This window comes from Streptomyces sp. NBC_00207 (assembly GCF_045160965.1).
Lineage (GTDB): Bacteria > Actinomycetota > Actinomycetes > Streptomycetales > Streptomycetaceae > Streptomyces.
The window spans coordinates 4855687-4913357 of sequence record NZ_CP130715.1; the positions used below are offsets into that span (position 1 = coordinate 4855687).

Below are 57671 nucleotides of genomic sequence, written 5' to 3' on the forward strand. Positions count from 1 at the left end.
AACCACGTCTTCAAGATGCCGCGTCGTTCACATGCCAGGCTGACAAACATCGGCCCCGCCTGCGACACAGACGGGGCCGGATACTCGCGCCAGGGGTCAGGCCGGGAGCACAACGACGAAGCGCTGCGGCTCCTCGCCCTCGGACTCGCTCCGCAGACCGGCGGCCGCCACGGCGTCGTGGACGACCTTCCGCTCGAACGGGGTCATCGGGGCCAGCTTCAGCGGCTCGCCCGAGGCCTTCACGTCCGCCGCCGCCTGGGCGCCCAGCGCCGCCAGCTCCTCGCGCTTCTTCGCACGGAACCCGGCGATGTCCAGCATCAGCCGGCTGCGGTCCCCGGTCTCCCGGTGCACGGCGAGGCGGGTCAGCTCCTGCAGAGCCTCCAGTACCTCACCGTCGCGGCCCACGAGCTTCTGCAGGTCGCGGCTGGCGGAGTCACTGACGATCGACACCGCGGCCCGGTCGGCCTCGACGTCCATGTCGATGTCGCCGTCCAGGTCGGCGATGTCCAGCAGACCCTCGAGGTAATCGGCCGCGATCTCACCCTCCTGCTCGAGGCGGGTCAGGGTGTCGCCACTCTCAGCGGCGGCGGTGGTGGTGCCTTCCGTCACGGGAGGGACTCCTTCTTACTTCTTGGGAGAGGGCTTGCTGGGCGTCTGACGCTGCGACTTCGACTGCCGCTTGGGCTGCTGCCGCTTCGCGACACCGCCGCTCGCCGCATCCGAATCCGCCGTGGCCTCGGAACTCTTGATCACGGAGCCGTCCGGCTGGGCGGCCAGGCCCTGCTTCGTCAGAGCCGTGATGAACTTCCGCTCGTTGTCGTTGCGGTCCGGGCCCTTGGCCACGATCGCCGCGACGATCTTCTTCTTGCTGCGGCCCTTGACGTCGCCGTGCGAGCCGATGTGCTTCAGCAGGCGGGTCAGGTACTGGTCCTGCGCCTTGCTGCCCGGCGTCGGGTTCTGGTTGATCACGTACATCTGCTGGCCCATGGTCCACACGTTCGTGGTCAGCCAGTAGACGAGGACACCGACGGGGAAGTTGATGCCCATGACCGCGAAGATCACGGGGAAGATGTACATCAGCATCTTCTGCTGCTGCATGAACGGCGTTTTCACCGACAGGTCGACGTTCTTCTGCATCAGCTGGCGCTGGGTGTAGAACTGCGAGAGCGACATCAGGACGATCATGATGGCGGTCACGATGCGCACGTCGGTGATCGAGGCGCCCAGGGCGGCGACCTCCGCGGCGCTGTCGGTGAACTTGGAGGCCAGCGGGGCCCCGAAGATGTGGGCCTCACGCGCGCTGGCCAGCAGCGGACCGTCGATGTAGCCGATCTCTTCACCGTTGGCGATGCTCGCCAGCACGTGGTAGAGCGCGAAGAAGAACGGGGACTGCGCCAGGATGGGAAGGCACGAGGAGAGCGGGTTGGTGCCCGTCTCCTTGTACAGCTTCATCATCTCTTCGGACTGACGCTGCTTGTCGTTCTTGTAGCGCTCCTGGATCGCCTTCATCTTCGGCTGGAGCGCCTGCATGCCTCGCGTCGCCTTGATCTGCTTCACGAAGAGCGGGATCAGACAGATGCGGATCAATACCACCAGGGACACGATGGACAGGCCCCAGGCCCATCCACTGTTCGCGCCGAAGATCGCGCCGTACAGCGAGTGGAACTGGACGATGATCCACGAGACGGGCGTGGTGATAAAGCTGAACAGACTGGCAATCGTGTCCACTAATCAGGCTCCTTGAGCATTGCGAGATCTACGCAACGCACTGCGCAGCTGCTCGTGCCAACGCGGGCGTTTACGGGGTGGGACATGGTCCACGCCACCCGGGGACCACGGATTGCACCGCAGGATCCGCCAGGCGGTGAGGGCCGTCCCCTTCACCGCACCATGCCGGTCGATGGCGGTGTACCCGTAGTGCGAACACGACGGGTAGTACCGGCACACCGGGCCGAGCAGCGGACTGATCGTCCACTGGTACAGCTTGATCAAAGCGAGCAGCGGGTACTTCATCGAGCCACGCCTCCCAGGAGCCGCACCAGAGCGGCATCCAGGTCCCGGGCCAGTTCCTCGGGGCCGGCATCGCCCGCTCCGGGCAACGCACGTACCACCACCAGGCTACCGGCGGGCAGCTGAGACAGCCGCTCCCGGACCAGATGGCGAAGACGGCGCTTCACCCGGTTACGTATGACGGCGTTGCCGACAGCCTTGCTGACGACGAAACCCGCACGCGACGAGGGATCGATCTCCCCCGACTCGTGCGGGTCCGTTGCACCGCTTGTACGTAGGTGGACGACGAGGAGCGGGCGACCAGCCCGACGACCTCGGCGTACCGCGCTCGCGAAGTCCTCGCGCCGCCTCAGCCGATTTTCGGGAGACAGCACGACGTCACGACCTGCGTGTTGTTACGCGGAAAGGGCGGCGCGGCCCTTGCCACGACGGTTCGCGAGGATCGCGCGACCGGCACGGGTACGCATCCGGAGACGGAAGCCGTGGGTCTTGGCACGACGGCGGTTGTTCGGCTGGAAGGTGCGCTTGCTCACTCGGGGGCTCCAGAGAATGAATCGTTGTGGCGGGACATCGCCTGGCTGTCACCGTGCGCCCACGAGGAAACTCGCGTGTTCGCCCGAGTGGCACCGCTAAATGATCACTATCAGTGACCTTCGCCCATCGGTAGGCAGGCGGCAGCAGCCATCGACAACTCGACCTCGTTACGGTACGCGCGGCTACGCCATCCGGTCAAACCGAGCCGACGTGGCCCCACACTGTGCACAGGCTGTGGACAACGACTTGAACCGTACCCGCTGGCCTGACTACCGTTGCCTGACCCTGGATTTTTTGTCCCGACCGTCCCAAAGAACCACACATTCGTGGGACCCCTGTGAGAGAGCGTGCCCTGTGGCTGACGTACCTGCCGATCTTGCCGCAGTGTGGCCAAGGGTGCTCGAAAAGCTCCTCGGGGAGGGACAGCCGGGGATCGAGCCGAAAGACAAGCAGTGGGTCGAGAGGTGCCAGCCCCTGGCGCTCGTCGCCGACACCGCACTGCTCGCCGTCCCCAACGAATGGGGCAAGCGCGTCCTCGAGGGCCGGCTCGCCCCGCTGATCAGCGACGCGCTGAGCCGCGAATGCGGCCGCCCCATCCGGATCGCCATCACCGTGGACGACTCCGCCGGCGAGCCCGCGCCCTCCCCGCCCGCGCAGCAGCCCGGCGCGTACGAGCCGTACGGCGGCCAGCGCCCCGGCGGCGGCCCCGGCAACGGGGACGACCAGCTCCCCACCGCCCGCCCCGCCTACCCGGACTACCAGCAGCAGCGCCCCGAGCCCGGCGCCTGGCCCCGCGGCGGCCAGCAGGACGACTACGGCTGGCAGCAGCCCCGCCTCGGCGGTTTCCCCGAGCGCGACCCGTACGCCTCCCCGCAGCCGGGCTACCTCCAGCAGTCCGAGCCCTCCGGCTACGACCAGGGTTCTTACGAGCAGCAGCAGTACGAGCAGTCTCCGTACGAATCCCAGCAGCCCCATCAGTCGCACCAGCAGCACCAGTCGCATCAGTACGAGCAGCAGAAGTACGAACAGCAGCAGTACGAGCAGCCCGCGCCGCGCCAGGCCCCCGGCCGGCCCGCCGCGCCCCCGGCCCCGTCCGGCGGCTCCACCTCGGGCCCGCTGGAGCCGACCGCCCGGCTGAACCCCAAGTACCTGTTCGACACCTTCGTCATCGGCGCCTCCAACCGCTTCGCGCACGCCGCCGCGGTGGCCGTCGCCGAGGCGCCGGCGAAGGCCTACAACCCCCTCTTCATCTATGGGGAGTCGGGCCTCGGCAAGACGCACCTGCTGCACGCCATCGGGCACTACGCGCGGAGCCTCTACCCCGGCACCCGCGTGCGGTACGTGAGCTCCGAGGAGTTCACCAACGAGTTCATCAACTCCATCCGCGACGGCAAGGGCGACGCGTTCCGCAAGCGCTACCGCGAGATGGACATCCTGCTCGTCGACGACATCCAGTTCCTCGCGAGCAAGGAGTCGACGCAGGAGGAGTTCTTCCACACCTTCAACACCCTCCACAACGCCAACAAGCAGATCGTGCTCTCCTCCGACCGGCCGCCCAAGCAGCTCGTCACCCTGGAGGACAGGCTCCGCAACCGCTTCGAGTGGGGCCTGATCACCGACGTCCAGCCGCCCGAGCTGGAGACCCGTATCGCGATCCTGCGCAAGAAGGCCGTCCAGGAGCAGCTCAACGCCCCGCCGGAGGTACTGGAGTTCATCGCCTCCCGCATCTCGCGCAACATCCGCGAGCTGGAGGGGGCGCTGATCCGGGTCACGGCCTTCGCGAGCCTCAACCGGCAGCCGGTCGACCTGGGCCTCACCGAGGACGTCCTGAAGAACCTGATCCCGGGCGGGGAGGACAGCGCCCCCGAGATCACCGCCTCCGACATCATGGCGGCCACCGCCGACTACTTCGGCCTGACCGTGGACGACCTGTGCGGCTCCTCGCGCAGCCGGGTCCTGGTGACCGCACGGCAGATCGCCATGTACCTGTGCCGGGAGCTCACCGACCTGTCGCTGCCCAAGATCGGGGCGCAGTTCGGCGGCCGCGACCACACCACCGTGATGCACGCGGACCGCAAGATCCGCGCTCTGATGGCCGAACGGCGGTCCATCTACAACCAGGTCACCGAGCTCACCAACCGCATCAAGAACGGCTGAGAGCGGCCCCGTACCGCTCGCCCGGGGCCGTTCAAGGGCCCCTTCAAACGCTTACAGAGGGCGCTCCCGGACGACAACGGGGGCGCCCTTCTTCGTCCGCGCGCCCCTGACCTGTTCGAATACGCCCCCTGGGGAGCAACTCATCCACAGATTCGGTGACTTTCTTCCGTCCACACCCTGGGGACGGGTTCCGTCACCCACAATCTGTCCACAGGCATGCGGGGTGAGGTCCCATCAGACCAGGTCACCGCCCTGTGGAATTGTGCGCAAGCGTCATCCACAGGCTGTGGACAAATATTTCATCCACAGGGCTGTCCACGACGTTGTCCACCGTCTCCCCACAGGTTCGCGCACCCTGTGCACAGGATCGGGGCTCTTCTCCACACCCTTGTCCACTGTTCGGCAACACACCACCCCTTCTCACCGGCCGGAGTGAAAGCGGTCACACGGATGTAGACGTTTGGGTTGTGGAGTACCGGGGGAAAGCTGGGGACACACCTGTGGAGTAGTCGGGGTCCCCTGGGGACGGCCTGTGCAGAACTTTTCGTTCTCCACAGAGACACGGGGTTGTCCACCGGTGTCGCCCACAGGGTCGGTGGATAAAAAACGCGGTGTGACCTGCAAGAACGGGCTTATCCACCGTTTCCACAGGCCCTACTACTACCCCCATAGAGAGTTAGGCCGGTTTCGGTTTTCAAGCAGGTCCTGTGCACAACTCGCCGAGAGCCCGCTCCGCCGCCCCGCTCCCGACTTGACCGCCAGCCGCACCGACTGTCGGCGCCGTACGTCAGACTGGTCCCCGGCATCGGTCGAGGCATCGACGAGCCGACGACGAAGGCCGGCAGACGAGCGAGCAACAGCAGGAGGCGGTTCCGGTGAAGATCCGGGTGGAGCGCGACGTACTCGCGGAGGCGGTGGCCTGGGCTGCCCGTAGCCTCCCGGCCCGGCCGCCGGTGCCCGTTCTCGCGGGCCTGCTGCTGAAGGCCGAGGAAGGCACGCTGAGCCTCTCCGGCTTCGACTACGAGGTCTCGGCCCGCGTCTCCGTCGAGGCGGACGTCGAGGAGGACGGCACCGTCCTGGTCTCCGGCCGGCTGCTCGCCGACATCTGCCGCGCCCTCCCCAACCGCCCGGTGGAGATTTCCACAGACGGTGTACGGGCGACCGTGGTCTGCGGCTCCTCGCGATTCACACTCCACACCCTGCCTGTGGAGGAGTACCCGGCCCTGCCGCAGATGCCCACCGCGACCGGCACCGTGCCCGGCGAGGTCTTCGCCTCCGCCGCCAAGCAGGTCGCCACCGCCGCCGGCCGTGACGACACGCTGCCCGTGCTGACCGGTGTCCGCATCGAGATCGAGGGCGACCGCGTCACCCTGGCCTCCACCGACCGCTACCGCTTCGCGGTCCGCGAGTTCCTGTGGAAGCCGGAGAACCCGGACGCGTCGGCCGTGGCCCTGGTGCCCGCCAAGACGCTCCAGGAGATCGCCAACTCCCTGACCAGCGGTGACACCGTCACCCTGGCGCTGTCCGGCTCCGGCGCGGGCGAAGGCCTCATCGGTTTCGAGGGCGCCGGCCGCCGCACCACCACCCGGCTGCTCGAGGGCGACCTGCCCAAGTACCGGACGCTCTTCCCGACCGAGTTCAACTCCGTCGCCGTGATCGAGACCGCGCCGTTCGTCGAGGCCGTCAAGCGCGTGGCCCTGGTGGCCGAGCGCAACACCCCGGTCCGCCTCAGCTTCGAGCAGGGGGTGCTGATCCTGGAGGCCGGCTCCTCCGACGATGCACAGGCTGTGGAGAGGGTCGACGCCCAGCTCGACGGCGACGACATCTCGATCGCCTTCAACCCGACCTTCCTGCTGGACGGCCTCAGCGCGATCGCCTCCCCGGTGGCCCAGCTGAGCTTCACCACGTCCACCAAGCCCGCGCTGCTCAGCGGCCGCCCGGCGGTCGACGCGGAGGCCGACGAGACCTACAAGTACCTGATCATGCCGGTGCGCCTGTCCGGCTGACGCTCCACCTGTCGACGTCGGGCCCGGTCTCGCGCGCTGCGGGACCGGGCCCGACGTCGTCCACAGGCTGGGGAGGGCGCCGGGGAAAACCCCGAAAGCCGCACCGGCCGCCATGGAGCGCCCGCAGGGCCCGCCGCCACGGCCCGGCGTAGGCTCGGATCCGGTGGGCGACCCCCCGCGCGTCCGGCGAGGACACGGCCGGGGAAGCCCCGGCAAAGACGGCCACAACGCTTAAGGAACCACCTGATGGAGCTTGGTCTCGTCGGTCTCGGCAAGATGGGCGGCAACATGCGCGAGCGCATCCGCCGCGCAGGCCACACCGTCATCGGATACGACCGCAACCCGGACCTCGCGGACGTCCACAGCCTGCGGGAACTTGTGGACAGCCTGCAGGCCCCCCGCGTCGTGTGGGTGATGGTCCCCGCCGGCGCGGCGACGCAGTCCACCGTCGACGAGCTCGCCGAGCTGCTCTCGATCGGCGACATCGTCGTCGACGGCGGCAACTCCCGCTGGACCGACGACGAGAAGCACGCCGGGGAGCTGGCGGCCAAGGGCATCGGCTTCGTCGACTGCGGCGTCTCCGGCGGCGTATGGGGCCTGGAGAACGGCTACGCGCTGATGTACGGCGGTGCCAAGGACCACGTCACACGGGTCCAGCCGATCTTCGACGCCCTCAAGCCCGAGGGCGAGTTCGGCGCCGTGCACGCCGGCAAGGTCGGCGCGGGCCACTTCGCGAAGATGGTCCACAACGGCATCGAGTACGCCATGATGCAGGCCTACGCCGAGGGCTGGGAGCTCCTGGAGAAGGTGGACTCGGTCACCGACGTCCGCGAGGTCTTCCGCTCCTGGCAGGAAGGCACCGTCATCCGCTCCTGGCTGCTGGACCTGGCCGTGAACGCCCTCGACGAGGACGAGCACCTGGAGCAGCTGCGCGGCTTCGCGCAGGACTCGGGCGAGGGCCGCTGGACGGTGGAGGCGGCGATCGACAACGCCGTACCGCTGCCCGCGATCACCGCGTCGCTGTTCGCGCGGTTCGCCTCGCGGCAGGACGACTCCCCGCAGATGAAGATGATCGCCGCGCTGCGCAACCAGTTCGGCGGCCACGCGGTCGAGAAGAAGTAGCAGCCCACAGGGCTGCACCGGATCACCAGCAGCACAGCACCACAGCGAGTAGTGGGAAAGCCGGGGGAGGTCGGCGCCGTATGCATGTTTCGCATCTCTCATTGGCCGACTTCCGCTCGTACGCCCGGGCCGAGGTTCCCCTCGACCCGGGCGTCACCGCTTTCGTGGGGCCCAACGGCCAGGGGAAGACCAACCTCGTCGAGGCGATCGGCTACCTCGCGACGCTGGGCAGCCACCGGGTCTCCGCGGACGCCCCGCTCGTACGGATGGGCGCGGACCGGGCGATCATCCGGGCGGCCGTCACCCAGGGCGAGCGCCAGCAGCTGGTGGAGCTGGAGCTGAATCCGGGGCGGGCGAACCGGGCCCGGATCAACCGGTCCTCGCAGGTCAGACCGCGGGACGTGCTGGGGATCGTACGGACGGTGCTGTTCGCGCCGGAGGACCTGGCCCTGGTCAAGGGCGACCCCGGGGAGCGCCGGAAGTTCCTCGACGAGCTCGTCACCGCGCGCTCGCCGCGGATGGCGGCGGTCCGCTCCGACTACGAGCGGGTGCTCAAGCAGCGCAACACCCTGCTGAAGTCGGCGGCGATGGCCCGGCGGCACGGCGGGCGCTCGATGGACCTCTCCACCCTCGACGTGTGGGACCAGCACCTTGCGCGCGTGGGCGCGGAGCTCCTGGCCCAGCGGCTGGATCTGATCGCGACGCTGCTGCCGCTGGCGGACAAGGCGTACGAGCAGCTCGCGCCCGGCGGCGGCCCGCTCGGGCTGGCGTACAAGTCCTCGGCCGGCGAAGCGGTGGACAGCGGCGCGGCGCGCAGCCGTGAGGCCCTCTACGAGGTGCTGCTAGCCGCGCTGGCGGAGGTGCGCAAGCAGGAGATAGAGCGCGGTGTGACCCTGGTGGGCCCGCACCGCGACGACGTCGTGCTGCGGCTCGGGGAGCTGCCCGCGAAGGGGTACGCGAGCCACGGGGAGTCCTGGTCGTACGCGCTGGCCCTGCGGCTGGCCTCGTACGAGCTGCTGCGCTCGGAGGGCAGCGAGCCGGTGCTGATCCTCGACGACGTGTTCGCCGAGCTGGACACGCGGCGCCGGGAGCGGCTGGCGGAGCTGGTGGCGCCGGGTGAGCAGGTGCTGGTGACGGCGGCGGTGGACGACGACGTCCCGGGGGTGCTGGTGGGAACGCGGTTCGGGGTGTCCGGCGGTGAGGTGACCCGGCTGTGAACGAGAACGGCAAGAACCCGCAGGAGGGCCGCAAGCCCCCGGAGGCCTCCGGGGTGGACCTCGCCCGCCAGGCCCTCGCGGCGGCGCGGGAGCAGGCGCGGGCCCGGGGGAACGCGGCCAGCGCCAAGAAGGGCCGGCAGCCCGGGCTGCGCTCGGGCGCCCGCGCGGACGGCCGGGACCCGATGCCGCTCATGGCGGCGCTGGACCGGCTGCGCACCGAACGCGGCTGGGAGATGCCGATGGCGGTGGCGGGCGTGATGGAGCGCTGGCCGGAGATCGTCGGCCCGGAGATCGCGGCGCACTGTGAACCGGAGCGGTACGAGGACCGTGAGCTTGTCGTGCGGTGCGATTCCTCGGCGTGGGCGGCGCAGCTGAAGCTGCTCGCGCCGCAGCTGGTGGCGCGGCTGAACGCGGACCTGGGCCAGGGGACGGTGCGGATGATCAAAGTCCACGGGCCGGGTGGGCGGCCCAAGGGGTACGGGCCCTGGCGGGCGCCGGGCAGCAAGGGGCCGGGCGACACCTACGGCTGAGGGCCGGCCTCCGGGGAGGTGGGGAGCGGATCCGGGCGGCCCGCTCCGCGGGACCCGGGACGCCGCCCCGGACCCCGCGTCTCAAACGCCGACGGGGCCGGATTTGCGCGGCCGGGCCGGAGCCGCCCGGCAGGGGTGGAGATCGGCTGTTTCGGGTGGCGTCCCTCACGGTAGCCGGAGGTTGACAGGCCGAAGCGCTAGATGCCCGTGTGAGCCTCTTTGAGCCCCTTCCCGGATGTGGGGAGTCGGAGAGAGGAGGTTCAGGGCGGCACATGCGGACTCAGGTACCGGCAAACCCCCATTCATGTCGGTGGTACCGGTAGACTGAAGCAAATCCCGCCCGTTCGCGGGATCACGCAGACAACGCAGAACGACGCGGCCGCTCCCGCCGGCGCACTTGCTGGTCCGGAGTACGGGCTGCGCTGTGCCAGAAAGGGCGCTTCGTGGCCGATTCCGGCGACTCCAACGAGAAGAATTACGACGCCAGTGCGATCCAGGTCCTCGAGGGCCTGGACGCGGTCCGCAAGCGGCCGGGTATGTACATCGGCTCGACGGGTGAGCGTGGTCTGCACCACCTCGTCTACGAGGTCGTCGACAACTCGGTCGACGAGGCGCTGGCCGGGCACGCGGACACCATCGACGTGACGATCCTCGCCGACGGTGGGGTGCGCGTGGTCGACAACGGTCGCGGTATCCCGGTCGGCATCGTTCCGTCCGAGGGCAAGCCGGCCGTCGAGGTCGTCCTGACGGTCCTGCACGCGGGCGGCAAGTTCGGAGGCGGCGGCTACGCCGTTTCCGGCGGTCTGCACGGCGTCGGTGTGTCCGTCGTGAACGCCCTGTCGACCAAGGTCGCGGTCGAGGTCAAGACGGACGGCCACCGCTGGACCCAGGACTACAAGCTGGGCGTCCCGACGGCCCCGCTGGCCAAGAACGAGGAGACCGCCGAGACCGGCACCACGGTCACCTTCTGGGCCGACGGCGACATCTTCGAGACGACCGAGTACTCCTTCGAGACGCTGTCGCGGCGCTTCCAGGAGATGGCCTTCCTCAACAAGGGCCTCACCCTGTCGCTGACCGACGAGCGCGAGTCGGCGAAGGCCACGGTCGGCGCGGACGACCCCGACGCGGACACCGCCGAGCCCACGGCGCGCACGGTGAAGTACTACTACGAGGGCGGCATCGTCGACTTCGTGAAGTACCTCAACTCGCGCAAGGGCGAGCTGATCCACCCGACCGTCATCGACGTCGAGGCCGAGGACAAGGAGCGCATGCTCTCGGTCGAGATCGCGATGCAGTGGAACTCGCAGTACACGGAGGGCGTCTACTCCTTCGCGAACACGATCCACACGCACGAGGGCGGTACGCACGAGGAGGGCTTCCGTGCGGCGCTGACGGGTCTCGTCAACCGCTACGCGCGCGAGAAGAAGCTGCTGCGCGAGAAGGACGACAACCTCGCCGGCGAGGACATCCGCGAGGGTCTGACGGCGATCATCTCGGTGAAGCTGGGCGAGCCGCAGTTCGAGGGCCAGACGAAGACCAAGCTGGGCAACACGGAGGCCAAGACCTTCGTGCAGAAGGTCGTCCACGAGCACCTCAACGACTGGTTCGACCGCAACCCGGTCGAGGCCGCGGACATCATCCGCAAGTCGATCCAGGCGGCCACGGCGCGCGTCGCGGCCCGCAAGGCCCGTGACCTCACCCGTCGCAAGGGCCTGCTGGAGAGCGCCTCGCTGCCGGGCAAGCTGTCCGACTGCCAGTCGAACGACCCGACCAAGTGCGAGATCTTCATCGTCGAGGGCGACTCGGCCGGTGGCTCCGCGAAGTCCGGCCGCAACCCGATGTACCAGGCCATCCTGCCGATCCGCGGCAAGATCCTGAACGTCGAGAAGGCCCGTATCGACAAGATCCTCCAGAACACCGAGGTCCAGGCGCTGATCAGCGCCTTCGGTACCGGTGTGCACGAGGACTTCGACATCGAGAAGCTCCGCTATCACAAGATCATCCTGATGGCGGACGCCGACGTCGACGGCCAGCACATCAACACCCTGCTGCTGACCTTCCTCTTCCGCTTCATGCGGCCGCTGGTCGAGGCCGGTCACGTGTACCTGTCGCGCCCGCCGCTCTACAAGATCAAGTGGGGCCGGGACGACTTCGAGTACGCGTACTCGGACCGCGAGCGCGACGCGCTGGTGGAGCTCGGCAAGCAGAACGGCAAGCGGATCAAGGAAGACTCGATCCAGCGCTTCAAGGGTCTGGGCGAGATGAACGCCGAGGAACTGCGCGTCACCACGATGGACGTGGACCACCGGGTCCTCGGCCAGGTCACGCTGGACGACGCGGCGCAGGCCGACGACCTGTTCTCGGTGCTGATGGGTGAGGACGTCGAGGCGCGGCGCTCCTTCATCCAGCGCAACGCCAAGGACGTCCGCTTCCTCGACATCTGAGTCGGCTCCGCTGACCGCCGCCTGAAAGGACTTCTGACCAGCAATGGCCGACGAAACCACCCCCACTGCAGAGAACGCCGAGAACACTGCGGAGGAGCAGCCCGTGCTGCGCATCGAGCCCGTCGGGCTCGAGACGGAGATGCAGCGCTCCTACCTCGACTACGCGATGTCCGTCATCGTCTCGCGCGCCCTGCCGGATGTGCGGGACGGCCTCAAGCCGGTGCACCGCCGCGTGCTGTACGCGATGTACGACGGCGGCTACCGGCCCGAGAAGGGCTTCTACAAGTGCGCCCGTGTCGTCGGCGACGTCATGGGTACCTACCACCCGCACGGTGACAGCTCGATCTACGACGCCCTGGTCCGCCTGGCCCAGCCGTGGTCGATGCGCATGCCGCTGGTGGACAGCAACGGCAACTTCGGCTCCCCGGGCAACGACCCGGCGGCCGCGATGCGCTACACCGAGTGCAAGCTCATGCCGCAGGCCATGGAGATGCTCCGGGACATCGACGAGGAGACCGTCGACTTCCAGGACAACTACGACGGCCGCAACCAGGAGCCCACCGTGCTCCCGGCGCGCTTCCCGAACCTGCTGGTCAACGGCAGCGCCGGCATCGCGGTCGGCATGGCCACCAACATCCCGCCGCACAACCTCCGCGAGGTAGCGGCCGGTGCGCAGTGGGCGCTGGAGCACCCGGAGGCCTCGCACGAGGAGCTCCAGGACGCGCTGATCGAGCGGATCAAGGGCCCCGACTTCCCGTCGGGCGCCCTCGTCGTGGGCCGCAAGGGCATCGAGGAGGCGTACCGGACCGGTCGCGGCTCCATCACGATGCGCGCGGTGGTGGAGGTCGAGGAGATCCAGAACCGCCAGTGCCTGGTGGTCACGGAGCTTCCGTACCAGACCAACCCCGACAACCTCGCGCAGAAGATCGCGGACCTGGTGAAGGACGGCAAGGTCGGCGGCATCGCCGACGTCCGTGACGAGACCTCGTCGCGGACCGGCCAGCGCCTGGTGATCGTGCTCAAGCGCGACGCCGTCGCCAAGGTCGTGCTGAACAACCTCTACAAGCACACCGAGCTGCAGACGAACTTCGGCGCGAACATGCTGGCGCTGGTGGACGGCGTGCCGCGCACGCTGTCGATCGACGCCTTCATCCGCCACTGGGTGACGCACCAGATCGAGGTCATCGTCCGGCGCACGAAGTTCCGCCTGCGCAAGGCGGAGGAGCGCGCCCACATCCTGCGCGGTCTGCTCAAGGCGCTGGACGCGATCGACGAGGTCATCGCGCTGATCCGGCGCAGCAACACGGTCGAGATCGCGCGCGAGGGCCTGATGGGCCTCCTGGAGATCGACGAGATCCAGGCGAACGCGATCCTGGAGATGCAGCTGCGCCGCCTCGCGGCGCTGGAGCGCCAGAAGATCGTCGCCGAGCACGACGAGCTCCAGGCCAAGATCAACGAGTACAACGCCATCCTGGCCTCGGAGGAGCGCCAGCGCTCCATCGTGAGCGAGGAACTGGCGGCGATCGTCGACAAGTTCGGCGACGACCGGCGTTCCAAGCTGGTGCCCTTCGACGGTGACATGTCCATCGAGGACCTGATCGCCGAAGAGGACATCGTCGTCACGATCACGCACGGCGGCTACGTCAAGCGCACCAAGACCGAGGACTACCGCTCGCAGAAGCGCGGCGGCAAGGGCGTGCGCGGCACGAAGCTGAAGCAGGACGACCTGGTCGACCACTTCTTCGTCTCCACCACGCACCACTGGCTGCTGTTCTTCACGAACAAGGGCCGCGTCTACCGGTCCAAGGCGTACGAGCTCCCGGACGCCGGCCGCGACGCCCGCGGGCAGCACGTGGCGAACCTGCTGGCCTTCCAGCCGGACGAGAAGATCGCGCAGATCCTCGCCATCCGCGACTACGAGGCGGCGCCCTACCTGATCCTGGCCACCAAGGGCGGCCTGGTGAAGAAGACGGCGCTGAAGGACTACGACTCGCCCCGTTCGGGTGGTGTGATCGCGATCAACCTCCGGGAGACGGAGGACGGCAGCGACGACGAGCTGATCGGCGCGGAGCTGGTGTCCGCCGAGGACGACCTGCTGCTGATCAGCAAGAAGGCGCAGTCGATCCGCTTCACGGCGACCGACGACGCGCTGCGCCCGATGGGCCGCGCCACTTCGGGCGTGAAGGGCATGAGTTTCCGCGAAGGTGACGAACTGCTGTCCATGAGCGTTGTGAGGCCGGGTACGTTCGTCTTCACCGCGACCGACGGCGGCTACGCCAAGCGCACGCCGGTCAACGAATACCGCGTCCAGGGTCGTGGCGGTCTGGGTATCAAGGCCGCGAAGATCGTGGAGGACCGCGGGTCGCTCGTAGGGGCGCTCGTGGTGGACGAAACGGACGAGATTCTCGCCATCACGCTCGGCGGTGGTGTGATTCGTACGCGCGTCAACGAAGTCAGGGAGACCGGCCGTGACACCATGGGCGTTCAGCTGATCAACCTGGGCAAGCGCGATGCCGTGGTCGGCATCGCCCGTAACGCCGAGGCCGGTCAGGAAGCTGACGAGGTCGAGGCCGACGAGAACGAGACCGAGGTGGCCGACGGACAGGCCGCCGAGGCCGCCGAGGGCACGCAGCCCTCGGCCGGGGAGCACGAGGAGTAAGTCGTGAGTGGAGCCACGGGCGCCGGACCGGCCAAGACTGGGGCGAACGGTGCCCGTGGCCCCGCCGCGGACTCCCAAGGTGGCGAAGCCACCTCCGAGGGCAGGGGGATCGCCGTGACGGACACCCGAGGGCCGCAGCCGACGGCCGGCGCGGAAGCCGGCCGGGACCGGCCCGCGCCGCCGCCGTACCAGCCGCCGCAGGCCTACGCGGCGCCCTCGGGCGCCGGCACGCCGCGGGCGAACGGCGGCGCCGCCGCACAGCGCAAGCCGCGTACGGGGATCCGTACGGCGCCCAGGACGCGCAAGGCGCGGCTGCGGGTGGCCAAGGCCGACCCGTGGTCGGTGATGAAGGTCAGCTTCCTGCTGTCGATCGCGCTGGGCATCTGCACGATCGTGGCGGCGGCGGTGCTGTGGATGGTCATGGACGCGATGGGCGTCTTCTCGACCGTCGGCGGCACGATCAGTGAGGCGACCGGCTCGAACGAGAGCAACGGCTTCGACCTCCAGTCGTTCCTGTCGCTGCCGCGCGTGCTGACGTTCACGTCGGTGATCGCGGTGATCGACGTGGTGCTGGCGACGGCACTGGCCACGCTGGGCGCCTTCATCTACAACCTGTCGGCGGGCTTCGTCGGCGGTGTGGAGCTGACGCTCGCCGAGGACGAGTAGGCCTTCGCGGAAGGGCCTGCAAGGGGTCGGATGACCTGCGCAGACGCCCGGTCGGAACGGATTTTGGCCTGACCGGGTCTGTGCGCTAATCTTCAGGAGTCAGCGCGCAGCGCGGATGGGGCTATAGCTCAGTTGGTTAGAGCGCATCCCTGATAAGGATGAGGCCACAGGTTCAAATCCTGTTAGCCCCACAGTGTCAAAGACCCCCAGGCCAAGGCCTGGGGGTCTTTGTCGTAGGGCCAGTTGGTGGGCCGGCAGGTCACCGATCGGTATCGGTCGGTGTGTATTGTTGGCTGCCAGAAGTCCCCTACGTCAACGAAAGACGAGGTCGCGCGGTGAAGAAGCTGCTCCTGGTCGCACTGGCCGCCATCGGCGGGCTCCTCGTGTACCGCCAGATCCAGGCGGACCGCGCCGAGCAGGACCTGTGGACGGAGGCAACCGACTCCGTGCCTTCTGGTTCCGGTGTGTGAGACCCAAGGCTGATCCCATGAAGCCCCGGCTGCCGCTGCGGCCGGGGCTTTGTGCTGTTCTGTGACGAAAACTTACGTTATGCAAAGATTTGGCTTGCGCTAGCAAACTCGGGGTGGGCGTGATGGGTCGGGTACGGACGACGGTGCGGCTGGGAGCCGTGGTGGGGGCGGCGGCCCTGGGCCTGACGGCCGCCCTGCCGGCGGCCGCCCGCGCGGACGGGACGCAGCCGCAGCCGGTCCCGACGTACCGGGCCGCGGAGGGCGCCAAGGCGATCGAGGGCAAGCCCTCCACCGCGGACGCCCCGCAGATCGAGCCCGGGAGCGTCTACGAGGACACCCTCGGCCCCGAGGAGCGCGTGTACCGGCTCGTCCTGGACAAGGACGGCTCGAACGTCTACGTCTCCGCCGTGGTCCGGCCCGGCGCGGGTGCGAAGGTGTCCGGCGGCGACGGCATCGAGGTGGAGATCATGACCACCGCGGGGAGCTCGTGCCGGGCCACCACCGGCCGGGCGAACTTCGGCTACGACCCCTACCCCATCAGCGCGGCCGGCGTCCGGTGGGGCGCGGAGGACGAGGACTGCGCGCCCGCCGGCGTGTACTACGCCAAGATCACCCGCACCTCGGCCAAGGGCTACGACCAGAGCCCCTGGCCGCTGGAGATCAAGGTCCAGCGGGAGCCGGGGCGCGGCCCGGGCGCTCCCACCACCGCGCCCGGCAGCTGGCCCTCCGGGGCCCCCTCCCTGCCCGGCACCGAGGCGGTGGGCCGCACCGGGGGCACCGGCTTCAACGACGCGCGCGCCCTGCGCGCCGGGGTGTGGCGCGACGAGATGAGGCCCGGCCAGACCCGGTACTACCGGGTCCCGCTGGACTGGGGACAGCAGCTGGGGGTCGGCGCGGAACTCGCCGCCGCCCGGATGACCAAGACGTACGGCTCCGCCTCGGGCGGGCTCACCGTCGCGCTCTACAGCCCGTACCGGGGCCTGATCTCCGAAAAGGACGTCTCGTACGACGGCAAGCAGGCCGGGATCACCCTGGGGAAGACCCCTCCCGTCGCCTACGAGAACCGCTTCGCCGATGACCGGGCCGTGCAGCCCGTGGCCGTCGCGGGCTGGTACTACGTCGCGGTGACGATGGGCTCGAAGGTCGCCGACTTCACCGAGGACGCGGTGCCCGTGCCGCTGACCCTGCGGCTGGAGGTCGGCGGCACCCCGGCCAAGGCGCCCGCGTACAAGGAGAGTCTCGCCGCGGGCGGCTTCGGGGTGGGCGCGGAGGACAGGACCGCCGCCGAGGAGGGGCTGACCGCCCCGGAGGCCGTGGCGGCCGCCGACAAGCGGTCCGTGATGCGGGTCGTGGCCGGGGCCGGCTTCGGCACCGGGACGGTGCTGCTGCTCGTGCTGGGCGGCTGGACCCTGCTCGGGCGGCGGGGGCGCGGTCCTACAGCTGGGTGAGGGCCCAGACGCCGACGGCGAAGCAGAGCAGCGCCGCGGCGAGGATCGAGGCCACCGCCTTCGCCGGAGGCGGGGCGATGCCGCCGGCCGCCCGGACCGGCGGGGTGGCGGAGGCCGTCGGCGTCGGCACGGCCGCCGGTGAGGGCGGGGCCGCCGCGGAGGGCGGCGGCAGGTGGAAGCTGCCCGTCTCCGAGGGCCCGTACGCGGGCACCTGGGCCGGGACGGCCGGGTACGGAGCCGTCGGCGCGCTCGGCGCGGTGGCGGCCGTCGGCGGTGCTCCTGCCGTCGTCGCCGTCCCGCGCGGATCGGTACGGGCGGGCTCCGCGGCCTGCGTCACGGAGGCGGACGCGCCGGGCGGCACCACCCCGGCGGTGGGCGCGTGCGGGGTCACCGCCGCGGTCGCGAGGGGGCCCTGCGGGCCGAAACCGGGCGGGAGCGGGCCGAGTTGGTCGAACACCTCCACCGGGTCCTCGTCCGGGGCGGGCGGCGGCAGCAGTTCCACGGCCTCGGCAAGGGCCTTGCGCGCCCCTGTGGCCGTGCGGAAGCGGCTCTGGGGGTCCGGCTGCAGGAGACCGGCGAGGACGTCCCAGAGCGGGGCGGGAACGCCCTGCGGGGCGCCCGGGGTGCCATGGGCCAGGAAGTGCTCCACGAGGCCCTGGGAATCGGGCTTGGCGCCCTGGAGCAGGTACAGGGCGACCAGCCCGGCGGCGAAGAGGTCGGCGGGGAAGTCGGGCTCGGCGCCCAGCAGTTGCTCGGGAGCGAAATAGCCCGGGGTGCCGACCACGTAGTTGGTCTCGGTCAGCCGGGGCTCGCCCTTGCGCATGGAGATGCCGAAGTCGGACAGCCGCAGGTGCGGCCGCCCGGTTCCGGTGGCCTCCATCAGGATGTTGGCCGGTTTGATGTCGCGGTGGACCACGCCTTCCGCGTGCACCGCGGCCAGCCCCGACAGGAGCTGGTCGAGCAACTGGCACACGAAGAGGGGCGGCAGGGGGCCGTAGTCCCCGATCACGTGGCCGAGGGAGCCGCCGCCGACCAGGTCCATGGTGAAGAGGACCTTGTCGTCGTCGGCCGCCCAGCTGGCGGGAGCGAGCACGTGCGGGTGGTCGATCCGCAGGGCCTGTTCCCGCACGAAGCGCAGCAGGGTGTGGGCGTCGCTCTGCAGGAGGACCTTCGCGGCGACGTAGCGGCGACGGCGGTGGTCCCAGGCCCGCCACACGGCACCCGCGCCACCGCGCCCGATCGGATCGATCAGCTCGTACCGACCGGCGAAGATCTCACCCATCGCTGCGCCCGTCCCCCGTCACCCGTCGTCCGCCCTCGTGCCGTCAGTTCTGGTGGGCCTCGTAGTGGGCGACCGCGTCCGCGGTGCGGCCCGCGCCGTACACCCGGAGGAACTCTGCCAGTTCCGGGTGGCTGGGGGCGAGGGTGTTCGCCGCGTCGATGATGTCGCCGGCCGCGGAGACCGAGCGCAGCAGCGACTGGATCTCGCGCACGACCCGCTTGACCGTGGGTGCGCCGGAGCTGATGGTGGTCTGGCCGCTGTTGCTCAGGACGGATCCTCCCTGGGTCTTCTTGATCTCGTCCATCCGGTCGGTGGCCTCCCCGGCGCTGACGCTCCCGTCGGCCACCTGGCCGGCGAGATCCTGGAGGGCCTGGACGCGCTGCACCACGGCCGGGTTCCCGATCTTGGCGCGCTGGCCGCTCATCAGCTGGGACAGCATGGGCGCCGACAGACCGAGGACGGCAGCGAGGCGGGCCTGGTTCAGGCCGAGGTCATCTATGAGCCGGCGAAAGAGCGCTCCCAGCGGCTCCCCGTACCAACTGCGCTGAAGCTCTCTGGCTCTGGCCGTGGCCTCTTGCTGTACTGCGTCCACTCTTACTACTCCCCTTCGCTGGTGCGAACCTCGCGAGCATCTTACGGAGAGTGGTCGCACGACGGGAGTCCCTATCATTTTGCGAGATGAGGGGGTACACCCGGTACTCTGTTCTGCGGAACGACCCCCTGTCTCGCGTGGGACGGGTGCGTCCAGTTCCATGGGGCCTTAGCTCAGTTGGTAGAGCGCTGCCTTTGCAAGGCAGATGTCAGGAGTTCGAATCTCCTAGGCTCCACTCTCTTAAGCCCCTCTGACCTGCGGTGACGCAGGTAAGAGGGGCTTTTTTTCGTGCTGACCGTCGGCCCGGCGGTCGGCACGAAAAGCAGCAGCTCCGCCGGGGGAAGTACGGAGCTGCCGGTCTTTTGGGGGGCGTACGGCGTCAGGCCGTCACCCTTGCGTACGCGGCGGACAGCACCGGCAGGCCGGGGCCCTCCAGCACGGCCGGCCGGCCCGGTCCGTCGAGGACGATGAAGCGCAGCAGCGTGCCGCGCGACTTCTTGTCGACCCTCATGGACCGCAGGAGCGCCGGCCACTGGTCGCCGCGGTAGGTCACCGGCAGCCCGACCGATTGCAGGACCGAGCGGTGGCGGTCGGCGGTGGCGGGGTCCAGCCGCCCGCTCAGACGGCCGAGTTCGGCGGCGAAGACCATGCCCACCGACACCGCGGCTCCGTGCCGCCACGTGTAGCGCTCGTTCTTCTCGATGGCGTGGGCGAGGGTGTGGCCGTAGTTGAGGAGCTCGCGCGGACCGGATTCCCTCAGGTCGTCGGACACGGCCTGCGCCTTGACCCGGATCGAGCGCTCGATCAGCTCCGCGGTGTGCGGACCGGCCGGCGAGCGCGCACCGGCCGGACAGTCCTCCACGCGGTCGAGGATCGCCGGGTCGGCGATGAAACCGGCCTTGATGATCTCCGCCAGGCCGCTCACGTAGTCGTCGGCCGGCAGCGAGTCCAGCGCGCTGAGGTCGCAGAGGACCCCGGCGGGCGGGTGGAAGGCCCCGACGAGGTTCTTGCCCTCGGCGGTGTTGATGCCCGTCTTGCCGCCCACCGCCGCGTCCACCATCGCCAGCAGGGTCGTCGGCACCGCGATCCACCGCACTCCGCGCAGCCAGGTCGCCGCGACGAACCCGGCGAGATCGGTCGTGGCGCCGCCGCCGACACCGACGATGACGTCGGTACGGGTGAAGCCGCTCTGCCCCAGCCGCTTCCAGCAGTACGCCGCGACCTCGGCGCTCTTGGCCGCCTCGGCGTCGGGCACCTGGAGGGTGATGGCTTCGTGGCCCCGCGCGGCCAGATCCGCCCGGATCTGCTCGGCGGTGCCCGCGAGCGGCCTCGGGTGGATCACCGCCACCCGGGCGGCCGCCGGGCCGAGCAGCCCGGGGATCTCGCCGAGCAGCTGGCGTCCGATCAGTACCTCGTACGGATCGGTGCCGGGTGCACCGCCGACCTGGATGCGTGCGGTCACAAGACCGGCGACTGCCATGGGGGCCTCGTTCCGGGGGAGTCGGTCGGTGGTCGGTGTCGCGGGCAGGGGGTTCAGGACGTCTGCTGCCTGCGGGGCAGCCTCAGTGCCGCCAGTGCGCTGAGCAGGGCCCCGATCGTGACGAGCAGTGCGGTCACGAAGATGGCGTGCGCCGAGGAGTCGGCCCCCTGGCCGTCGGCCGCGCCGAGGTACACGCTGCCGTACGCCGCGACGCCGAGGACCTGCGCGATCTGCGCCGCGGTCGTCATCACGCCACTCGCGTCCGCCGCGTCGGCCGGCTTGACCTGGGCCAGCGCCACGGTGAGCAGCGGGCTGGTGATGTAGCCCATCCCGATGCCGACGACCAGCTGCAGGGCCGGGAGGAGGATGCCGCCGTGGCCGCCCGAGCGCATGTCGAAGCCGATGGCCACGTAGCCGACGGCGGCGACCGCGCACGCGGTGGCGATCATCGGCCGGTGCAGCCGCTCGGGCACCTTCTGCCAGGTGAGACTGCCGGTCGCGACGCCGATGGCGAGCGGTGCGAACGTCAGACCGGTACGGGTCGCGGACTCGCCGAGCCCCGACTGCATGTGCTGCGAGAAGGCGAAGAGGAAACCCGCGTACCCGGCCATCGCGAAGAAGTTCGCGGACGCTCCCGGCACCAGACCGGGCGACTTCAGCACCCGGCCCGGCACCAGCGGCGCTCCGCCGCGGCGCGCGACCGCACGCTCGACGAGGACGAACACCACGAGCGCGGGGACCGAGGCGACCAGGGAGATCTTCATCCACAGCGGCCAGTTCTGCTCGTGGCCCATGACGAGCGGCACGACCAGGAGCAGCAGCGCCGCCGTCAGCGTGATCAGACCGGGGATGTCCAGGCCCTTGGGCTTCGGGGGCTTGCCCTGCGGCAGCAGCCGCAGCCCGGCGATCACCAGCACCACACCCACCGGCACGTTGATCAGGAACACCGGACGCCAGCCGGTGCCGAAGAGATCCGCGCTGACCAGGAGGCCGCCGGCGACCTGGCCGATCACGACGCCGAGCCCGATGACGGCCGCGTACAGGCTCAGTGCCCGGGCCCGCGCGGCCCCTTCGAAGTTCAGCTGGATCAGGCTGTAGATCTGCGGCATCATCGTCGCCGCGCCGACGCCCTGCACCACGCGGGCGCCGATCAGAGTCGCCGAGCCGGGTGCCAGACCGCAGGCGAGGGAGGCCGCAGTGAAGGTGATCAGTCCGAACAGGAACATGGTCCGGAAGCCGTTGCGGGCGCCGAGGCGGGCGCCGGTCACCAGCAGCGTGGCGTAGGCGATGGTGTAGCCGGAGACGATGAGCTGCAGCGCCGAGCCGGTGGTGCCGAGGTCGGTGCGGATGGTCGGTGTTGCGACGTTGACGATGGTCGAGTCGAGCAGGGCCATGAAGACCGCGCCCAGCATGACCGCCAGCATGCGGTTGTTCCGGCTCTTCTGTACGGCGGGGTCGGGGGCCGGCGGCTCGTTCCCCGGGGAGGGGGGTGCGACAGCCCGGTTCTGTGTCGTCTCACTCATGACGGTGATGATCCTGGTGGTCGGATGCGGGTACCAGATATCCAGTTATCCCGGTACCGGGGGTATCTGGCTGCGCCGTGCGGCCGTCCCGCACACTGGGGTGGTGATGCCCGACGACATCGACGCCGCGAACGGTGCCGCGAAAGGTGCCGCCGGCGGTTCCGCAGGGGGCGAGGCCCAGCGGCGCTCCGAGCTGGGCGCCTTCCTCAGGCTGCGCCGGGAGCGCACCACCCCGGAGGACGCGGGCATTTCGCGCGGCACCAGGCGGCGTACGCCCGGGCTGCGGCGCGAGGAGGTCGCCCAGCTCTCCGGCATCGGAGTCGCCTGGTACACGTGGCTGGAGCAGGGGCGTCGCATCAACCCCAGCGTCCAGGTGCTCGACGCGATCGCCCGGACGCTGCGCCTCGACCGGACCGAGCGGGACCATCTCTACCGGCTCGCGGACATCCCCAGCGTGCCCCTCGACGTGTCGGCGGGGCAGCCCCAGCCGCCGGAGCACCAGACCATCCTCGATGCCCTGATCCCGCTTCCGGCGACCATCGTGACCGCCCGCTACGACGTGCTCGCCTTCAACGACGCCTACGGGGCGCTCGATCCGGGTCTCGCGCTGCTGCCGGCGGCGGACCGCAACGTGCTGTGGCATCTGTTCACCGCCGAGGAGCACATGCAGCCGCTCGTCGAGTGGGAGCGCGAAGTCTCCTTCATGGTCGCGCAGTTGCGGGCCGAGTCCGGCCGCCGCCTGGGCGACCCGCACTGGACCGGGTTCATCCGGAAGTTCTCCGAGGCGAACGGGCGCTTCGCCGAGATCTGGGCCAGGCACGAGGTCGCCTCGTCCGTCACCCGGCGCAAGTCGTTCTGGACCGTCGACGGGGACGAGATCAGCATGATCGCGACCGGCCTCGCGATGGCCTCCGCTCCCGACACCAAGATGTGGATCTACACACCCGACGACGCGCCGTCGCAGCGGCTGCTCGGTGAGCTCGTCGGCCGCTACCAGGAGCTGGGCCCCGCCGAGCTCCTGCGGCAGGGCTCCCGCACCGGCCGGGACGGCCGGCGGCCCGCTCACTGACCGGGGCCGCTCAAGGCCCCGCCGGACCGCCCGAGGACCCGCCCGAGGACCCGCTCACCTGCCCCGGGCGGCCCCGGTCACTGTCCGCGCGCCGCCCCGCCGCTCCGGCTGGGCTCCGACGCCTCGCGGCGGCCGGGGAATTCGGTCCCGGTGAGCATCAGCAGCGGGGCCGACTTGACCGCCGTCTCCTCGAATTCCGCCTCCGCGTCCGACAGCGAGACGATCGCCCCGCCGACTCCGTAGCGGACCCGGCCCGGGGTGATCACCGTCGTGCGGATCGCGACGCTCAGGTCCGCGGCGCCGGACAGCGAGAAGTAGCCGATGGCGCCGGAGTAGACCCCGCGCGGCCCGGCCTCCAGGCGGTCGATGATCTCCATGGTGCGGAGCTTCGGGGCGCCCGTCATCGAACCGGCGGGGAACGCGGCCCGCACGCAGTCCACGGCGCTGCGGTCCGGGCGCAGTCTGGCCCGCACCGTACTCACCAACTGGTGCACGGTCGCGTACGTCTCGACGTCGAACAGGCCCGTGACCTCGACCGACCCCAGCTCGGCATGGCGGCCGAGGTCGCTGCGCACCAGGTCGACGATCATCAGGTTCTCCGCCCGGTCCTTCTCGTCCGCGCGCAGGTCCGCCACGATCGCCGCGTCCTGCTGCGGCGTCGTGCCGCGCGGCCGGGTGCCCTTGATCGGCTTGGACGAGGCCGTGCCGTCGGCGCTCACGCGCAGGAAGCGTTCGGGCGAGGTGCTGAGCACGGACAGCTGCCCGAAGCGCAGCAGGGCGGCGTACGGAGCCGGGCTGAAGCGGCGCAGCGCGCGGTACGCGTCCCAGGGGTCCAGGTCCAGTTCGGCCTCGGCGAGGTTGGTGAGGCAGATCTCGTACGTCTCGCCCGCGGAGATCTCCTCCTGGCAGGCGTCGATCAGCCGCAGGTACGCGTCGCGGTCGTGCCGCAGCCGGATTCCGGCGGCCGAAGGGCGGGGAGCGGGCGCGGCCGGTGCTTCCACGGCGAGCTCGCCGGCGATCGACTCCAGCGTCTGCGCGGCGGTACGGAGCCAGGCGCGGGCCGGCGCCTCGTCTCCGTCCTCGGCCAGCGCCAGCAGGTGGGTGGTGCCGGTGGCGTGGTCCAGGACCACGGCCCGGTCGGCGAACACCATGGTGGCGTCGGCGTCGGGCGCCTGATGGGCTGCGCCGGCGCCGCACTGCGCCTTCAGTTCGTAGCCGAGGTAGCCGACCCAGCCCAGGGTGAAGTCGAAGGGGACGAGGGGGATTTCGGTGCGCATCGACTTCAGGTCGCGGTCGAGCCAGTCGAGGAAGCCGCCCGTGGTGATCTCGGAGCCGCCGGTCGAGCGCACGGTGACGGTGTGGCTCCGCACGTCGGCCTTGGCCACCCGCGCGAGCGGGCCCGCCGCGTCACCCATGACGGAGAACCGGCCCGCGTCGGCGTCGGTCTTGCTGCTGTCCAGCCAGAACGCGTTCTCACTCGCCCCGAAGAGCCGGTGGAAGGCGGCCTCGTCCGCCCAGCCGGTCGGTGTGCTCTCCACCAGCACGCGCAGCTGCCGCGTCTCGTCGTCCGCGGGCAACGGGGTGCGGGCGCCGGGCGGCTTCGGCACGGCGGCAGGCACCGGCCTGCGGGAGGTTCCCGAGCCCCGTTCCGCGTGCCACCGGCGGCTCAGCTCGGTGAAATTGGCGAGGAGGGCATGTCCGTACTGCGTGAGCACCGACTCGGGGTGGAACTGGAGTCCCCAGAGCGGCCGGTGCCGGTGCCGCAGCCCCATCAGCACGCCGTCCGGCGTCCATGCGGTGGCCTCCAGCTCGTCGGGCAGGTCCGTCACCGTCAGCGAGTGGTAGCGCACCACCTCGAAGGGCGAGGGGACGCCGCGGAACAGACCGGTGCCCTCGTGCAGTACGGGCGAGGTGCGGCCGTGCCGCGGCTCCGGGGCCCGGGCGACCGTTCCGCCGTGCAGCAGGGCGACTCCCTGATGTCCGAGACAGACGCCGAGCAGGGGTATGTCCGTGCCTTCGATGATTTCCCGGCAGATTCCGAAGTCGGCGGCGCGGGTCGGGTTGCCGGGGCCGGGCGACAGCACCACATTGTCGAATTCCGCGAGCCGGGACGGGTCCCACGTGGGATCGTCGTTGCGTATCACCACCGGCTCCGACCCGCTCACCTCGGCGAGGTAGTGGAAAAGGTTGAACGTGAAGGAGTCGTAGTTGTCTATCAGCAGAGTGCGCACGGGTTCTTTCGCCATCACGGGTTCTCGGGTAATTCAGCGGACGGTGATTTCGAAGAGAATGTGCTCGACGGTCTCCTCGCCCTCGGGGACGGCGCGGCTCCGCAGCACCCGCAGCTCCCGTCCGCACTCCTCGGCGATCGTGTGCAGCGCCGCGATGTCCCCGCGGTCGCTGAAGTGCAGCAGGACCGCGCCCCCGTCGGCCGCGTACGAAGGGGCTTCGGCGAGGAAGCGGCGGTGGGCCCGGTATCCGGGGTCCACATAGGCGCGCTCGTGGACCGTCTCGTAGCGGTAGGTGGGCGGAGCCAGTACGAAATTGGAGTGCCAGTAGACGGTGTCGAACGGCTCACCTGCTGCCTGACCTGCCCCGAGTCCGTCGAACAGGTCGCTGTGCACCGTACTCAGACGGTCCGTCACCCCGTGCCGCGCCGCGTTCATCGCGGTGTTCCGCACGGCCGCCTCGCTGATGTCGGCGGCGGTCACGCGATCGCAGCCCGCCAGCGCGGCGGACACGGCGATGATGCCGGTGCCGCAACCGATCTCCAGGAACGAGCCGTGCCAGGGCCTCTCGGCCGGCCCGATGAGGCCGAGCAGCTCCATGGCCGCCCCCGTCGACGCCGAGAACGTCGGTGCGAACACGCCGTCCAGCAGGTCCCACTCGCGGCCCGCCATGGGAAAGGTCCGTGGCCGGTCCTTGCGCGAAAGGGCTGCCCGGCTCCGCTCCAGTGACCGCTCATAGCTTTTGATGTTTTTGACTTCGGTCATCGTGCCCCCGTTGCACACTGATGGGCGCCGCTCACCGCCGACGCCCTTCTCGAATCGTTACCCGAGCCGGTCGGGACTCGGAAGGTGGCGGGACGACACCGCACCACCGTGAAAGTGATGCCGAGGCCACACTCACCGCGGCAAATCCGCAGGTCAGCAACTTGACCCGCCTTAGGGAGAAACGTACGTTCGATGGTGGTGGCGAGCGAGCCGAGAGCACGGGGGAAGCAGCATGGCTAAGGACGAGGCGTTGACCGACGCCCCGGCGCTGGCAGTTCTGGAACTGCTCGCACAGGAGTCACCACCCGGTCACTTTCAGGACTTGCTGCAGCGCGGCCGACGGCAGAACCTGCCACCGGAGCAGCTCGCCGAGCTGGAGCGGGCGACCCAGCTGGCGATGGGCATCCACGCCTCCGCCAACCAGCGCCGGCAGCGGGAAGTCGTCATGGCCGCCCTGGTGGACACGGTCCACGACATGACCACGCGGTACGACCCCGACACCCTCCTGAAGGTCATCACCAGCAGGGCCCGCAGGCTGCTCGGCTTCGACATGGCCTACATCAGTCTGCGCAGGTCCGGCGGCGGCTCGTACATCCACAGCTCGGACGGTGACACGACCGCGCTCAACGTCGGACTCGTGGTGGAGGAGCGCCGCGGCCTCGGCGAGATGGCGCAGGACAAGGGTGCGCCCTTCTGGACTTCGGACTACCTCAACGACGACCGGATCCCGCACGGGGAGGGGGTCGACGAGGTCGTGCGCGCCGAGGGTCTGCACGCCATCATGGCGGTGCCGATCTTCCAGGGCGACGCACCCATCGGCGCGTTGTACGGCGCGGACCGGGTCGTACGCCACTTCACGCCCGACGAGATCAGCGTGATGCGCTCCCTGGCGGACTTCGCGTCGGTCGCGCTGGAGAAGGCCAGGCTGCTCGACCGTACGCGGACCGAGATCGCCGAACTGGAGTCCGCGGGCTTCGAGGCGCGGGGCACCATCGCGCGGATGGCGTACCTCAACGAGGTCCAGTCCCGGCTGATCGCCCAGGTGCTCGACGGCGGCGATCTGTACGACATCGCGAAGATCGCGGCCGACGCGCTGGGCGCGACGCTCGCGGTGGGCGACCCGCACGGGCAGATCCTGGCGTCCACCGGCTCGGACGCCGAGGCTCCCGGTGAGACCGAGGGCCTCTTCAAGGAGGCGCTGACCGGCCGGGCGGCGCTGGAGACGCGTGCCTTCCGCGGTCCCGGCGCGCTCGCCGAGAACCTGTGGGCGACCCCTGTCACCGCCGGGGCCGAGTACCTCGGCGTCGTCCTGCTCAAGGTCACGCAGCCGCCGGGCCCCGAGGCCGAGCGGTTCTTCGGCTTCGTCGGGCAGACCATCGGGCTGCTGCTGGTGGTCCAGCGCAGTGCGGCCGTGGCCGCGGGGCCGGTCCGTGACGAGCTCTTCGACGACCTGCTCGTCGCCCCTCTGCGGCAGCCGCGCCAACTGATGCGCCGGGCATCACAGTTGGGCCTCGACCTGGAGGGATCGTACGTCGTCGTACTGGCCCGCCCCGAGGGCGGCGAGCACGGCAGGGCCGTCGTCTGGGCCTCTTCCTACGCGTACCGGCACTCCGGGCTCAAGACGGTCCAGGGGGGCTGCATCGTGCTGCTGCTGCCGGGCTCGGACGCCTCGGCCGCCGCCCGGGCCGTCTCCGAGGAACTGTCGCCGCTGCTGGGGCGGCCCGTCACGGTCGGCGCCTCCGGCCCCGCCGGCGGGCTCGCCGCGGTCGCCAAGGTGTACCAGGAGTCACTGCGCTGCCTCGACGCGCTGATCGCCCTGGACGGCGCGGGCAGCGCCGCGTCGATGGGCGATCTCGGATTCCTCGGGCTGCTGCTCTCCAACGACCACGATGTCGACGGATTCGTCTCCTCGGCCATCGGCCCCGTGCTCGACCACGACGCCGGGGGCACCACCGGCCTCGTCCGCACCGTCGAGGCCTACTTCGCCTCCGGCAACAGTCCGACCGGCGCGGCCAAGGAACTGCACGTCCACCCCAACACGGTCGCGCGCCGGCTGAAGCGGATCACCGAACTCCTCGGCCCCGGCTGGCAGAAGCCCGGCCGCGCGGTCGAAGTGCAGCTCGCGCTGCGGCTGCTGCGGGCCCGGGACGTCCTGCGGCGCCAGCGCGAGTCGCACGCTCAGGCCGGGATCCCGGGGAAGTAGCGGTCGCCGCGGCTGCGGCTCGCCGTCAGCACCTCCACGGCGTGCGCGGCGGACGCCAGCGTGATGTGGCAGTGCCAGCCCCGCAGGGACCTCCCCTCGAAGTCCCGCAGCCCGGCGCGGTCCCCGAAGCCCGACAGGTCCTGTCCCACCCGGTCGGTGAGCTTCGTCAGGCGCAGCAGCGTCGACGCGGGCACCTCGGCCATGTTGGTGACCCACAGCCGGGTGGCCGGACGCCGGGGGTTGTCCCACTCCCCGAGGAGGACGTGTCCGCGCCCGGGGCCCTCCTCCCTGCCGGGCAGCCCCACGCGCACCTTCACGGCCGGTGCGTGCCGGATGCCGGAGGGCGCCGTCGTGTCGCGCCAGCCGGCGGGCCTGCGCAGTCCCTTGACCGATTCGACGATCCGCTGGGCCGGCTGCGTGCCCTGGCCGTATCCGGGCAGGGCCGTTTCCCGGACCGTGAGCCGTGCGGTGCCCTGGGTGCGTACGAGCACGGGCACTCCGGCTTCGGTGAAGCGCCGGAGCGTGGCCTCCGGGTCGCCGGTGGGTGTGTCCAGCACAACGGGCCGACGGGACGCGTCGTGGAGGCGGGCGAAGTTCAGGGCCGCGGCGGCGGCGCACTCCTCCTGGGTCTCGCCCTGTGCCTCCTCCAGCAGCAGCCGCCAGTTCACCGGGGCGCTGGCCTCCTCGGACGCGGCCCACACGCCGAACGCCTGCTGCCCGTGGAAGGGCTGGTCCCGGTGGAGGTCGAGGCCGTGGCCCACGCCCACCGAATGCCGGCCGGACTTCGGTATCGACATCTGCCGCACCACCCAGGCCAGTGGCCCGATCGCCTGGCCGAGCCAGTCGGCGAGCGCCTCGCGCACCTGCATCCAGTCCCAGGTGGAGTTGCAGATGAAGTGGTGCAGACTCTGCTCCAGCGTCGGGTCGCCGAGGCAGACCGCGACGTTCCTGATGGACCTGCGGCCCTGCGCGGCCAGCAGGCCGCGCAGATACTGCTCGCCCTTGCGCCGCTGGTCCCTGCGGGGGAGCGAGGCGAACAGGGCCGTGCTCAGGTCCTGGAGCACCTGTTCCCGTTCGGATCGGAACGCCGTCGCTCCGCGCCGCAGTTCTCGTACAGACATGATTCCGTCAGCGTGAACGCTCACAGAACCCCCCTCCATGCACTGTCCCGTCAGACTCTCCTGAGCTGTCCTCAAAAGCCTGACTGCGCAGGGAGGCCGGGGACGAGGTGCAGGGGCCACTACCTTCCGCCGCCCGGTGATTGTCCCGTCACACGGGACCGTGGCCGAATCAGGCGGTGCGGCCGCAGTGCTAGCCGGTGATCGGGCGCGGGTCGAAGGCCACCCGCTGGCGGGCGATCTTGCCGTCCACCACATGGCTCCAGGTGGCCACCTGGACCGGCGCGGCGACGCTGGTGTGCATCTCGAACCACGTGAGCACGTCGGGTCCGTCGCTGAAGACCTTCTTGACGACGATGTCGGTGTTGATCTCCGAGGCCACCTCGATCTTCGCGCGGAATTCGTCGGCGCTGGTCGCGCTGCCGTACGGGCCGACGAAGTCCACGGTCTCGGCGAGCACCGAGCGCAGGGTGTCGAAGTCCTTGACCTTCCATGCCGCGTAGTACGTCGAGGTCACGTCCGTGGGCTCGGGCTTGAACGTCATGCCGGTGTTTCCCTTCCGGATCGGCGGGTGCAGCGAGGCACGCGCGTTGAGTTCGGCCACGTCGTCTCCGGTGGAGTTCCGGTACGTGCGGGCGATCTTGGTGTAAATCCCCTGGGCCGGCCCGTCGCCCGAGCCGTCCGCGTCCGCGGGATTCCTGGGCTTCGACCGGTCCATCCGCCGGTTCGCGAGCACGATGGCACTGGTGGCGGCCAGGCGCTTGTCCTCGTACGCGCGCAGCGCGACGACCGGGTCCTCGCGCGTCGCAAGTTCGTACGCGAGGACGCGCGCGTCGACGATGGCCTGCGAGGCACCGTTCGCGCCGACCGGATACATCGGGTGCGCGGCGTCACCGAGGAGCGTCACCCGGCCCTCACCCCAGCTCGGCAGCGGGTCGCGGTCGACCATCGGGTACTCGAGGAGCTCCCCGCCGCCGGCCAGCATCCCGGGCACATCGAGCCAGCCGAGCTCCCAGTCGGTGAAGTGCGGCAGTACGTCCTCGAGCCGGCCGACCCGGTTCCAGCCCGCGGCCCCGTCCAGGGGCTGCGGCTCGGCGACCGAGACCATGCAGACCCAGTTGGTCAGCGAGCGTCCCTGCCCCGCCGCACCGGGACGGATCGGGTAGGCGATCAGCCGGGCGCCCCGGCCGGCGTCGGCGTGGATCATCGTGCGGCCGGTCAGGAACGCGTCGGTCTCGGTGACCCCGCGCCACATCATGGTCCCCGACCAGCGCAGGGGGCCTTCGTCCGGGTGGAGCCGGGCGCGTACCGCGGAGTGCAGACCGTCCGCACCGACGAGCAGATCCCCGGTGGTGTCCGTGACCTCACCGGTCTCCCGGCCGATGGCGCGGACGTGTACCCCGTCGGGGTTCTGGCGTACGTGCTCGAAGACCGTTCCGGTGCGGACCGCTTCCGGGCCGAGCCGCTCGCGTACCGCGGCGAGGAGCATCATCTGCAGCTCCCCGCGGTGCACCGAATACTGCGGCCAGCGGTATCCGCGGGCGGTGCCGCGCTCCTCGCGGTGCAGGGGGTTGCCGGACCGGTCGACCCACACCATGTCGGCGGTGGGCACGCCGATGGCGGCGAGCTCGTCGGCGAAGCCCAGTTCCGTCAGCTCGCGGACCGCGTGCGGCTGGAGGTTGATCCCCACCCCGAGCGGCCGGATCTCGCGGGTTCGTTCCAGTACCGTCGCGCGGATGCCCGCTTCGTGGAGGGCCAGAGCGGTGGTGAGACCACCTATCCCGCCCCCGATGACGACCACGTGCATGTGCCCGGCCTCCCTCACGGCTGCAGCCGGCTCGTGCTCCAGCTCTGTGCGTCGAGCCGGTCGTAGCGGAGCCTGCGGTGCAGCCGGTCGGAGCTCGCCGCCCAGAACTCGATCGCCGAGGGCACCAGCAGGTAGCCGACGAAGCGCTCCGGCCGCGGCAGCGGCGTACCGGCCGCCTCGAGGCGGTTGGCCGTGGCCCGCAGCGCCGCCACGTCGTCCAGCGGCTCGCTCTGGTGGGCGGCCGTCGACATCGCGTGCATGGGAACCGGGCGCCCGAACCAGAGGGCGTCGGACTCGGCGTCGCCGAGCTGCTCGACCGCGCCGGAGATGCTGATCTGCTGGGCGGTCTCGCGCCAGTAGAGCAGGCCCGAGGCCCAGCCGGTCTCGGCTATCTCGCGGCCCTTCTGGCTGCTGGTGTGGCTCATGAAGACCAGGCCGCGGTCGGTCACGGCGGTGATCGCGATGATGCGGGTGGAGGAGCGGCCGCGGGCGTCGGCGGTGGCCAGCGCGAGGGCCCGCGGCTCGCGGACGCCGCGCTGGACGGCCTGGTCGAGCCAGGTCCGCAGCAGCTCGACCGGGTCGGCCGCCGGGTTGTCGTACTCGGGGAAGTCGAGGTCGGTCTCGCCACTGAGCGACTCGAACCTGCTGCTGCCGGAGGTGCTGGTGGTCGTGGTCACTGGAGCCTCTCTAGACGTAGATGGTGCCGCGGGCGACGACTGCGCCGTGGCCGCCGACGTGTGCCGAGCTGACGGTGTCGCCCTCGCCCTCCGCGATGGCGCGCATCAGCGAGGGGCGGCCCATCTCGACCCCCTGGAGAATCTCCAGTTCCCGGCCGTACGCGGCGAGACCGTGCCGGGCCAGGTGGATCGCGAGCGGGCCCGCCGCCGAACCGGTCGCCGCGTCCTCGACCACGCCGTACGCCGGCGAGAACATCCGGGTGCGCCAGTGCGTACCCGCCCCGGCGAAACAGTTGGCGGCCATGTCCGGGAACGCGGACAGAGCGCGGTGGTCCGGGTGCAGAGCGGAGAGTGCCTCGACGCTCTCCAGACCGACGAGGACGTGGCGGGGGCCGTTGCGGTAGGCGACGACCGGGGTGACGGCCTCGTCGACGCCGAGTGCGGCCAGCAGCTCCTCGCTGTGCTCGTACGGTTCCCAGGTGGGCACGGGCTGGCGCATCCGTACGGCGGTGGCTTCTTCCTCGTGGGTCAGCTCGAAGGGGATGACGCCCATGGCGGTCTCGAGCCGCAGCCGGTCCTGCTTCATGGTCAGGCCGAGCGCGACCGCCGTGCCGAGCATGGGATGACCGGCGAACGGCAGCTCGTTGACCGGCGTGAAGATCCGGATGCGCGCGTCGCCGCCCTGCTCTGCCGGGAGGACGAAGGTGCACTCGGAGAGGTTCATCTCGCGGGCGATCTCCTGCATCCGCTCGCCCGTGAGGTCGGCGGTGTCGAAGAAGACGGCCACCGGATTGCCTTCGAGCGGCTTTCGGGCGAAGGCGTCCACAACCATGTAGTCGTGCATGGGTTCTCCTGAAGGGGTGGTGCGACGGGTCTGCTGAGCCGGCGTCACTGCGTGAGTGCCGGACCGAGGCGGTGCAGCACCGGAAGGGAATGGATGCCCTCGACGGTGGCCTCGATGTCGAACCGCGTCCGGTGCGTGGGCGGAAAGCCGATCAGCTCGGCCGCGCGATTGGGCGGCAGCGGGCGGTCCGCGGGCGGACCGCTCTCCCACACCATGACCGCTCCCCAGCGGTTGTTGTCCGCGTCGGCCATCCAGAACTTCAGGCGCAGCCCGGGCACGTCCGACCAGGGGTCCACGCCGCCGTCCCGCAGGTGCTCACGCAGGGACTCGATCGTCTCCGGGGATTCCGACAGATCCCACCAGGCGATGTCGGCCTTCATATCAGGTGGGAATTCCCTCGCGCTTCACCGACGGTACGGGAATTCCGAGGGCGCGGAGCTGCTGATTGGGGTTCATGAACTCCCGCTCCTGCTTGATCTTCCCGTTCTCGAACTCGAAGGAATGGATGAAGTGGTTCTTGTAGTAGCCCTCGGGGTAGCCGGGGAAGAGAATCTTTCCCTCACCGTCGCACTCCACCCAGAAGCGGTTCGGGTCCTGCGTCTCGTAGATCTCGATGTTCGTCCAGACCCAGTCGGGGAAGCACTTCAGCGACCACACCGCGTGCTCTGCGAGCGTGTCCCGGCCGCGGATGACGATCGGCTCCCCGGTGTCGGTGGTCCACAGCCCACCGCTGCCGTCCTCGGTGAACAGCAGGTGGCGCTTGAGGCGGTCCTGACCACGAGTGTTCATGTACTCCTCGACGATCGCCCGGTTGTTGCTCCGGAGCTGCGCATCGTCGGCGAACGCCTGCGGTCGCGCGGTCTCGGACATCACTGACCTCCACATATCTGGACACGTCTGGCACTGATCCACGGCACGTCCCGGGGGGCCGCCGCACCGCTGGACTCTCTTCGGGACGCCCGCGTTCCGCAACGCCGAAAGCAGCACTCCGTCAAGTCGGGACGAGAATGCGGCGGCATTTGACGGAGTCCGCCGGCGGAGCTTCTGGTCCGGTCCGTGAGTCCGTAAGAGTCGGTGGGCGTTCACGGAATCAATCCACCCCGGGAGGTATCAGGTGAACAATGTCCACGCATTCCTCCGCTCGTTGCCCGCGGTTCAGCAGCCGGACTGGGAAGGTCACGCGGAACTCGCACGGGTAAGGGAAGAACTCGCTTCCGCGCCCCCGCTCGTCGACGTCGCCGACACCGATGCGCTCCGCGCACATCTCGCCGAGGCCGCCGCCGGCCGGGTCCAGATCATCCAGTCCGGCGACTGCGCCGAGGACTGGGCCGAGAGCAACCAGGGCGATGTCGCCCGCAAGGCGGGCCTGCTGGAGGTGCTGGCCGGGGTCATGAAGATGACCTCGCACAAGCCGGTCCTGCGGGTCGGCCGGATGGCCGGCCAGTACGGCAAGCCGAGGTCCAACCCCACCGAGACCGTCGGCGGCGTGGAACTCCCGGTGTACCGCGGCCACATGGTCAACGCCCCCGAGCCCGACCCCGAGCTGCGCAGGCCCGACCCGACCCGGATGCTGACGGGCTACGCATCGTCCCGCAGCGTCCTCGAATTCCTCGGCTGGGGCCGCGAGGACCGGCGCACCCGGCCCGAGACCCCGGTGTGGACCAGCCACGAGGCGCTGCTGCTGGACTACGAGCTGCCGATGACGCGCGTGCAGTCCGACGGCCGACTGCTGCTCACCTCCACCCACTGGCCGTGGATCGGCGAGCGCACGCGCCAGGTGGACGGCGCGCACGTCGCGCTGCTCGCCGCCGTGGCCAACCCGGTGGCCTGCAAGGTGGGCCCCGGGATGACGACGGACGAGCTGCTGGCGCTGTGCGAGAAGCTCGACCCGGAGCGTACGCCCGGCCGTCTCACCCTGATCGCCCGCATGGGCGCCGACCTGGTGGGCGAGCGCCTGCCCGCCCTGGTCGAGGCGGCCCGCGCGGCCGGCCACCCCGTCGTCTGGCTGACCGACCCGATGCACGGCAACACCGTCAGCGGCCCCGAAGGGCTCAAGACGCGGCTGGTGAAGACCGTCGTACGCGAGGTGGTCGAGTTCCAGCGCGCGGTCGGCGCGGCAGGCGGCGTCGCCGGTGGCATCCACCTGGAGACCACTCCCGACGAGGTCACCGAGTGCGTCACCGACGTTGAGCGGATGCACCGGCTCGGCGACAAGTACACGAGCTTCTGCGACCCGCGGCTGAACCCCGGCCAGGCGATCTCGGTGGCCTCGGCCTGGCTCGGCTGACCGGGGCCGTCACCTCGGACGCCGTACAGCCGTCCCGTACGTCCGCAGCAGCCATCCAGCGCACACCGAGCGAAAGGACAGCCATGGGGGGAATTCCGCCCATCGACCCCTACCCGATGCCCTCCGAGGGCGACCTTCCGGCCAACACCGCACAGTGGACCGTCGACCCGGACCGGGCGGTGCTGCTCGTCCACGACATGCAGCGCTATTTCCTGCGGCCGTTCCCGCAGGACCAGTCCCCCGGCAGCGAGCTGGTGCGCAATGCCGCGCTGCTGCGCGACCAGTGCTCCGCGCTCGGTGTCCCGGTCGCCTACACCGCCCAGCCCGGCGGCATGACCGACCGGGAACGCGGTCTGCTCAAGGACTTCTGGGGCCCGGGCATGAAGGTGTCCGCCGAGGACCGCAAGGTGGTCGACGAGCTCGAACCCGGGCCGGACGACTGGGTGTTCACCAAATGGCGTTACAGCGCCTTCTTCAAGTCCGACCTGTTGGAGCGGATGCGCACGCACGGCCGTGACCAGCTGATCGTCTGCGGCGTGTACGCCCACGTGGGCGTCCTGATGTCGGCGGTCGAGGCCTTCACCAACGACATCCAGCCGTTCCTGGCCGCGGACGCGGTCGCCGACTTCTCGCAGGAGTACCACCACTTGGCGCTCGACTACGCGGCACAGCGCTGCGCGGTGGTCACCACCACCAAGTCGCTGCTCACCGGCCTCACCCCGGCCGACCCGACCAAGGACGGCAGCCGATGACCGAGGACTTGCTGGACCGGGTGCTCGCATCGCCTCCCGCGGCGTACGCCCTGCTCCACCGGCCCGAGACCGCCGGACGGGACGTCCTCGAAGTCCTGGTCGGCGAGGTCTCCGCGGTGGAGGCGCTCGCCGACATCCCCCTCGGCGACGCGCCGCCCGCCGAAGGCGCCGCCGGGCGCCACGACGTGCTCGCCGTGATCCCGTACCGCCAGATCGCCGAACGGGGCTTCGCCCGTACCGACGACGGCGAACCGCTGATCACCATGACCGTCGCCGAGCAGAGCACCGTGCCGCTCGCCGACGCCCTGCGGCGGCTGCCCGACGAGCCGATCACCCTGTCCGGCGGCCGTTTCGACGTGGACGACGACCAGTACGCCGCCATCGTGCGGGACGTCATCGAGCGCGAGATCGGCAACGGCGAGGGCGCGAACTTCGTCATCAAGCGCTCGTTCGTCGCGGACATCGGCGACTACACACCGCGCAGCGCCCTGTCGTTCTTCCGCCGGCTGCTGGAGCGCGAGTCGGGCGCGTACTGGACCTTCCTCGTCCGCGTGGAAGGCCGCACCTTCGTCGGTGCCAGCCCCGAGCGGCACGTCAGCCTGCACGGCGGCACGGCCGTGATGAACCCCATCAGCGGCACGTACCGCTACCCGGCCACCGGACCCGACCTGCCGGGCGTGATGGCCTTCCTGGCGGACCGCAAGGAGGCCGACGAGCTCTACATGGTCGTGGACGAAGAGCTCAAGATGATGGCCCGGATCTGCGAGAAGGGCGGGCGGGTCGTCGGCCCCTACCTCAAGGAGATGGCCCGTCTCGCGCACACGGAGTACTTCATCGAGGGCCGGACGTCCCACGACGTACGGGACATCCTGCGCGAGACGATGTTCGCCCCCACCGTCACCGGCAGCCCGCTGGAGAGCGCCTGCAAGGTGATCAACCGGTACGAGCCGGAGGGCCGCGGCTACTACAGCGGCGTCATGGCGCTGATCGGCCGGGACGAGAGCGGCAGCCGCACCATGGACTCCGCCATCCTCATCCGCACCACCGACATCAGCGACGCCGGCCGGCTGAACATCGGCGTCGGCGCGACCCTGGTCCGCCACTCCGATCCGATGAGCGAGGTCGCCGAGACCCGGGCGAAGACGGCGGGGCTGCTGTCCGCACTGGAGGCGGGCGGCACGAGCGGGTTCGCAGGGCACGCCCAGGTCCGCGAGGCGACGGAGGCAGGCGGCACGAGCCGGTTCGCCGGGCACGCCCGGGTCCGCGAGGCGCTGGAGCGGCGCAACGACGGCATCGCCGGCTTCTGGCTGCGGGAGTCCGGGGAGCGGTCCGACACGGTGGCCGAACTCGCCGGCCGCAAGGTGCTGATCATCGACGCCGAGGACACCTTCACCTCGATGATCGGCCACCAGCTGACCGCCATGGGCCTGCAGGTCACGCTCAGCCGCTTCGACGAGCCGTACGACTTCGACGACCACGATCTGGTCGTCATGGGACCCGGGCCCGGCGATCCGCGCGACATCGGCAACCCCAAGATCGCTCACCTGCGGTCGGCGGTCTCGCAGCTCCTCGACGAACGGCGGCCCTTCCTGGCCGTCTGCCTCAGCCACCAGGTCCTGTCCACGCTGCTCGGCCTCGATCTCGGCCGCCGGGACGTGCCCAACCAGGGTGTGGCGAAGGAGATCGACCTGTTCGGCGCGCGCGAGCGGGTCGGCTTCTACAACACGTTCGCCGCCCGATGGGACGAGGACAAGTTCAGCCACCCGGACCTGGGTGTCGTCGAGGTCAGCCGGGACGCGGAGACCGGCGAGGTGCACGCGCTGCGCGGCCGCGGCTTCGCGTCGATGCAGTTCCACGCCGAGTCGGTGCTCACCGAGGACGGCGTACGGATCGTCGGCGACCTGCTGACAGGGGTGGTGCGCTCGTGCGACCGGCAGCCGTCCTGATCGGAGTCCCCGGCTCCGGCAAGACCACCGTCGGCGCCCTGCTCGCGGAGCACCTGGGCGTGGCCTTCCGGGACACCGATCACGACATCGCGGCCCTCTGCGGAACGCCCGTGCCCGACTTCGTACGGCGGCACGGCGAGGCGCGGTTCAGGGCGCTGGAGCGGGAGGCCGTACGGGCCGCCCTCGACGAGCACGACGGGGTGCTCGCGCTGGGCGGCGGCGCCGTGCTGGACGAGGCGACCCAGCGGCGCCTCGCCGGCCACCGCGTCGTCCACCTCAAGGTGGGGCTGAGCACGGCGCTGGCCCGGATCGGCAGTGCGCAGGACAGGCCGCTGCTGGCCGGGGACGTGGAGAGCCGGCTCGGGGAGCTGTTCCGGGTGCGCGGCCCGGTGTACCGGCGGCTCGCCCGGCTGGAATTCGACACCGACACCGACACCAACGCCGACACCGACGCGGGCTCGGCGGACGGCACCGCGCAGCGCCTCGCCCACGCGCTGGGTGCGGTGGCGTGACCCCGATCCGTACCGGGCCCCGGCAGCGCCCCGGGCCGGCCCGCCCCGCGCGCCTGCCGATCCGACCCTTGCATCTCACCCACGAAGGAGCCCTGACCGGCCGGTGAACCCTACCCAGTCGCACACCAGCACCCCTCCCTTCGAGTGGACCGATCTCGACCGGCGCTCGGTGGACGTCGCGCGCGCCCTCGCGGTCGACGCGGTCGAGCGTGCGGGCCACGGCCACCCCGGCACCGCCATGAGCCTGGCCCCAGCGGCGTACCTGCTCTTCCAGCGCCTGCTGCGGCACGATCCCGCCGACCCCCGCTGGGCCGGGCGTGACCGCTTCGTCCTGTCCTGCGGTCACTCCAGCCTGACCCTCTACACCCAGCTCTACCTCTCCGGCTACGGCCTGGCGCTCGACGACCTCAAGGCGCTGCGTACCGAGGGCAGCCTCACCCCGGCCCACCCCGAGTACGGGCACACCCCGGGCGTCGAGACCACCACGGGCCCGCTCGGCCAGGGGCTCGGCAACGCCGTGGGCATGGCGATGGCCGCCCGCCGCGAGCGCGGGCTCTTCGATCCGGATGCCGCGCCGGGCACCTCCGTCTTCGACCACACCGTCTGGGTCTTCGCATCCGACGGTGACCTGGAGGAGGGCATCAGCCACGAGGTCAGCTCGCTCGCGGGCCACCAGCGGCTGGGCAACCTCGTCGTGCTGTACGACGACAACCGGATCTCGATCGAGGACGACACGTCCATCGCGGTCTCCGAGGACGTCCTCGCGCGGTACGCGGCGTACGGCTGGCACGTGCAGCGCGTGGACTGGACCGGGCGCGGCGCGTACGAGGAGCACGGGGCGTACGAGGAGGACGTGCCGGCACTGCACGCCGCCCTGAGCGCCGCCCGCGAGGAGACCGGTCGCCCGTCGATCGTGGCGCTGCGCACCGTCATCGGGTGGCCCGCCCCCACCAAGCAGAACACCGGAAAGATCCACGGCTCCGCGCTGGGCGCGCAGGAGGCGGCGGCCGCCAAGGAGGCGATGGGACTCGACCCGGACGCCTCCTTCCAGATGCCCGCCGACGTGCTCGCGCACGCGCGGCTGGTCGCCGAGCGCGGCCGGGAGGCCCGCCGGGCGTGGGACAAGCGGTACGAGGACTGGCGCGCCGAACTGCCCGAGCACGCCGCGCTCTTCGACCGGATCGACGCACGCCGGCTGCCCGAGGGATGGGCCGACGCGGTGCCCGGCTTCCCGCCGGGCGGCGAAATGGCGACCCGCAAGGCGTCCGGCGACGTGCTGTCCGCCCTGGCGGGCGTACTGCCCGAACTGTGGGGCGGCTCGGCCGACCTCGCGGAGTCCAACAACACCACGATGAAGGGCGAACCGTCCTTCGTGCCCGAGGAGTTCGCCACCGACGCGTTCCCCGGCCACCGCTACGGCCGAACGCTCCACTTCGGCATCCGCGAGCACGGCATGGGCGCCGTTCTCAACGGCATCGCGCTGCACGGCGGCACCCGCCCCTACGGCGGCACCTTCCTGGTCTTCTCCGACTACATGCGGCCCGCCGTGCGGCTGGCCGCGATGATGGAGCTGCCCGTCACCTTCGTCTGGACCCACGACTCCATCGGCCTCGGCGAGGACGGTCCGACCCACCAGCCCGTCGAGCACCTGTGGTCGCTGCGCGGCATCCCCGGCCTCGACGTGGTCCGCCCTGCCGACGCCAACGAGACCGCCGCGGCCTGGCAGGCGATCCTGGCCCGCGGCGACCGGCCCGCAGGACTCTGTCTGACGCGGCAGAACGTCCCGGTGCTCCCCGACCCGGGCCCCGGCGCGGTCGCCCGCGGCGGCTACGTGCTCGCCGAGGCGGCGGGCGGCGAGCCCGCGGCGATCGTGCTGGCCACCGGCAGCGAGGTGCACATCGCGCTCGAGGCCCGCCGCATCCTGGAACAGGACGGGACGCCGACCCGGGTCGTTTCGCTGCCCTGCCTGGAGTGGTTCGCCGAGCAGAGCCAGGAGTACCGCGACGCCGTACTTCCGCCGCACGTGCGCGCCAGGGTCTCGGTGGAGGCGGGCTCCACGCTCGGCTGGCACGCCCTGACCGGCGACGCCGGAGAGGCCGTCGGCATCGACCGGTTCGGGGCGTCCGCGCCCTTCCGCACCCTGTACGAGCAGCACGGCCTGACCGGGCGGCGCGTCGCGGAGGCGGTACGGGCGAGCGTGGCCAGGGCGGCCGGGCCCGCCGCCGGGCCGGCGCGGGGAGGGTCCCGATGAGCGCCACCCCGCTCACGGCCCGGATCCCGGGATCCAAGAGCATCACGAACCGGGCCCTGCTGCTGGCCGCGGCGGCGTCCGGCACCAGCATCCTCCGGGACCCGCTGGTCAGCGAGGACACGGTGGCCTTCCGGGACGCGCTGACGGCCCTGGGCGTACGGGTGTCGGAGCACGGCACGTCCTGGGAGATCACCGGAGCGGGGCGCGGCCCGACGGCCGGAGCCCGCGTATGGTGCGCCGACGCCGGGACGGCGGCCCGCTTCCTGCCCCCCTTCGCCGCCACGGGCCGGGGCACCTACGTCTTCGACGGATCCGAACAGCTGCGGGCCCGCCCGCTGCGCCCGCTGGCAGATGCGCTGAGCCGCCTCGGGGCGAAGGTGGGCACCGAGGGCGCCGGCGGGCTGCCGCTGCGGGTGGACGCCGACGGCCTGCGCGGCGGCGAACTGGACGTGGACGGCAGGCTGAGCAGCCAGTTCCTGAGCGGCCTGCTGATGGCGGCGCCCCTCCTGCCCGACCCGCTGACCGTGACCGTGCGGGACCTGGTCAGCCGGCCGTACATCGACATGACCATCGCGCTGATGCGGCGCTTCGGCGCGCGGGTCGACGAGGACGCGCCCGGGGTCATCGCGACCGCGGGCGGCGGCTACACGGCCACCGACCTGGTGATCGAGCCGGACGCCTCCACGGCCTCGTACTTCTTCGCGGCCGCCGCCGTCACCGGACGTACCGTCACCGTGCCGGGTCTCGGCCGCGACAGCCTCCAGGGGGACCTCGGCTTCGTCGAGACCCTGCGCAGGGCGGGCGCCCGGGTGGAGATCGGCGCGGACTCGACGACGGTCACCGGGACGGGCCCCCTGCGCGGGGGCTTCGAGGTCGACATGGGCACGATCTCGGACACGTTCATGACGCTGGCCGCGATCGCCCCGCTCGCCGACGCGCCCATCACCATCCGCGGCATCGGGCACGCACGGCTGAAGGAGTCGGACCGTCTCGCCGCCGTCGCCGGGAACCTGGCCGCGTGCGGGGTGGTGACGGTGACGGGCCGGGACTGGCTGACCGTGCACCCGGGAGCGGAAACGGGAACCGGAGCGGGAGTGGTCCGCCCGGCGCGGATCGCCTGCCACCGGGACCACCGGATCGCGATGGCCTTCTCGGTGCTGGGGCTGCGCGCTCCGGGCCGCCTCACCTTCGACGATCCGGCGTGTGTGGGCAAGACGTTCCCCGGATTCCACGCCGAGCTGGCCCGGCTCTTCCCCCAGGAGGTCCTGACGTGAGCGACGCCGATCGCATACTGATCGTCGGCGCGGGCATCGGCGGCCTGGCGACGGCGCTGAGCGTTGCCGCCAGGGGGCATCGCGTGACCGTCCTGGAGCGCCGGGCCGAAATCGCCGAGCCCGGCGTGGGTACGCAGCTGTCACCGAACGGGTTCCACGCACTCGACCGGATCGGGTCGGACCGGGTGGTCCGAGCGGTGCGCCGGCAGGCCGTCTTCACCGACGAGTTGCGTCTCATGGACGCCGTGACCGGTGAACGGATCGCCGGCATGCCCCTGACCGGCCGCTACCCACAGCGTTTCGGCAACCCGTACGCGGTACTGCACCGCGGCGAGTTCCACTCGGCACTGCTGGACGCATGCCGCGCGGCCCCCGGCATCGAGCTGCTCACCGGAGAGCCGGTCGCCTGGTACGAGCAGACCCCGGACCGGGTCACCGCGGTCACCACCGCGGGCCGCCGCTTCACCGGCTCCGCACTGATCGCCGCCGACGGCATCCGGTCCGCCGTCCGCCGCCGGCTCGTCGGCGACGGTGACCCCAAGGTCTCCGGCCACACCATCCACCACTCGGTCGTCCCCCTCGCCGGCATCGCGCGGGAGCGCCTCCCGGCCGAGCTGTCACCCGACGGCGTGACGGCCTGGGCCGGCCCCGGCTGGCACGTCGTCCACTTCGTCCACCGCACGGCCGACGGCGCGGCGTATCTGAACCTGAGCGCCACCCACGACCACGGCGCGCCGGAGGCCGCCGTCGGACTGCCGCTCGAGAAGTCCCATGTGCTGGGCGAATTCCCGGAGCTGGCCGACTCGGCCCGCGAGCTGCTGGAGCTGGGCGAAGAGTGGCGCACCTGGGTGCTCTGCGACCGCGATCCCGTCGAGCGCTGGACCGACGGCCGGGTCGCGCTGCTCGGCAACGCCGCGCACCCGATGCTGCCTTACGCGATCCAAGGCGTGTCCATGACCCTGGAGGACGCCGCGGCGCTCGGTGAACTGCTCGACTGCGACGGGCGGGACGCGCCCGGGCGCCTGGCGGAGTACAACGCGGCGCGGCGGGACCGTACCGCGAGGGCCCAGCTGGTGGCACGCGAGCTGGGAGCGCGGCTCTTCCACCCGGCGGGCGAGGCGGCCGCCGCACGCGACGCGATGCTGGCGGAGCTGACGGTGGACGAGCTGCACGACAGGTGCGCCTGGCTGCACGGAACACGCGACTTCACCGCCCCCACCGATCTCACCGAGGGAGAAGGAAATTGAGCAGGCTGCGCTGGCTGACGGCGGGGGAATCGCACGGACCCGCACTGGTGGCGACGCTGGAGGGGCTGCCCGCCGGTGTGCCGATCACCACGGAGATGGTGGCGGACCAGCTGGCCCGGCGGCGGCTGGGCCATGGGCGCGGCGCGCGGATGAAGTTCGAGCGGGACGAGGTCACCTTCCTCGGCGGCGTACGGCACGGCCTCACGATGGGTTCACCGGTCGCCGTACTGGTGGGCAACACCGAGTGGCCGAAGTGGGAGCAGGTCATGGCCGCCGATCCGGTCGACCCCGCCGAACTGGCGAAACTGGCGCGCAACGCCCCGTTGACCCGTCCCCGTCCCGGCCACGCCGACCTCGCAGGCATGCAGAAGTACGCACTCGACGAGGCGCGCCCCGTCCTGGAGCGGGCGAGCGCCCGCGAGACGGCGGCCCGCGTGGCGCTGGGCGCGGTGGCGCGGTCGTACCTCAGGGAGACGACGGGCATCGAGATCGTCTCGCACGTCGTCGAGCTCGCCACCGTCAAGGCACCGTACGGCCTCCTCCCGACCCCCGCCGACGAGGCGAGGCTGGACGCGGACCCGGTGCGCTGCCTGGACGCGGACACGTCGAAGGCGATGATCGCGGAGATCGACCAGGCCCACCGGGACGGCGACACCCTGGGCGGCGTGGTGGAGGTTCTCGCCTACGGAGTGCCGGTCGGCCTCGGTTCCCACGTCCATTGGGACCGCCGTCTCGACGCCCGGCTCGCGGGAGCGCTGATGGGCATCCAGGCCATCAAGGGCGTCGAGGTCGGCGACGGCTTCGAGCTCGCCCGCACGCCCGGCTCGCAGGCGCACGACGAGATCGTGCCGACCGAGCACGGCATCCGCCGTTCGTCCGGCCGCTCCGGCGGCACCGAGGGCGGGATGACCACGGGCGAGGTGCTGCGCGTACGGGCCGCGATGAAGCCGATCGCGACCGTGCCGCACGCCCTGGCGACGGTCGACGTCACCACGGGCGAGGCGGCCCGGGCGCACCACCAGCGCTCCGACGTCTGCGCGGTCCCGGCGGCCGGCATCGTCGCCGAGACGATGGTCGCACTCGTGCTGGCGGACGCCGTGGCGGAGAAGTTCGGCGGCGACAGCGTCGCCGAGACCCGCCGCAACGCACAGTCCTACCGAGCCGGCCTCCACCCCCCGGTGCACGCGTTGCAGCGGTAGCGGCTCCGGCGCCACCTTCTCAGAGAGGCCCCCTGACCTGCGGAAACGCAGGACAGGGGGCCTTTTCGTGGGCCCGGCGCCGGCGCCGCGGACGAACCCGGCGGCGGCGGTGCACAGCGTTACGCAACTGTTCGCACGGAGACGGTGTTTCTACCGTCGGCCGCATCGTGGGTTTCCCGAGCGGGATGCGAGCGCGCTGAACGAGGTTCATGACGAACGAAGGAGTCGTGCCATGCCGACCACCAGCCCTGCCACCGGCGTCGCCACGGTGGCGTTCCATGCCACGCGCGTGGGGTCGCTCGTGCTGGCAGCGACGGACGACGCCCTCGTGCTGTGCTGCTACGGCACGGCGGAGACGGCGGCGGAGCGGCTGAGCCGGGCGGGACTGAGCCCGGTGGAGCCGGGAGAAGCGGGAGCGCCGGGGCTCAAGGTGCTGGACGAGGCCCGGGAGCAGATCGACGCCTACCTGAGCGGCGGGCGCCGCGCATTCACGGTACCGGTGGACCTGCGACTGGCCACCCCGTTCAGCCGCCGCACCAATCTGATGCTCGCCGAGTTCGTCCCGTACGGGCATACCGCGACCTACGGGCAGCTCGCCGAGGCGCTCGACCGGCCCCGTGCCGCGCGGGCCGTCGGCACGGCGCTGGGCACGAATCCGCTGTGCGTGGTGCTGCCCTGCCACCGGATCATCGGCTCCACGGGCAGTCTCAGCGGGTACGCGGGAGGGCCGGAGGCCAAGCGCGATCTGCTCGCCCTCGAAGCGGCCGGCGCACGGCCCGCGCACTGACCCTCCCCCGCCACAGAAAGCAGAGCACGTGAGCGTCTACGAGCCGCCGCAGCTGCCGGGCTTCGACCTGCCCGGTCCGGCCTCCACCACGTCCTCCATCACGTCTCCACCGGAAGGCGCGCCGGCGAAGGGCGGTGCGCCGGCCCTGGAGCACCTCGACTGGCGGGCGCTGGCCGCCGAACTGGACGCGGAGGGAGTGGCGCTGACCCCGCCGCTGCTGACGGCCGGGCAGTGCGCGAACCTGCGGGAGCTCTTCGACGATCCCACCGCCTTCCGCAGCACGGTGACGATGGCGCGGCACCGCTTCGGCGAGGGCCTCTACCGCTACTTCTCCCACCCGCTGCCCGAGCTCGTGCAGAACCTTCGGGAGCAGCTGTATCCGCCGCTCGCCCGGATCGCCAACGACTGGGCGCGGCGGCTGGGGCATCCGGCTTTCTCCCCCGAGTTCGACGGACTGATCGCGGCGTGCGCGGCGGCCGGGCAGCACCGCCCGACGCCGCTCCTGCTCCGGTACGAGCAGGGCGGCTACAACTGCCTGCACCAGGACGTCTACGGCGACCTGACCTTCCCGCTCCAGGTGGCGATCATGCTCGACCGGCCGGACGAGGACTTCACCGGCGGAGAGAGCGTCTTCGTCGAGCAGCGTCCGCGCGCCCAGTCCCGCCCGCTCGTCAAAAGGCCCGCACAGGGCCAGGGAATGATCTTCACGGTCAGCCACCGTCCGGTGCGCTCGGTGCGGGGCTGGAGCCGGGTGACCCTGAGGCACGGGGTGAGTTCCGTGACGAGCGGTCAGCGCCACGTGCTGGGCGTCATCTTCCACGACGCCCGGTAGCGGCGGAATCAACCGGCGCGGGGGCCCGGTTTCTGCCGCCTGCTTCCAGTGAACCGGCAGCATTGGCACGTTCGCAGGTCAACCCCGGCCCATCGGGAGTCAATGCCTGGCAGAACCGCCGGTACGACTGGAGGATCGCTGGAGTTTCGCACCACCCACCTTCCGTACGGTCGACTCTGCGACGGCGCGGGGATCTTGCCGGCCGCTCGTGCACCACGGTTGATCCGGCGGTTCAACGGGAGGAGCGAACATGCAGCAGGTCCAGGCCACGGGGGGCGCGACAACGGGGCGCGATCCGGGACCAGGCGGTCCGGGTCCGTCGCCCGCGAGCTCGCAGCACCGCCTGATCACGGCCTCGCTGCAGACGCTGGCGCAGCAGATGAACGAGATCGCCGATCAGGCCTCCGCACTGCTCACGACGCCGGCCGGAGGCGCGGCCACCGACTCCGAGGTCTTCGGGCGGATCGCCCGCAGAACCGTGCCCCGCTGGCACTTCGCGATGCTGAACGACGTCGAGCGCAACGAGGCCCTCGTCGGCGCCCTGGAGCGGGGCATACCGGTCGGGTCGACCGTCCTCGACATCGGCTCGGGGAGCGGGCTGCTGGCCATGGCCGCGGCGCGGGCCGGTGCGGCCCGCGTGATCACCTGCGAGATGAACCCGATGCTCGCGGAGGTCGCCCGCCAGGTGGTCGACGCCCACGGGTTCAGCGACGTCATCACGGTGATCGGGAAGCCCTCCAACCTGCTGGAGATCGGCCGTGACCTCGACGGCCCGGTGGACGTGCTGATCTCGGAGATCGTCGACTGCGGTCTCATCGGCGAGGGCCTCCTGCCGTCGATCCGGCACGCGCGCCGACACCTGCTGAAACCCGGCGGGATCATGCTCCCCTCCGCGGGCCGGCTCTACGGCCGCCTCGTCAGCAGCGAGGACATCCTGCGGCTCAACCAGGTCACGACGGCCGAGGGTTTCGACGTCTCCCTCATGAACGTGCTGGCCACCCGCGGGCACCTGCCGGTGCGGCTCAACACCTGGCCCCACCGGTTCCTGTCCGACACCGCGGAGGTGCTGGCGTTCGACCTGGCCGAGGGCGACCTGGAGCCGGGCGAACGCCCGGTCGACCTCGTCCCTAGCGCCGACGGGGAGGCGCACGCCCTGGTCGTCTGGTTCGAACTGGACATGGGGAACGGCACCACGCTGTGCAACTCCCCGGAGAACACCCGCTCGCACTGGATGCAGGGATGGGTCCCCCTGGAGAAGCCGGTGCAGGTGAAGGCAGGCGAGACGGTCCCCCTCCGCCTCCGCTGGAGCGACTTCTCCCTCAGCGCGCACATCTGACCCACCCGGCCCGCCCACCAGGCACGCGGCCGCACGTCTTGCGATCCGGACCAAGGAGCACGCAATGAGTCACGTACCCGAGCACATCCCGTTCGAGCTCAGCGGCACCGCCCTGCGCGACGCCATCGTGCAGTACGCCACCAACCCGGTCTTCCTCGACAACACGGACTGGCAGAACCACGACAATCCGTACCGGCGCCAGCTGCGGCCGCAGGTGCTCCCGTACCTCGACTTCGACAAGGTGCCGGGCCGGGAGAACATCCTCGACTACACCAGCCTGGCCGTGCAGCGCCTGCTCACCTCCATATACGAGGCCGACCTGGTGTTCTTCCCCAAGTCCGGGCTGGGGGGCAAGGAGGAGGACTTCCGCGCCTTCTACAGCCCGGCCAACCGGGCGCTCGGCGAGCGGGTCCGCCCCGCCCTGGAGCGGTACGCCTTCGGCTTCCTCGACGACGAGGTCGAGACCTCGGGGAAGTGGACCAAAGCAAGCCTCGACAGCTACCTGGACTCCCTCGACATGGGCGGCGGCGAGGAGCTGACGCCGGTGGAGCAGGCCATCACCGGCTCCGCCGACCCCGAGCGCGCGGCGCGCATGTGGCTGGTGCAGTTCGCCGCCGACTTCCTCTCCGAGGCGTCGCCGATGATCCGCAACGTGCTCGGCTACTACGGTCCCGTCCAGTCCGAGTGGTTCAAGGTCGTCATCGACGAGTACGGCTACGGCGTGCACGACACCAAGCACAGCACCCTGTTCGAGCGGACCCTGGAGTCCGTCGGCCTCGAGGCCGACCTCCACCGGTACTGGCAGTACTACCTCAACAGCAGCCTGCTGCTGAACAATTACTTCCACTACCTCGGCAAGAACCACGAGCTGTTCTTCCGCTACGTGGGCGCGCTGTTCTACACGGAGAGCTCGCTGGTCGACTTCTGCCGGCGCGCCGACCGGCTGCTGCACGGGGTCTTCGGCGACTCCGTCGACACCACGTACTTCACCGAGCACGTCCACATCGACCAGCACCACGGCCGCATGGCGCGCGAGAAGATCATCGCGCCGCTGATCGAGGCCCACGGCGAGGGGATCATCCCCGAGATCGTCCGCGGCATCGAGGAGTACCGGGTGCTCCTGGAGGTCGCCGACCAGGACTTCTGCGCGCAGATCGGCTGGATGGACGACCAGCCGGAGCTCAAGAAGCTGCACGGTCCCGTCTACGAGGCCATCCGGGAGGGACGGGTGGAGGTGCCGGTGGCGCACCTGGTCGAGCCCTTCAACGAGCTGTCGAACACCCACTGCCACGAGGGCGACGAGCTCTGCCACATCGTCTCGGGCACCATGCGCTTCGAGAGCGGGCTGGGATCCTCGCTGACCCTGGAGGCCGGCGAGGGCGTCGTCATCCGGCGCAACCGGCTGCACGGCGCCGACATCCTGTCCGAGGAGTGCGTCTACGAGATCCACTCGGTGGGGGACTACCGCACATGCCTGTAGTGAGCTTCCCCGTCGCCGGACGGGAGAACTGCGTGGTCGTCGCGGGCACCTCGTACGTGTACGCGACGGTCGACGGCCGGGGCTTCGTGATGAAGGCCGAGTGCCCCCACCGGGGCGGCCCGCTGCACCTGGCCGGCGTGACCCCGGACGCCTCCCGGCTCGTCTGCCCCTGGCACGACCGGAAGACGTCCGCGGCGCGGCTGCGCGCCGAGATCCCGGCGGTACGGGCCGGCAGCCGCGTCACCGCGGTCTTCCCCGACGGCCGGCCGGCCGGACGGCCGGCGGTTTCCGGCCGTCCGTGCGGCGTCACGAGCCGCGAGTACCGGCCCCTGTCGCCCGGGCTCGCCCGCCCGGGCGCGGCGGTCTGACCCCTTCCGGCCAAGTCCGGGGGCGCTGCAACGCCCCGGCACCGGCCGGTGTTCTACAGGTGATGGCGGGTGCGGGACGGGACCGTGAGGGGCTCGCACCGCACCCGCCGGACGCATGACGACGAACGAGGAGAGTGGACCATGGCGTGGGACGGGGAGAAGCCCCTTCTGCTGCTGATCGGGAGCAGTGGCCGGCGCAGCAGGGAGTTCATCCTGCGGACGGTGAGCCGGCGCTACGCGTTATGGCTCCTCCAGCCCGCACCGGTGAGCTGGGAGGACCCGTACGTGGCGGGGAGCACGGTCGTCGACAACACCGACCCGCACGCCCTGGTCGAGGCCGCCCGTCAGGTGGCCGCCGCGCACGAGGTGGCCGGGGTGTTCTGCTACGACGAGGGACTGGTCACGCCCGCCGCCCACGTGGCGCAGGCGCTCGGGCTGCCGGGCAACTCCCCCGAGGCGGTCACCGCCTGCCGGGACAAGAACGCCACCCGGATCGCGCTGGACGCGGCCCGGGTCGCGCAGCCGGTCTCGATCGGCGTCCGCTCCCTGGGCGAGGCGCGGGCCGCGGCGGAGAAGATCGGCTTCCCCGTCGTGGTGAAGCCGCGCGGCCTGGCCGGCGGGATGGGCGTGCGCAGGGCCGACGGCCCCGAGGACATGGAGAACGCCTACCGGGCCGCCGCCGGCGCCTCCTACCCCGGCGTGCCCGTCTTCGACGTGTCGGTCCTGGTGGAGGAGTACGCCGACGGCCCGGAGATCAGCGTCGACGCGGTGTTCTTCGACGGCGCGTGCGTGCCGCTCGTCGTGGCCCGCAAGCAGGTCGGCCTGGCCCCCTTCTTCGAGGAGACGGGCCACGAGGTCGACGGGGCCGACCCGCTGCTGACCGACCCCGAACTGCTGGAGGCACTGCGCGCCGCGCACGCCGCGCTCGGCTTCCACACGGGAGTCAGCCACACCGAGTTCCGCATCACCGCCGGCGGTCTGCGCCTGATGGAGGTCAACGCCCGCCTCGGCGGCGACATGATCCCCTACCTCGGGCACCTGGCCACCGGTGTCGACGTCGCGATGGCGGCGGCCGACACCGCCGCGGGCCGCACGCCGGACACCACGGCGCAGCACCGCAAGGCCGCGGCGATCGCGTTCCTCTACCCCGACGAGGACGTCGAGATCGAGGCCGTGACCGTCCACGAGGACCGCTTCGGTCCCGACGTGCACAGCGCCGAGGCCATGGTCGACCCGGGTGCGGTGCTGCGGCTGCCGCCCCGCGGCTACATCTCCCGCTACGCCCGCGTGATCGCCGTGTCCGACTCCGTCGAGCAGGCGCGCGCCGCGCTGCTGCGCACCCCGGAGATCGTGGAGGTCGCCTCACGGCCGGTGGAGGTGCCGGCTCCGTGAGCGCCACCGGACAAGGCTCCCCGGAGGGACGGAAGGCCGTCCGGCCTTCGGTCACCGAGACGCTGAGGGGGATCCCCGGCCCGATCTGGCTGGTCCTGGTCGGCATGCTGATCAATCGGCTGGGCACCTTCCTCCAGATCTACCTGGTGCTCTACCTCACCGACAGGGGCTTCAGCACCTCCGCGGCCGCCTTCGCGCTCGGCGCGTACGGAGTGGGCTCGGTCGTCGGCGTCCTGGTCGGCGGTTCGGTCTCGGACCGGATCGGCTACGCGCGGACCATCGTCGGTTCCATGGCGTTCGCCAGCCTGCTGACCCTCAGCCTGGTCTACCTCGACACCCTGCCCCTGGTGATCGCGGTGGCCGCGGTGATCGGCGTGGTGGCCCAGGCCTACCGGCCCGCCTCCTCGGCGCTGCTGGTGGAGGCCACCCCGGAGGAACACCACGTGATGGTGTTCGCCGTCTACCGGATGGCGTTCAACCTCGGCACCACCGCGGGCCCGCTGATCGGCGCCCTGCTCATCACCTACTCGTACAACCTGATGTTCTACGCCGAGGCGGGCGCGCAGGCGGGCTTCGCCCTGCTCGCGCTGGTCCTCGTCCGCACCGGCACGACCGCCGGGTCCGCGGGGCCGAAGCCGGAGGAGGGCAGCCGGTCGTACCTGGCCGTGCTGCAGGACAAGCGCTACCTGCTGTTCCTGCTGGCGCTGTTCCTCAACGCCGTCGTCTACATCCAGCACACCTCCGCCCTGCCGCTCCAGCTCAAGGCCGACGGCCACGGCCCGACCTTCTACTCGGTCCTGCTGTCCCTGAACGCGGCCATGGTCATCTGCCTGGAGCTGCTGTTCACCAAGTACGTGCAGCACCTCCCGGCCCGGTTCGCGGTCGCCCTGGGCATCGGCCTGGTGGGTGTCGGCATGAACCTGTACGTGGCCGGCCCCGGCATGGCCATGTTCGTCGTGGCGACGGTGGTGTGGACGATCGGCGAGATCGTCGGCACCCCGACCGCCTCCGCCTGGCCCGGCCGGGTCGCCCCCGCACACCTGCGGGGCCGGTACATCGCCGCCTGCGCGTTCCCCATGCAGATCGGCTACGCGGTCGGCCCGGTGATCGGCATCGCCGCCTGGCAGGCGTCGGCGGCCTCCGTGTGGTGGCTGTGCGGCGGCCTGACGGTGGTGGCGGTCGTCGCCATCCTCTTCGGCATGGCCGAACCGGCCGCCGCCGGGAAGGAGCGGGCCGCCGAGTCCGATCCGGCCGACGCCCGTCCCGCCGAGCCGACCGGGGCGGCCTCCGGCCCGGCCGCACCGGCCACCGCAGAAACCCCCTGAGCCCCTCCCCGCCCCGTATCCGGAAGTGAGCGAAGCTGCCCATGGCCTACGCAGACGGCATCGAGAAGTTCGTGGAGACCGTCGACGGCGCCCTGCCACCCGACTTCTACACCTACCCCGTCGAACGACAGCGCGCCCTCTACGACGCGCTGACCGAGGTGCTGCCGATCCCGGTGCCCGAGGGGGTCGGCCACCGGGACGCAACCGTCACCCACGGGGGCCGCACCGCCCGGATCCGCATCTACGAACCGGCCCGGCGCGCGGGCGACGCCGTGCTGTTCTACATACGCGGCGGCGGCTTCGTCATCGGCTCGCTCCACAGCCACCACAGCCTGGTCGCCGAACTCGCCGACCGTACCGGGCTGGTGGCGATCGCCCTGGACTTCGGCATGGCCCCGGAGAACCCGTACCCCGGGCCGCTGGAGGACTGCTACGCCGGACTCTGCGGAACCCTGGCCGACCTGCCCGCGCTCGGGCTCGACGGCATAGACCCCGAGGCCGCGGTGCTCTGCGGGGAGAGCTCGGGGGCCAACATGGCCGTGGTCCTCTCGATGATGGCGCGCGACCGGGGCGGCCCCCGGCTGCGCGGCCAGGCGGTCATCAGCCCCGTGCTGGACTTCACCCGCTGGCGGCACGGCGGCGAGGACGCCCCCCTGCTGTCGGGCGGCGAGATGGAGTTCTACACCGCCTGCTACTGCCCCGAGCCGGAACAGGCGGAGAACCCGTACGTCTCGCCGCTGCTGACCGGCGAGTTCCACGACCTGCCGCCCGCCTACGTGGTGGGCTGCGAGATGGACTCGCTGCGCGTCGACGCCGAGAAGTACACCGCCCGGCTGGAGCAGAACGGGACGCCGGTGACGTACGTGATGGAGGAGGGCATGGTGCACGCTCCGGTGCGCGCCCGCCGCATCAGCGAACCCGCCGGGGAGTTCTTCGCGCGCTACTGCGACGCCGTGGCGGCCCTCGCCGGAAAGGCGGCCGGCCGTGGCGGACGCTGAACGGGCGGCGGGCGCACCACAGGGCGGCGGGCCCTGCGTGATCGTCGACCCCTACTCCTCGGGAGCCCTCTTCGCCGAGCCGCTGACCGGGCACGGCGTGCCGGTGGTGGCGGTGGTGACGGGCTCCCGCCCGCCGGAGGCCTACGCCTCCTCCTACCGGCCCCAGGACTTCGCCGAGATCATCGTGTACGAGGGGGACCTGGAGCCGGTCGTGGAGCGGCTGCGGGAGCTGGACCCGCGGGCCGTCCTGGCCGGCTGCGAGTCCGGGGTGGAACTGGCCGAGCGCCTCGCCCCCCTGGTGGTGCCCCACCGCAGCAACGTGCCCGAACTCGCCGCGGCCCGGCGGGACAAGAGCAGCATGGCGGCCGCCGTCGCGGCGGCCGGCCTGCCGGTCATCCCGCAGATCTGCACCGACGACGCCGAGGAGGTCGCGGCCTGGCTGGAGCGCGAGGGCCTGGCCGGGGCGGACCTGGTGGTCAAGCCGCCCAAGAGCGCCAGTACCGACGGCGTGATCAAACTGGCGGGCGGGAAGGACTGGCGGGCGGTCTTCGGCCGCCAGCTCGGCCGGACCAACCAGTTCGGCGAGACCGACGACCGGCTCATCGTGCAGAAGTTCGTCACCGGCACCGAGTACGTGATCGACACCTTCAGCCACGACGGGAAGCACGCCGTCGTCGACGTGTGCGCCTACCGCAAGGTCGACAACGGCCCGCACATGGCCGTCTACGACACCATGCGGTGGCTCCCCCCGGACGACCCGGCCATCCCGGGCCTCACGGAGTACGTCCTCGGCGTCCTGGACGCGGTGGGGCTGCGCTTCGGCTCGGCCCACGTCGAGGTGATGGGCACTGCGGACGGGCCGCTGCTGATCGAGCTCGGTGCCCGCCCCCACGGCGGCGGCCAGCCGCGCTTCAACCGCAACGCCACCGCCGACAGCCAGATCGACCGGACGGTGCGCTGGCTGACCGGGGGCGAACTTCCCCAGGGCTACGAGCTGCTGCTGCACCAGATGTGCGTCTTCCACATCGCGCCCCGCACCGGCACCGTCTCCGGCACGGCGGCCCTGGAGGCCCTCCGCGACCTCCCGAGCCACCACTTCTCGGTCCAGAGCCTGAAGGACGGCGACCACGTCCGCGCCACCCGGGACCTGGTCGACAGCCTCAACTTCGGGTTCGTGATCCTCGCCCACCCCGACGAGGAGCAGATCCGGCGCGACTACGAGGCGGTCCGCGCCGCGGAACGCCTCCTGTCCATCGAGGAGTAGAGATCAACACCGCCGCGTTCCTGGTGAGTTCCCTGATCGTGATCATGGTGCCCGGCCCCGACCTGGTGCTGATCACCGGTCTGGTGCTGAACGGGTCCCTGAGGGTGGCCACCGCCGCCGCCCTCGGCATGATCACGGCCGGGGCCGCCCAGGCCGGGCTCGGTGCGGCCGGGCTGGCCGCGTTGCTCGCCGCCAGCCCGGAGCTGTTCGCGGCCTTCCGGTGGGCCGGCGCGCTCGTCCTGCTCGGATGGGCCGCGCTCGCCCTGCGGCGGTTCTCCCGGCCGGCCGGCGCCGAGGCCCCGGGCGTGCAGATCCCGGCCGCGCAGGTCCCGGCGGCCGGGGCCGCCGCGGTCCGGGCCGCCGGCGCGGCCGGACCCTCCGACCGGCAGGCCTTCGTCCAGGGGCTGCTGTGCACCGGGTCCAACCCCAAGGTGGGCATCTTCCTGATGGCCTTCCTGCCCCAGTTCGTGCCCGCGGGCATGGCCCCCGAGGCGGGCGTCCCGCTGCTGGCCGCCTGCTACCTGGCCCTGGGGCTGATCTGGCTCCTCACCTGGATGAGACTGGTCCACCGGCTCGCCCGCCACCTGCGGTCCCCGCGGACGCTGCGGATCGCCGACGGGCTCACCGCCGTCGTGTTCGGCGTGTTCGCCGTCCGGCTGGCGCTCGGCGGCTGACGTGGCCGCCCCCCGTGTCACACGGCGTGCAGCCGCTCCGTGTCGCCCTGCAGCGCCAGCCTGCGCGCGTAGCGCAGGAGCGGAGCGGGCAGCGAGAACCGGCCGGGCACGCATTCGCGGAGCAGGCTCGCACCGACCAGGCGCCGCAGCAGGTGCGTCGCCTCCATCGGGGTCGTGCCCGCCAGGTCCGCCATGGTGTACGCGTTGACGAGGCGCCCCTCGGTCTGCGCGAGCAGCCTGAAGCAGCGCCGCACGGGTTCCAGCAGGGACACGTAGGAGAGTTCGAACGCCGCGTGGGCCGCGGCGAACAGGTCGTCGCTCGCGACCGGCAGGTCCGAGAACGCCCCGGCCTCCTGCAGCTCGACGCAGAGCTGGGCGATGCCGCTCCCGGGATACTCCGCGAGCCGGGCCGCGAGGAGCCGGATCGCCAGCGGCAGACCGCCGCAGTGCCGGACCAGTGCCATCGCGGCCAGCGGCTCGGCCTCCACGCGGCCGCTGCGCAACAGCCGGCCCAGCAGCGCCAGCGCCTCGTCCCGGTCGAGCACGTTGAGGTCGAGCCGGGGCACGCCGTCCCGGGCCACCAGCCCCGGCAGGGTGTTGCGGCTCGTGACCAGGACCGCGCACCTGGCCGTTCCCGGGACGAGCGGCCGGATCTGGCTCTCCTCGCGCGCGTTGTCCAGGACGATCAGCATCCTCCGGTCGGACAGCAGGGTCCGGTACAGGTTCGCGGCTTCGTCGAGGGTGTCGGGGATCTCCCCGTCCGGCACGCCCAACGCCCGCAGGAAGGAGGCGAGTACCTCCTCGGGGCGCAGCGGACGCCGGTCGCCGTATCCGTGCAGGTCGCCGTACAACTGCCCGTCCGGAAAGCGCTCTCTGACCAGGTGCGCCCAGCGCACGGCGAGCGCCGTCTTGCCCACCCCGGGGAAGCCGGTGATCAGCGCCGCCGGCACCTGGCCGCCGCGCTCGCAGGTGGGCAGGAGCAGCCGGTCCAGCTGGTCCAGCTCGGTGCCGCGCCCGACGAAGCCCGTGCTCCCGGCCGGCATCTGGGACGGCCGGGGCCTCGGCGGCGGCGCGGTGGCCGGCCGCCGTACGGGGGGTGCTCCCGCGCCGGACGCCGCCCGTTCGGCCACCGGTCCCGTCCTCGGCCACGGAAGCTCCTGGTGCAGGATCCGCAGATGGGCGCGCCGCAGTTCGTCGCCCGGCTGGACGCCCAGCTCCTGGTCGAGTCGGCGCGTCACCCCGGAGAAGACCCGCAGCGCCTCCTGCTGCTCCCCGCAGCTCGCCAGCGCCAGCATGAGCGAAGCCTGGAGGCCCTCGTGCAGCGGCTCCTCCTCGCTGGCGGTGCGCAGCGCCTGCACCACCTGCCCGGGCCGGTGCAGCTGCAGGGCGAGGTCCGCGTACAGCAGCAGGCTCTCGACCCGCTGCCGGGCGGCCGCCGTGGCGGCGGGATGGTGCGGCAGCAGCGGTTCGCCCGCCAGGAGAGGTCCGCGCCAGCACTTGTAGGCGCGTCCGGCCAGCTCGTGGGCGGCGGCCGCGTCGCCGGCCCCGTGCGCCTGCCGCGCCCGCAGCGACAGGTCCTGGAAGCGGGTCAGGTCGACCTGATCGCGGTCCAGGGCCAGGGCGTAGCCCGTGTGCGTACGCGTCAGGAACGAGTCGGCCGGCACCCCGGTGGCGGAGTCGGAGGGGAGCAGCAGCCGGCGTGCCTGGCTGATGTACGTGTGGACCAGGCTCTGGTACGAGCGCGGGGGGTCGTTCGGCCACAGGGCGTGGGTGATCTCGCCCAGGCTGGCCGGCTCCGGGTGCTGGAGTGCCAGCAGGGCGAGTAATCGCCGCACCTTGGTCGCCTGCACGGGCGTCTCGACGCCCCGGTACCGGACGGACAGCGGCCCGAGGATGCCGATCTGCAGGCGCCCGTCGGCGGGGCGCCCGTCATCACAGGGGCGCGCGGCATCGCGCGCGGGCGGTGCAAGCCGGCGCGCCGCGTCCGCGTCGAGGCCGAGCGCGTCGGCCAGCAGCTGCAGCGTCCGTGTCTGGGGCCGGCGCACCCGGCCCTGCTCGATGTCGCGCAGCGTCCGCACGCTCACTCCCGCGCGTTCCGCGAGCTCGTGCTGGGGCAGGCCGGCCCGCCCCCGGAACGACCGGATCCGCTCACCGAACGACCAGCTGCAGTCCTCTGCGGATCTCGTCCCGAATACGCGGTTCTCCAACGTTCCCCCTGGTGGCTGAGGTGCAGCTCGGTGGCGCCTTTCCAGCGGCTGCGAGCGGAAGGTGCGCGGCGACGGAACGCGCGAGGCGCCGTCCGTTGGGATCTTCGGATATCGGGTCACCGTGCGGTGCCGGACGGTGCGGCACGACAGGAAAGAGGGCGAGAGGACAACGCCTGAAAAAAGGTTTCCCCAATTCTCCCTGCACAAGGGTCGACATCGTGCCCCCCGAAATCCCGCAGGACCATGAACAATTCGAATCGTGGGGGCGGATCGGCGCCCACGATCCGACCGTAACTCCAAAACCTTGATCATCAGGTGTCGCTTCTGGCCAAGAACACCGTGGTTTTGGCCAGAAGCGAAAAAATCGAGTGTGTGTGCCCGCGTCCGGTGCAACGGTCTCGCCCGGTCCGGTGTTTACCAGGACGATGGACGAGATGGCTCTGCCGCTGACGGAACTGCTCGCGACCGACCTGGACGACGGGTTCACCGAACTCGTACGCACCCAGGCCGGTGCCGTGCGGTCCGTTCTGCTGCGCCTCTCGGGCTCCGCGCGAGAGGCCGACGATCTGGGCCAGGAAACCTTCCTGCGCGCCTATTCCGCCCTGCGCGAGTACTCCGCCGAGCGCCGCAGGCAGCTCCAGCCGCGCGCCTGGCTGCTGACCATCGCGGCGAACGTGTGGCGCAACCAC

At 71.2% G+C, this 57671-nt stretch carries 49 protein-coding genes and 2 tRNA genes (1 of these 51 running past the window's edge); 33 read left to right on the forward strand and 18 right to left on the reverse strand.

Annotation, left to right across the window (positions count from 1 at the left end; all coding sequences use genetic code 11):
* Nucleotides 1-96: 96 nt before the first annotated feature.
* The 5 genes from OG472_RS22930 to rpmH are packed head-to-tail and all read right to left on the reverse strand — an operon-like array spanning nucleotide 97 to nucleotide 2543.
* Entirely contained in the window at nucleotides 97-609 is a 513-nt protein-coding gene (locus tag OG472_RS22930) for a R3H domain-containing nucleic acid-binding protein (RefSeq protein WP_030008408.1), read from the reverse strand.
* 15 nt (nucleotides 610-624) lie between these two features.
* A complete protein-coding gene (gene yidC, locus OG472_RS22935; RefSeq protein ID WP_383565037.1) occupies nucleotides 625-1728 on the reverse strand; it encodes a membrane protein insertase YidC in 1104 nt (367 codons plus the stop codon).
* Between the two features lie 3 nt (nucleotides 1729-1731).
* Nucleotides 1732-2013 (reverse strand): membrane protein insertion efficiency factor YidD, encoded by a 282-nt coding sequence (gene yidD, locus OG472_RS22940; RefSeq protein WP_076043740.1) that lies wholly within the window; start codon nucleotides 2011-2013, stop codon nucleotides 1732-1734.
* On the reverse strand, nucleotides 2010-2384 hold the full coding sequence (gene rnpA / locus OG472_RS22945; protein WP_078892724.1) for a ribonuclease P protein component: 375 nt from the start codon (nucleotides 2382-2384) through the stop codon (nucleotides 2010-2012). The genes yidD and rnpA overlap by 4 nt, the downstream gene beginning before the upstream one ends.
* Nucleotides 2385-2405: 21 nt before the next feature.
* Nucleotides 2406-2543: a 50S ribosomal protein L34 gene (rpmH, locus tag OG472_RS22950; protein WP_008741645.1), complete on the reverse strand. Its 138-nt coding sequence runs from the start codon at nucleotides 2541-2543 to the stop codon at nucleotides 2406-2408.
* A gap of 100 nt (nucleotides 2544-2643) precedes the next feature.
* Here rpmH and dnaA point away from each other — a divergent pair, with 100 nt between their 5' ends.
* From dnaA to OG472_RS23005, 11 genes are all read left to right on the forward strand, one after another.
* The gene (gene dnaA / locus OG472_RS22955) at nucleotides 2644-4701 is read left to right on the forward strand and encodes a chromosomal replication initiator protein DnaA (RefSeq protein ID WP_401610135.1); all 2058 of its coding nucleotides are present in this window, start codon (nucleotides 2644-2646) and stop codon (nucleotides 4699-4701) included.
* Nucleotides 4702-5576: 875 nt separating this feature from the next.
* Nucleotides 5577-6707, forward strand: coding sequence for a DNA polymerase III subunit beta (gene dnaN, locus OG472_RS22960; protein WP_401610133.1), 1131 nt, complete (start codon nucleotides 5577-5579; stop codon nucleotides 6705-6707).
* A 246-nt stretch (nucleotides 6708-6953) separates the two neighbouring features.
* A complete protein-coding gene (gnd, locus tag OG472_RS22965) occupies nucleotides 6954-7829 on the forward strand; it encodes a phosphogluconate dehydrogenase (NAD(+)-dependent, decarboxylating) (RefSeq protein ID WP_401610130.1) in 876 nt (291 codons plus the stop codon).
* Nucleotides 7830-7909: 80 nt separating this feature from the next.
* On the forward strand, nucleotides 7910-9046 hold the full coding sequence (recF, locus tag OG472_RS22970; RefSeq protein WP_401610127.1) for a DNA replication/repair protein RecF: 1137 nt from the start codon (nucleotides 7910-7912) through the stop codon (nucleotides 9044-9046).
* The gene (locus OG472_RS22975; protein ID WP_401610124.1) at nucleotides 9043-9576 is read left to right on the forward strand and encodes a DUF721 domain-containing protein; all 534 of its coding nucleotides are present in this window, start codon (nucleotides 9043-9045) and stop codon (nucleotides 9574-9576) included. The genes recF and OG472_RS22975 overlap by 4 nt, the downstream gene beginning before the upstream one ends.
* A 422-nt stretch (nucleotides 9577-9998) precedes the next feature.
* Entirely contained in the window at nucleotides 9999-12020 is a 2022-nt protein-coding gene (gene gyrB / locus OG472_RS22980) for a DNA topoisomerase (ATP-hydrolyzing) subunit B (protein WP_266384970.1), read from the forward strand.
* Nucleotides 12021-12063: 43 nt separating this feature from the next.
* Entirely contained in the window at nucleotides 12064-14679 is a 2616-nt protein-coding gene (gene gyrA, locus OG472_RS22985) for a DNA gyrase subunit A (protein WP_405831012.1), read from the forward strand.
* 114 nt (nucleotides 14680-14793) lie between these two features.
* Nucleotides 14794-15345, forward strand: coding sequence for a DUF3566 domain-containing protein (locus OG472_RS22990; RefSeq protein ID WP_401610119.1), 552 nt, complete (start codon nucleotides 14794-14796; stop codon nucleotides 15343-15345).
* 117 nt (nucleotides 15346-15462) lie between these two features.
* Nucleotides 15463-15536, forward strand: a tRNA-Ile gene (locus tag OG472_RS22995).
* A 144-nt stretch (nucleotides 15537-15680) separates the two neighbouring features.
* A complete protein-coding gene (locus tag OG472_RS23000) occupies nucleotides 15681-15815 on the forward strand; it encodes a DLW-39 family protein (RefSeq protein WP_208809277.1) in 135 nt (44 codons plus the stop codon).
* Between the two features lie 122 nt (nucleotides 15816-15937).
* Nucleotides 15938-17263: a hypothetical protein gene (locus tag OG472_RS23005; protein WP_405941964.1), complete on the forward strand. Its 1326-nt coding sequence runs from the start codon at nucleotides 15938-15940 to the stop codon at nucleotides 17261-17263.
* On the opposite strand, the gene OG472_RS23010 is transcribed toward OG472_RS23005, so the two are convergent.
* The gene (locus OG472_RS23010) at nucleotides 17250-18545 is read right to left on the reverse strand and encodes a protein kinase domain-containing protein (RefSeq protein WP_405941965.1); all 1296 of its coding nucleotides are present in this window, start codon (nucleotides 18543-18545) and stop codon (nucleotides 17250-17252) included. The two genes, OG472_RS23005 and OG472_RS23010, sit on opposite strands and share 14 nt — an antisense overlap.
* A 43-nt stretch (nucleotides 18546-18588) precedes the next feature.
* On the reverse strand, nucleotides 18589-19137 hold the full coding sequence (locus OG472_RS23015) for a transcriptional regulator (protein ID WP_030707692.1): 549 nt from the start codon (nucleotides 19135-19137) through the stop codon (nucleotides 18589-18591).
* Nucleotides 19138-19299: 162 nt separating this feature from the next.
* Here OG472_RS23015 and OG472_RS23020 point away from each other — a divergent pair.
* A tRNA-Ala gene (locus OG472_RS23020) sits at nucleotides 19300-19372 on the forward strand.
* A 144-nt stretch (nucleotides 19373-19516) separates the two neighbouring features.
* Here OG472_RS23020 and aroB read toward each other — a convergent pair.
* Entirely contained in the window at nucleotides 19517-20617 is a 1101-nt protein-coding gene (gene aroB, locus OG472_RS23025) for a 3-dehydroquinate synthase (RefSeq protein WP_405831019.1), read from the reverse strand.
* Nucleotides 20618-20670: 53 nt separating this feature from the next.
* Nucleotides 20671-22140 (reverse strand): MFS transporter, encoded by a 1470-nt coding sequence (locus OG472_RS23030; protein WP_401610109.1) that lies wholly within the window; start codon nucleotides 22138-22140, stop codon nucleotides 20671-20673.
* On the opposite strand from OG472_RS23030, the gene OG472_RS23035 reads away from it, so the two are divergent.
* Entirely contained in the window at nucleotides 22139-23209 is a 1071-nt protein-coding gene (locus OG472_RS23035; RefSeq protein ID WP_401610107.1) for a helix-turn-helix transcriptional regulator, read from the forward strand. The two genes, OG472_RS23030 and OG472_RS23035, sit on opposite strands and share 2 nt — an antisense overlap.
* A gap of 77 nt (nucleotides 23210-23286) precedes the next feature.
* Here the strand turns inward: OG472_RS23035 and pabB are convergent, their stop codons facing one another.
* Nucleotides 23287-25440: an aminodeoxychorismate synthase component I gene (gene pabB / locus OG472_RS23040; RefSeq protein WP_405941966.1), complete on the reverse strand. Its 2154-nt coding sequence runs from the start codon at nucleotides 25438-25440 to the stop codon at nucleotides 23287-23289.
* Nucleotides 25441-25473: 33 nt separating this feature from the next.
* Nucleotides 25474-26109, reverse strand: coding sequence for a 50S ribosomal protein L11 methyltransferase (locus OG472_RS23045; RefSeq protein WP_401610102.1), 636 nt, complete (start codon nucleotides 26107-26109; stop codon nucleotides 25474-25476).
* 325 nt (nucleotides 26110-26434) lie between these two features.
* On the opposite strand from OG472_RS23045, the gene OG472_RS23050 reads away from it, so the two are divergent.
* Nucleotides 26435-28405: a helix-turn-helix domain-containing protein gene (locus OG472_RS23050; protein ID WP_405941967.1), complete on the forward strand. Its 1971-nt coding sequence runs from the start codon at nucleotides 26435-26437 to the stop codon at nucleotides 28403-28405.
* Here OG472_RS23050 and OG472_RS23055 read toward each other — a convergent pair.
* The 6 genes from OG472_RS23055 to OG472_RS23080 form a co-directional block, all read right to left on the reverse strand.
* On the reverse strand, nucleotides 28381-29526 hold the full coding sequence (locus tag OG472_RS23055; RefSeq protein ID WP_401610096.1) for an IS701 family transposase: 1146 nt from the start codon (nucleotides 29524-29526) through the stop codon (nucleotides 28381-28383). The two genes, OG472_RS23050 and OG472_RS23055, sit on opposite strands and share 25 nt — an antisense overlap.
* 190 nt (nucleotides 29527-29716) lie before the next feature.
* On the reverse strand, nucleotides 29717-31330 hold the full coding sequence (locus OG472_RS23060; protein ID WP_405941968.1) for an FAD-dependent monooxygenase: 1614 nt from the start codon (nucleotides 31328-31330) through the stop codon (nucleotides 29717-29719).
* A 14-nt stretch (nucleotides 31331-31344) separates the two neighbouring features.
* A complete protein-coding gene (phzG, locus tag OG472_RS23065; RefSeq protein ID WP_401610091.1) occupies nucleotides 31345-32007 on the reverse strand; it encodes a phenazine biosynthesis FMN-dependent oxidase PhzG in 663 nt (220 codons plus the stop codon).
* A 10-nt stretch (nucleotides 32008-32017) separates the two neighbouring features.
* On the reverse strand, nucleotides 32018-32851 hold the full coding sequence (locus OG472_RS23070; protein WP_401610090.1) for a PhzF family phenazine biosynthesis protein: 834 nt from the start codon (nucleotides 32849-32851) through the stop codon (nucleotides 32018-32020).
* Nucleotides 32852-32895: 44 nt separating this feature from the next.
* Entirely contained in the window at nucleotides 32896-33231 is a 336-nt protein-coding gene (locus tag OG472_RS23075) for a hypothetical protein (protein WP_401610087.1), read from the reverse strand.
* Nucleotide 33232: 1 nt separating this feature from the next.
* The gene (locus OG472_RS23080) at nucleotides 33233-33721 is read right to left on the reverse strand and encodes a PhzA/PhzB family protein (RefSeq protein WP_401610085.1); all 489 of its coding nucleotides are present in this window, start codon (nucleotides 33719-33721) and stop codon (nucleotides 33233-33235) included.
* A 244-nt stretch (nucleotides 33722-33965) separates the two neighbouring features.
* Here OG472_RS23080 and OG472_RS23085 point away from each other — a divergent pair, with 244 nt between their 5' ends.
* The 18 genes from OG472_RS23085 (at nucleotide 33966) to OG472_RS23170 (ending at nucleotide 54775) form a co-directional block, all read left to right on the forward strand.
* Nucleotides 33966-35138 carry a 3-deoxy-7-phosphoheptulonate synthase gene (locus tag OG472_RS23085; protein ID WP_401610082.1) on the forward strand — a complete coding sequence of 391 codons (1173 nt, stop codon included), beginning with the start codon at nucleotides 33966-33968 and terminating at the stop codon, nucleotides 35136-35138.
* Nucleotides 35139-35221: 83 nt separating this feature from the next.
* Complete coding sequence (locus OG472_RS23090) at nucleotides 35222-35890, forward strand: isochorismatase family protein (protein WP_405831027.1); 669 nt, start codon at nucleotides 35222-35224, stop codon at nucleotides 35888-35890.
* Complete coding sequence (locus OG472_RS23095) at nucleotides 35887-37836, forward strand: anthranilate synthase family protein (protein WP_405831028.1); 1950 nt, start codon at nucleotides 35887-35889, stop codon at nucleotides 37834-37836. Before OG472_RS23090 ends, OG472_RS23095 begins: the two co-directional genes overlap by 4 nt.
* Nucleotides 37815-38348: a shikimate kinase gene (locus OG472_RS23100; protein ID WP_405831029.1), complete on the forward strand. Its 534-nt coding sequence runs from the start codon at nucleotides 37815-37817 to the stop codon at nucleotides 38346-38348. The genes OG472_RS23095 and OG472_RS23100 overlap by 22 nt, the downstream gene beginning before the upstream one ends.
* A gap of 103 nt (nucleotides 38349-38451) precedes the next feature.
* The gene (gene tkt, locus OG472_RS23105) at nucleotides 38452-40599 is read left to right on the forward strand and encodes a transketolase (RefSeq protein WP_405831030.1); all 2148 of its coding nucleotides are present in this window, start codon (nucleotides 38452-38454) and stop codon (nucleotides 40597-40599) included.
* The gene (gene aroA / locus OG472_RS23110; protein WP_401610069.1) at nucleotides 40596-41873 is read left to right on the forward strand and encodes a 3-phosphoshikimate 1-carboxyvinyltransferase; all 1278 of its coding nucleotides are present in this window, start codon (nucleotides 40596-40598) and stop codon (nucleotides 41871-41873) included. The genes tkt and aroA overlap by 4 nt, the downstream gene beginning before the upstream one ends.
* A complete protein-coding gene (locus OG472_RS23115) occupies nucleotides 41870-43120 on the forward strand; it encodes an FAD-dependent oxidoreductase (protein WP_405831032.1) in 1251 nt (416 codons plus the stop codon). Before aroA ends, OG472_RS23115 begins: the two co-directional genes overlap by 4 nt.
* Nucleotides 43117-44319, forward strand: coding sequence for a chorismate synthase (gene aroC / locus OG472_RS23120; RefSeq protein WP_405941969.1), 1203 nt, complete (start codon nucleotides 43117-43119; stop codon nucleotides 44317-44319). Before OG472_RS23115 ends, aroC begins: the two co-directional genes overlap by 4 nt.
* A 232-nt stretch (nucleotides 44320-44551) precedes the next feature.
* On the forward strand, nucleotides 44552-45106 hold the full coding sequence (locus tag OG472_RS23125; RefSeq protein WP_401610062.1) for a methylated-DNA--[protein]-cysteine S-methyltransferase: 555 nt from the start codon (nucleotides 44552-44554) through the stop codon (nucleotides 45104-45106).
* A 97-nt stretch (nucleotides 45107-45203) separates the two neighbouring features.
* Nucleotides 45204-45938 carry a 2OG-Fe(II) oxygenase gene (locus tag OG472_RS23130; RefSeq protein WP_405943202.1) on the forward strand — a complete coding sequence of 245 codons (735 nt, stop codon included), beginning with the start codon at nucleotides 45204-45206 and terminating at the stop codon, nucleotides 45936-45938.
* Nucleotides 45939-46188: 250 nt separating this feature from the next.
* Complete coding sequence (locus tag OG472_RS23135) at nucleotides 46189-47274, forward strand: 50S ribosomal protein L11 methyltransferase (RefSeq protein WP_401610058.1); 1086 nt, start codon at nucleotides 46189-46191, stop codon at nucleotides 47272-47274.
* 64 nt (nucleotides 47275-47338) lie between these two features.
* Nucleotides 47339-48754, forward strand: a complete 1416-nt coding sequence (locus tag OG472_RS23140; RefSeq protein ID WP_401610055.1) for an iron-containing redox enzyme family protein — start codon at nucleotides 47339-47341, stop codon at nucleotides 48752-48754.
* Nucleotides 48745-49122, forward strand: a complete 378-nt coding sequence (locus tag OG472_RS23145) for a Rieske 2Fe-2S domain-containing protein (protein ID WP_405831039.1) — start codon at nucleotides 48745-48747, stop codon at nucleotides 49120-49122. The genes OG472_RS23140 and OG472_RS23145 overlap by 10 nt, the downstream gene beginning before the upstream one ends.
* Before the next feature lie 141 nt (nucleotides 49123-49263).
* Nucleotides 49264-50514 carry an ATP-grasp domain-containing protein gene (locus OG472_RS23150; RefSeq protein WP_405941970.1) on the forward strand — a complete coding sequence of 417 codons (1251 nt, stop codon included), beginning with the start codon at nucleotides 49264-49266 and terminating at the stop codon, nucleotides 50512-50514.
* Complete coding sequence (locus tag OG472_RS23155; protein WP_405941971.1) at nucleotides 50511-51839, forward strand: MFS transporter; 1329 nt, start codon at nucleotides 50511-50513, stop codon at nucleotides 51837-51839. The genes OG472_RS23150 and OG472_RS23155 overlap by 4 nt, the downstream gene beginning before the upstream one ends.
* Nucleotides 51840-51880: 41 nt before the next feature.
* The gene (locus OG472_RS23160) at nucleotides 51881-52837 is read left to right on the forward strand and encodes an alpha/beta hydrolase (protein ID WP_401610046.1); all 957 of its coding nucleotides are present in this window, start codon (nucleotides 51881-51883) and stop codon (nucleotides 52835-52837) included.
* Nucleotides 52824-54101, forward strand: coding sequence for an ATP-grasp domain-containing protein (locus OG472_RS23165; protein ID WP_405941972.1), 1278 nt, complete (start codon nucleotides 52824-52826; stop codon nucleotides 54099-54101). The genes OG472_RS23160 and OG472_RS23165 overlap by 14 nt, the downstream gene beginning before the upstream one ends.
* A gap of 23 nt (nucleotides 54102-54124) precedes the next feature.
* Nucleotides 54125-54775, forward strand: coding sequence for a LysE family translocator (locus tag OG472_RS23170; RefSeq protein ID WP_405941973.1), 651 nt, complete (start codon nucleotides 54125-54127; stop codon nucleotides 54773-54775).
* 17 nt (nucleotides 54776-54792) lie between these two features.
* On the opposite strand, the gene OG472_RS23175 is transcribed toward OG472_RS23170, so the two are convergent.
* Nucleotides 54793-56982: a BTAD domain-containing putative transcriptional regulator gene (locus OG472_RS23175; RefSeq protein ID WP_405941974.1), complete on the reverse strand. Its 2190-nt coding sequence runs from the start codon at nucleotides 56980-56982 to the stop codon at nucleotides 54793-54795.
* A gap of 434 nt (nucleotides 56983-57416) precedes the next feature.
* Here OG472_RS23175 and OG472_RS23180 point away from each other — a divergent pair, with 434 nt between their 5' ends.
* Nucleotides 57417-57671 carry the beginning of an RNA polymerase sigma factor gene (locus tag OG472_RS23180; RefSeq protein WP_405831051.1) on the forward strand. 351 nt of this gene lie beyond the right edge of the window, so 255 of the gene's 606 nt are visible here — the first part of the coding sequence; the start codon lies at nucleotides 57417-57419; the stop codon falls past the right edge of the window.

What these genes read in the sequence shown, in the direction of transcription:
- OG472_RS23010 (WP_405941965.1), bottom strand. Translation starts at nt 18,545, where the DNA reads ATGGGTGAGATCTTCGCCGGTCGGTACGAGCTGATCGATCCGATCGGG.
- OG472_RS23050 (WP_405941967.1), top strand. Translation starts at nt 26,435, where the DNA reads ATGGCTAAGGACGAGGCGTTGACCGACGCCCCGGCGCTGGCAGTTCTG.
- OG472_RS23005 (WP_405941964.1), top strand. Translation starts at nt 15,938, where the DNA reads ATGGGTCGGGTACGGACGACGGTGCGGCTGGGAGCCGTGGTGGGGGCG.
- OG472_RS23095 (WP_405831028.1), top strand. Translation starts at nt 35,887, where the DNA reads ATGACCGAGGACTTGCTGGACCGGGTGCTCGCATCGCCTCCCGCGGCG.
- OG472_RS23035 (WP_401610107.1), top strand. Translation starts at nt 22,139, where the DNA reads ATGACGGTGATGATCCTGGTGGTCGGATGCGGGTACCAGATATCCAGT.
- OG472_RS23125 (WP_401610062.1), top strand. Translation starts at nt 44,552, where the DNA reads ATGCCGACCACCAGCCCTGCCACCGGCGTCGCCACGGTGGCGTTCCAT.
- OG472_RS23145 (WP_405831039.1), top strand. Translation starts at nt 48,745, where the DNA reads ATGCCTGTAGTGAGCTTCCCCGTCGCCGGACGGGAGAACTGCGTGGTC.
- aroB (WP_405831019.1), bottom strand. Translation starts at nt 20,617, where the DNA reads ATGGCAGTCGCCGGTCTTGTGACCGCACGCATCCAGGTCGGCGGTGCA.
- OG472_RS23135 (WP_401610058.1), top strand. Translation starts at nt 46,189, where the DNA reads ATGCAGCAGGTCCAGGCCACGGGGGGCGCGACAACGGGGCGCGATCCG.
- OG472_RS23140 (WP_401610055.1), top strand. Translation starts at nt 47,339, where the DNA reads ATGAGTCACGTACCCGAGCACATCCCGTTCGAGCTCAGCGGCACCGCC.
- OG472_RS23030 (WP_401610109.1), bottom strand. Translation starts at nt 22,140, where the DNA reads ATGAGTGAGACGACACAGAACCGGGCTGTCGCACCCCCCTCCCCGGGG.
- aroA (WP_401610069.1), top strand. Translation starts at nt 40,596, where the DNA reads ATGAGCGCCACCCCGCTCACGGCCCGGATCCCGGGATCCAAGAGCATC.
- OG472_RS23045 (WP_401610102.1), bottom strand. Translation starts at nt 26,109, where the DNA reads ATGGCGGGCCGCGAGTGGGACCTGCTGGACGGCGTGTTCGCACCGACG.
- OG472_RS23060 (WP_405941968.1), bottom strand. Translation starts at nt 31,330, where the DNA reads ATGCACGTGGTCGTCATCGGGGGCGGGATAGGTGGTCTCACCACCGCT.
- OG472_RS23080 (WP_401610085.1), bottom strand. Translation starts at nt 33,721, where the DNA reads ATGTCCGAGACCGCGCGACCGCAGGCGTTCGCCGACGATGCGCAGCTC.
- dnaA (WP_401610135.1), top strand. Translation starts at nt 2,644, where the DNA reads ATGATCACTATCAGTGACCTTCGCCCATCGGTAGGCAGGCGGCAGCAG.
- OG472_RS23055 (WP_401610096.1), bottom strand. Translation starts at nt 29,526, where the DNA reads ATGTCTGTACGAGAACTGCGGCGCGGAGCGACGGCGTTCCGATCCGAA.
- recF (WP_401610127.1), top strand. Translation starts at nt 7,910, where the DNA reads ATGCATGTTTCGCATCTCTCATTGGCCGACTTCCGCTCGTACGCCCGG.
- gnd (WP_401610130.1), top strand. Translation starts at nt 6,954, where the DNA reads ATGGAGCTTGGTCTCGTCGGTCTCGGCAAGATGGGCGGCAACATGCGC.
- OG472_RS23075 (WP_401610087.1), bottom strand. Translation starts at nt 33,231, where the DNA reads ATGAAGGCCGACATCGCCTGGTGGGATCTGTCGGAATCCCCGGAGACG.
- OG472_RS23150 (WP_405941970.1), top strand. Translation starts at nt 49,264, where the DNA reads ATGGCGTGGGACGGGGAGAAGCCCCTTCTGCTGCTGATCGGGAGCAGT.
- gyrA (WP_405831012.1), top strand. Translation starts at nt 12,064, where the DNA reads ATGGCCGACGAAACCACCCCCACTGCAGAGAACGCCGAGAACACTGCG.
- yidD (WP_076043740.1), bottom strand. Translation starts at nt 2,013, where the DNA reads ATGAAGTACCCGCTGCTCGCTTTGATCAAGCTGTACCAGTGGACGATC.
- OG472_RS23090 (WP_405831027.1), top strand. Translation starts at nt 35,222, where the DNA reads ATGGGGGGAATTCCGCCCATCGACCCCTACCCGATGCCCTCCGAGGGC.
- OG472_RS23070 (WP_401610090.1), bottom strand. Translation starts at nt 32,851, where the DNA reads ATGCACGACTACATGGTTGTGGACGCCTTCGCCCGAAAGCCGCTCGAA.
- OG472_RS23160 (WP_401610046.1), top strand. Translation starts at nt 51,881, where the DNA reads ATGGCCTACGCAGACGGCATCGAGAAGTTCGTGGAGACCGTCGACGGC.